Source organism: Bifidobacterium pseudolongum subsp. globosum, from assembly GCF_000741295.1.
GTDB classification, from domain to species: Bacteria; Actinomycetota; Actinomycetes; order Actinomycetales; family Bifidobacteriaceae; genus Bifidobacterium; species Bifidobacterium globosum.
In genome coordinates this window covers 115,344-173,014 of record NZ_JGZG01000001.1, presented here as the reverse complement: position 1 = coordinate 173,014, position 57,671 = coordinate 115,344, and the positions used below count along the sequence as shown (strand labels likewise).

The 57,671-nt window shown below is 62.1% G+C and carries 44 protein-coding genes, 1 tRNA gene, 1 pseudogene and 1 riboswitch (2 of these 47 cut by a window edge); of the genes and pseudogenes, 30 read left to right on the top strand and 16 right to left on the bottom strand.

What is annotated here, in order from left to right; translation table 11 throughout:
• The 8 genes from BPSG_RS00700 to BPSG_RS08215 form a co-directional block, all read left to right on the top strand.
• Window positions 1-38 carry the 3' portion of a Rid family detoxifying hydrolase gene (locus BPSG_RS00700; protein WP_026643831.1) on the top strand. It extends 364 nt beyond the left edge of the window, so only the last 38 of its 402 coding nucleotides appear in the window; the start codon falls outside the window, past its left edge; the stop codon is at window positions 36-38.
• A 76-nt stretch (window positions 39-114) separates the two neighbouring features.
• Window positions 115-1,911 (top strand): arginine--tRNA ligase, encoded by a 1,797-nt coding sequence (gene argS / locus BPSG_RS00695; protein ID WP_026643830.1) that lies wholly within the window; start codon window positions 115-117, stop codon window positions 1,909-1,911.
• A 12-nt stretch (window positions 1,912-1,923) separates the two neighbouring features.
• The gene (locus BPSG_RS00690) at window positions 1,924-3,495 is read left to right on the top strand and encodes a diaminopimelate decarboxylase family protein (protein ID WP_026643829.1); all 1,572 of its coding nucleotides are present in this window, start codon (window positions 1,924-1,926) and stop codon (window positions 3,493-3,495) included.
• Window positions 3,496-3,594: 99 nt separating this feature from the next.
• On the top strand, window positions 3,595-4,905 hold the full coding sequence (locus BPSG_RS00685; protein ID WP_026643828.1) for a homoserine dehydrogenase: 1,311 nt from the start codon (window positions 3,595-3,597) through the stop codon (window positions 4,903-4,905).
• Window positions 4,906-4,993: 88 nt separating this feature from the next.
• Entirely contained in the window at window positions 4,994-5,980 is a 987-nt protein-coding gene (thrB, locus tag BPSG_RS00680; protein ID WP_026643827.1) for a homoserine kinase, read from the top strand.
• Between the two features lie 131 nt (window positions 5,981-6,111).
• Window positions 6,112-7,596 (top strand): tyrosine-protein kinase domain-containing protein, encoded by a 1,485-nt coding sequence (locus BPSG_RS00675; RefSeq protein ID WP_051592064.1) that lies wholly within the window; start codon window positions 6,112-6,114, stop codon window positions 7,594-7,596.
• Window positions 7,597-7,666: 70 nt separating this feature from the next.
• Window positions 7,667-9,493, top strand: coding sequence for a DUF4012 domain-containing protein (locus BPSG_RS00670; protein WP_051592063.1), 1,827 nt, complete (start codon window positions 7,667-7,669; stop codon window positions 9,491-9,493).
• A gap of 420 nt (window positions 9,494-9,913) precedes the next feature.
• Window positions 9,914-14,107 carry an Ig-like domain-containing protein gene (locus BPSG_RS08215; protein WP_051894162.1) on the top strand — a complete coding sequence of 1,398 codons (4,194 nt, stop codon included), beginning with the start codon at window positions 9,914-9,916 and terminating at the stop codon, window positions 14,105-14,107.
• A gap of 95 nt (window positions 14,108-14,202) precedes the next feature.
• Here the strand turns inward: BPSG_RS08215 and BPSG_RS08210 are convergent, their stop codons facing one another.
• Window positions 14,203-15,210 carry a glycosyltransferase family 2 protein gene (locus BPSG_RS08210; protein ID WP_162165653.1) on the bottom strand — a complete coding sequence of 336 codons (1,008 nt, stop codon included), beginning with the start codon at window positions 15,208-15,210 and terminating at the stop codon, window positions 14,203-14,205.
• A gap of 135 nt (window positions 15,211-15,345) precedes the next feature.
• Between BPSG_RS08210 and BPSG_RS00650 the strand changes: the two genes are divergently transcribed.
• Window positions 15,346-16,416 (top strand): polysaccharide pyruvyl transferase family protein, encoded by a 1,071-nt coding sequence (locus BPSG_RS00650; RefSeq protein WP_080699309.1) that lies wholly within the window; start codon window positions 15,346-15,348, stop codon window positions 16,414-16,416.
• A 46-nt stretch (window positions 16,417-16,462) separates the two neighbouring features.
• Here BPSG_RS00650 and BPSG_RS00645 read toward each other — a convergent pair whose 3' ends face one another.
• Complete coding sequence (locus tag BPSG_RS00645) at window positions 16,463-17,968, bottom strand: lipopolysaccharide biosynthesis protein (RefSeq protein WP_026644253.1); 1,506 nt, start codon at window positions 17,966-17,968, stop codon at window positions 16,463-16,465.
• A gap of 149 nt (window positions 17,969-18,117) precedes the next feature.
• Here BPSG_RS00645 and BPSG_RS00640 point away from each other — a divergent pair, with 149 nt between their 5' ends.
• Window positions 18,118-19,494, top strand: a complete 1,377-nt coding sequence (locus BPSG_RS00640; protein ID WP_026644252.1) for a Coenzyme F420 hydrogenase/dehydrogenase, beta subunit C-terminal domain — start codon at window positions 18,118-18,120, stop codon at window positions 19,492-19,494.
• 73 nt (window positions 19,495-19,567) lie between these two features.
• Here BPSG_RS00640 and BPSG_RS00635 read toward each other — a convergent pair whose 3' ends face one another.
• Window positions 19,568-20,581: a glycosyltransferase family 2 protein gene (locus BPSG_RS00635; RefSeq protein WP_080699307.1), complete on the bottom strand. Its 1,014-nt coding sequence runs from the start codon at window positions 20,579-20,581 to the stop codon at window positions 19,568-19,570.
• A gap of 476 nt (window positions 20,582-21,057) precedes the next feature.
• Between BPSG_RS00635 and BPSG_RS00630 the strand changes: the two genes are divergently transcribed.
• From BPSG_RS00630 to tnpB, 3 genes are all read left to right on the top strand, one after another.
• Window positions 21,058-22,188: an EpsG family protein gene (locus tag BPSG_RS00630; RefSeq protein WP_026644250.1), complete on the top strand. Its 1,131-nt coding sequence runs from the start codon at window positions 21,058-21,060 to the stop codon at window positions 22,186-22,188.
• A 105-nt stretch (window positions 22,189-22,293) separates the two neighbouring features.
• Window positions 22,294-22,881 carry an IS607 family transposase gene (locus tag BPSG_RS00625; RefSeq protein ID WP_026644249.1) on the top strand — a complete coding sequence of 196 codons (588 nt, stop codon included), beginning with the start codon at window positions 22,294-22,296 and terminating at the stop codon, window positions 22,879-22,881.
• Window positions 22,874-24,106: an IS607 family element RNA-guided endonuclease TnpB gene (gene tnpB, locus BPSG_RS00620; RefSeq protein WP_238548915.1), complete on the top strand. Its 1,233-nt coding sequence runs from the start codon at window positions 22,874-22,876 to the stop codon at window positions 24,104-24,106. The genes BPSG_RS00625 and tnpB overlap by 8 nt, the downstream gene beginning before the upstream one ends.
• Window positions 24,107-24,152: 46 nt before the next feature.
• On the opposite strand, the gene BPSG_RS00615 is transcribed toward tnpB, so the two are convergent.
• Together BPSG_RS00615 and BPSG_RS00610 are read right to left on the bottom strand one after the other, a co-directional pair.
• On the bottom strand, window positions 24,153-24,473 hold the full coding sequence (locus BPSG_RS00615) for an MbeD/MobD family mobilization/exclusion protein (protein ID WP_034884603.1): 321 nt from the start codon (window positions 24,471-24,473) through the stop codon (window positions 24,153-24,155).
• Between the two features lie 88 nt (window positions 24,474-24,561).
• Window positions 24,562-24,635 (bottom strand) — tRNA-Val (locus BPSG_RS00610).
• A gap of 186 nt (window positions 24,636-24,821) precedes the next feature.
• Between BPSG_RS00610 and BPSG_RS08765 the strand changes: the two genes are divergently transcribed.
• The 6 genes from BPSG_RS08765 (at window position 24,822) to BPSG_RS00580 (ending at window position 32,208) form a co-directional block, all read left to right on the top strand.
• A complete protein-coding gene (locus tag BPSG_RS08765; RefSeq protein ID WP_051592149.1) occupies window positions 24,822-26,468 on the top strand; it encodes a DivIVA domain-containing protein in 1,647 nt (548 codons plus the stop codon).
• The gene (gene dxr / locus BPSG_RS00600; protein ID WP_026644238.1) at window positions 26,468-27,649 is read left to right on the top strand and encodes a 1-deoxy-D-xylulose-5-phosphate reductoisomerase; all 1,182 of its coding nucleotides are present in this window, start codon (window positions 26,468-26,470) and stop codon (window positions 27,647-27,649) included. Before BPSG_RS08765 ends, dxr begins: the two co-directional genes overlap by 1 nt.
• Before the next feature lie 103 nt (window positions 27,650-27,752).
• Entirely contained in the window at window positions 27,753-28,934 is a 1,182-nt protein-coding gene (gene ispG / locus BPSG_RS00595; protein WP_022858062.1) for a flavodoxin-dependent (E)-4-hydroxy-3-methylbut-2-enyl-diphosphate synthase, read from the top strand.
• 101 nt (window positions 28,935-29,035) lie between these two features.
• The gene (locus BPSG_RS00590; protein WP_026644237.1) at window positions 29,036-30,658 is read left to right on the top strand and encodes an alpha/beta hydrolase family protein; all 1,623 of its coding nucleotides are present in this window, start codon (window positions 29,036-29,038) and stop codon (window positions 30,656-30,658) included.
• 30 nt (window positions 30,659-30,688) lie between these two features.
• Window positions 30,689-31,408, top strand: a complete 720-nt coding sequence (gene recO, locus BPSG_RS00585; protein WP_026644236.1) for a DNA repair protein RecO — start codon at window positions 30,689-30,691, stop codon at window positions 31,406-31,408.
• 5 nt (window positions 31,409-31,413) lie between these two features.
• Window positions 31,414-32,208 carry an isoprenyl transferase gene (locus BPSG_RS00580; RefSeq protein ID WP_026644235.1) on the top strand — a complete coding sequence of 265 codons (795 nt, stop codon included), beginning with the start codon at window positions 31,414-31,416 and terminating at the stop codon, window positions 32,206-32,208.
• A gap of 18 nt (window positions 32,209-32,226) precedes the next feature.
• Here the strand turns inward: BPSG_RS00580 and BPSG_RS00575 are convergent, their stop codons facing one another.
• The 11 genes and pseudogenes from BPSG_RS00575 to thiM form a co-directional block, all read right to left on the bottom strand.
• The gene (locus tag BPSG_RS00575; RefSeq protein WP_026644234.1) at window positions 32,227-33,450 is read right to left on the bottom strand and encodes a nucleoside hydrolase; all 1,224 of its coding nucleotides are present in this window, start codon (window positions 33,448-33,450) and stop codon (window positions 32,227-32,229) included.
• A 41-nt stretch (window positions 33,451-33,491) separates the two neighbouring features.
• Window positions 33,492-34,556 carry an ABC transporter substrate-binding protein gene (locus BPSG_RS00570; protein WP_026644233.1) on the bottom strand — a complete coding sequence of 355 codons (1,065 nt, stop codon included), beginning with the start codon at window positions 34,554-34,556 and terminating at the stop codon, window positions 33,492-33,494.
• Between the two features lie 96 nt (window positions 34,557-34,652).
• Window positions 34,653-35,468: an ABC transporter permease gene (locus BPSG_RS00565; protein ID WP_026644232.1), complete on the bottom strand. Its 816-nt coding sequence runs from the start codon at window positions 35,466-35,468 to the stop codon at window positions 34,653-34,655.
• A gap of 230 nt (window positions 35,469-35,698) precedes the next feature.
• Window positions 35,699-37,297, bottom strand: coding sequence for a glycoside hydrolase family 32 protein (locus tag BPSG_RS00560; protein WP_051592148.1), 1,599 nt, complete (start codon window positions 37,295-37,297; stop codon window positions 35,699-35,701).
• A 96-nt stretch (window positions 37,298-37,393) separates the two neighbouring features.
• The gene (locus BPSG_RS00555; RefSeq protein ID WP_051894161.1) at window positions 37,394-38,641 is read right to left on the bottom strand and encodes an IS30 family transposase; all 1,248 of its coding nucleotides are present in this window, start codon (window positions 38,639-38,641) and stop codon (window positions 37,394-37,396) included.
• 59 nt (window positions 38,642-38,700) lie between these two features.
• Entirely contained in the window at window positions 38,701-40,029 is a 1,329-nt protein-coding gene (locus tag BPSG_RS00550) for an MFS transporter (protein ID WP_026644066.1), read from the bottom strand.
• A 212-nt stretch (window positions 40,030-40,241) separates the two neighbouring features.
• Window positions 40,242-41,297: a LacI family DNA-binding transcriptional regulator gene (locus tag BPSG_RS00545; RefSeq protein ID WP_026644065.1), complete on the bottom strand. Its 1,056-nt coding sequence runs from the start codon at window positions 41,295-41,297 to the stop codon at window positions 40,242-40,244.
• A gap of 70 nt (window positions 41,298-41,367) precedes the next feature.
• Window positions 41,368-41,730 (bottom strand): thiamine-binding protein, encoded by a 363-nt coding sequence (locus BPSG_RS00540; RefSeq protein ID WP_033502249.1) that lies wholly within the window; start codon window positions 41,728-41,730, stop codon window positions 41,368-41,370.
• A 57-nt stretch (window positions 41,731-41,787) separates the two neighbouring features.
• Window positions 41,788-42,627, bottom strand: coding sequence for a bifunctional hydroxymethylpyrimidine kinase/phosphomethylpyrimidine kinase (thiD, locus tag BPSG_RS08910; protein WP_306821063.1), 840 nt, complete (start codon window positions 42,625-42,627; stop codon window positions 41,788-41,790).
• Window positions 42,628-42,744: 117 nt separating this feature from the next.
• A pseudogene (locus BPSG_RS08905) lies at window positions 42,745-43,314 on the bottom strand (thiamine phosphate synthase); the annotation flags it as partial.
• Between the two features lie 29 nt (window positions 43,315-43,343).
• Window positions 43,344-44,234 (bottom strand): hydroxyethylthiazole kinase, encoded by an 891-nt coding sequence (thiM, locus tag BPSG_RS00530; RefSeq protein ID WP_033502251.1) that lies wholly within the window; start codon window positions 44,232-44,234, stop codon window positions 43,344-43,346.
• Window positions 44,226-44,333, bottom strand: a riboswitch (TPP riboswitch). (Overlaps the previous gene by 9 nt.)
• A gap of 140 nt (window positions 44,334-44,473) precedes the next feature.
• Between thiM and BPSG_RS00525 the strand changes: the two genes are divergently transcribed.
• The 11 genes from BPSG_RS00525 to hisD form a co-directional block, all read left to right on the top strand.
• Window positions 44,474-45,949: a glycine--tRNA ligase gene (locus tag BPSG_RS00525; RefSeq protein WP_026644061.1), complete on the top strand. Its 1,476-nt coding sequence runs from the start codon at window positions 44,474-44,476 to the stop codon at window positions 45,947-45,949.
• A 166-nt stretch (window positions 45,950-46,115) separates the two neighbouring features.
• The gene (gene dusB / locus BPSG_RS00520; protein WP_080699278.1) at window positions 46,116-47,345 is read left to right on the top strand and encodes a tRNA dihydrouridine synthase DusB; all 1,230 of its coding nucleotides are present in this window, start codon (window positions 46,116-46,118) and stop codon (window positions 47,343-47,345) included.
• A 154-nt stretch (window positions 47,346-47,499) separates the two neighbouring features.
• The gene (ftsZ, locus tag BPSG_RS00515; RefSeq protein WP_026644059.1) at window positions 47,500-48,744 is read left to right on the top strand and encodes a cell division protein FtsZ; all 1,245 of its coding nucleotides are present in this window, start codon (window positions 47,500-47,502) and stop codon (window positions 48,742-48,744) included.
• A gap of 34 nt (window positions 48,745-48,778) precedes the next feature.
• The gene (locus tag BPSG_RS00510; RefSeq protein ID WP_022858047.1) at window positions 48,779-49,249 is read left to right on the top strand and encodes a cell division protein SepF; all 471 of its coding nucleotides are present in this window, start codon (window positions 48,779-48,781) and stop codon (window positions 49,247-49,249) included.
• Window positions 49,250-49,302: 53 nt separating this feature from the next.
• A complete protein-coding gene (locus tag BPSG_RS00505; protein WP_022858046.1) occupies window positions 49,303-49,593 on the top strand; it encodes a YggT family protein in 291 nt (96 codons plus the stop codon).
• 115 nt (window positions 49,594-49,708) lie between these two features.
• Entirely contained in the window at window positions 49,709-51,253 is a 1,545-nt protein-coding gene (locus BPSG_RS00500) for a DivIVA domain-containing protein (protein WP_026644058.1), read from the top strand.
• Between the two features lie 20 nt (window positions 51,254-51,273).
• Complete coding sequence (locus BPSG_RS00495) at window positions 51,274-51,798, top strand: signal peptidase II (protein WP_051592103.1); 525 nt, start codon at window positions 51,274-51,276, stop codon at window positions 51,796-51,798.
• 2 nt (window positions 51,799-51,800) lie between these two features.
• Window positions 51,801-52,745: an RluA family pseudouridine synthase gene (locus BPSG_RS00490; protein ID WP_026644057.1), complete on the top strand. Its 945-nt coding sequence runs from the start codon at window positions 51,801-51,803 to the stop codon at window positions 52,743-52,745.
• 149 nt (window positions 52,746-52,894) lie between these two features.
• Window positions 52,895-53,053 carry a hypothetical protein gene (locus BPSG_RS08585; RefSeq protein WP_155266382.1) on the top strand — a complete coding sequence of 53 codons (159 nt, stop codon included), beginning with the start codon at window positions 52,895-52,897 and terminating at the stop codon, window positions 53,051-53,053.
• Between the two features lie 212 nt (window positions 53,054-53,265).
• Window positions 53,266-56,826 carry a DNA polymerase III subunit alpha gene (dnaE, locus tag BPSG_RS00485; protein WP_026644056.1) on the top strand — a complete coding sequence of 1,187 codons (3,561 nt, stop codon included), beginning with the start codon at window positions 53,266-53,268 and terminating at the stop codon, window positions 56,824-56,826.
• Between the two features lie 102 nt (window positions 56,827-56,928).
• Window positions 56,929-57,671, top strand: the 5' portion of a protein-coding gene (hisD, locus tag BPSG_RS00480; RefSeq protein WP_022858041.1) for a histidinol dehydrogenase. Its footprint extends 640 nt past the window's final position; the window shows 743 of its 1,383 coding nt (coding positions 1-743); its start codon is at window positions 56,929-56,931; its stop codon lies off the right edge, out of view.

The following is a 57,671-nucleotide window of genomic DNA, read 5'->3' as shown; positions in this document are numbered from 1 at the left end:
AAATCGACGTGATCGCCGTGAGCCCCGAATCGGAGTGATCGCGCGCCACCGGCGGCCGTCCGCGACTGCGGACGGCCGCCGGTTTCTGTCTGCTCTCCCGCTAGACTTGTCTGCATGAGTCCAGAAGCATTAAGTGACCTGATATACGGCGTTGCCCAAGAGCTTGTTGCGAGTGGCAAAGCCGGCAATCTGACCGCCGACCAAATCCCCGAACCAGCCAAGTTCGCTGTGATGCGCCCCAAGGACCGCGCGCACGGCGACTGGGCGTCAAACGCCGCCATGCAGCTCGCCAAGAAGGCCGGCATGAAGCCGCGTGAGCTCGCCGAGGCGTTCCAGACGCTGATGAACGACGCCGATGGCATCGCGTGCGTGGAAGTCGCAGGCCCCGGCTTCATCAACATCACCCTTGACTCCGCGTCCGCCGCCGCTGTGGTGGATCAGGTGCTCGCCGACGGCGCGGCCTTCGGCAAGAACGAGCACCTGAGCGGCAAAACGCTCAATCTTGAATTCGTCTCCGCCAACCCAACCGGCCCGATCCACATCGGCGGCACGCGCTGGGCGGCCGTGGGCGACTCGATGGCCCGCGTGCTCGAAGCGAACGGCGCCGAAGTCGTGCGCGAATACTACTTCAACGACCACGGCGAGCAGATCAACCGCTTCGCCAAGTCGCTCGTCGCGGCCGCCCACGGCGAGCCGACGCCGGTCGACGGCTACAAGGGCGCCTACATCGACGAGATCGCGCGCCGAGTAATCGCCGAAGCGGACGCCGATGGCATCGACATCCTCGATCTGCCGCGCGTCGACGGCGGCACCGACGAGAAGGGCGAGCCGCTCGGCGAAGGCGACTCCACGCAGCGCGAAGAGTTCCGCAAGCGCGCCGTGCCGATGATGTTCGACGAAATCCGCCATTCGATGCAGGAATTCCGCGTCAAGTTCGACGTCTGGTTCCACGAGAACAGCCTGTACGAAGACGGCGAGGTCGAGAAGGCGATCGACGACCTGCGCGCACGCGGCGACATCTACGAACAGGACGGCGCCACATGGTTCGCATCGACGAAACACGGCGACGACAAAGACCGCGTCATCATCAAATCCGACGGCAACTACGCGTACTTCGCCGCCGACATCGCCTACTACCGCAACAAGCGCCACCGCAAGGACCACCCAGCGGACGTGGCGATCTACATGCTCGGCGCCGACCACCACGGCTACATCGGCCGCATGATGGCCATGTGCGCCGCGTTCGGCGACAAGCCCGGCGAGAACATGCAGATCCTCATCGGACAGCTCGTCAACGTCATGAAAAACGGCAAGGCCGTGCGCATGAGCAAGCGCGCCGGCAACGTCGTCACCATCGACGACCTCATCGACGCGATCGGCGTCGACGCCTCACGCTACTCGCTCGCGCGCACCGACTACAACTCGCCCGTCGACATCGACCTCGACCTGCTCGCCTCGCACTCCAACGACAACCCGGTCTATTACGTGCAGTACGCGCACGCGCGCTCCTGCAACGTGGACCGCAACGCCGCCGCCGCGAACATCACGCGCGAAGACGCCGACCTGTCGCTCCTCGACACCGAGGCCGACGGTGAGGTGCTCGCGCTGCTCGCGCAATGGCCCGCCGCGCTCGCGCAGGCCGGCGACATGCGCGCCCCGCACCGTGTCGCGCACTATCTGGAAGACCTGGCCGCCGCCTACCACAAGTGGTACAACGTGGAGCGCGTCGTGCCCGTGGCACTCACCGAACCCGAAGAGCGCACCGACGAGGCGACGCGCGAGGCCACGCGCATTGCCAAATGCCCGGAGCCCGCTCGCTCCGCCGCGCGTTTGCGCCTCAACGACGCCGTGCAGACCGTCATCGCCGCAGGGCTCGACCTGCTCGGCGTGACCGCGCCAGACAAGATGTGAGAGAGGAACACCATGGGCATCACCCCGATCTGGCCCGAGGCCACCGCGCGCGACGCACAGGGCGCCATCGCATTCCACGGCATCACCGCCGAGCAACTGCTCAACGACTTCGGCTCGCCGCTCTACGTGCTCGACCTCGACGAAGTGCGTGCGCGCGCCCGGCGGTTCGCCGCGGCCGCCGCGCACGCGTTCAGCACGACGACGACGCACGTGAGCTACGCCGGCAAGGCGTTCCTCTCCAAGGAGATGGCGCGCATCGTCACCGAAGCGGGGCTCTACGTGGACACGTGCACGATGGGGGAGATGCGCATCGCGCTCGCCGCCGGCGTGCCGGGGCGGCGCCTGGTGCTGCACGGCAACAACAAGTCGGACGCGGAGATCGAGCTCGCGATCACCGAAGGTTTCGCGAAGATCGTGATCGACGAGCCGGACGAGCCGGCGCGCATCGCCACGATCGCGCGCCGTCTGGGCAAGCGCGCGCGGGTCATGCTGCGCGTCACGACCGGCATCCACGCCGGTGGACACGAGTTCATCTCGACCGCGCATGAAGACCAGAAATTCGGCATCGCGCTGCTGCCGGCGGGCGCAGACACGACGATCGTGGACGGCATCAGCTCGCTCGAAGACGTCTCGCCGGCCGCCGCGAACGCGATCGTCGCCGAGACGCGCGCGCAGGAGGACGGCAAGGAGCTGCGCCACGACATCCGCTACCCGTACGACCTCAACGCCGCAAGCGTGACCGAAGGCGACAAGATGCTCGCCGCCGCGATGGAACTCGTGGCGAACGGGCCGGCCGTGGCGGTGCTGCGCGAGATCGCGAAACACGACAGCGATCTCGAGCTCGTGGGCATCCACTCGCACATCGGCTCGAACATCCACGACGCCGACGCGTTCATCCACGCCGCGCGCCGCATGATGCTGCTGCGCAAGACCTTCTACGCCACCAACGGCTACACGCTGCCCGAAGTGGACTTGGGCGGCGGTTACTCGGTGGCCTACACCGACGGCGAGGATTCGATGGACATCGAGCAGGAACTCGACCGCTTGGCCACGGCTGTGGCACAGACGAACCGCCTGCTCGGCATGCCCATGCCCGTCATCTCGTTCGAACCGGGCCGTTGGATCGTGGCGCCGGCCGGTGTGACACTCTACCGCGTCGGCACCGTCAAGACGGTCGAACTCAGCGGCGACTCCACAGACGCCACCAGTGCGCCGATCACCGAACGCACGTATGTCTCCGTCGACGGCGGCATGAGCGACAACATCCGCCCTGCGCTGTACGGCGCGGATTACACGGCGGTCGTGGCGAACCGCGACCCGCACGGCGACACACGACTCTCGCGCGTCGTCGGCATGCACTGTGAGTCGGGAGACATCGTGGTGAAGAACGCGCAACTGCCGAGCGACATCCGCCGCGGCGACGTGCTCGCCGTGCCAGTGACCGGCGCGTATGGCCGCACGATGGCCAGCAATTACAACCAAGCGCTCATCCCGGCGGTCGTCGGCGTCGATTCGACTGGCGCGCACCTGATGATGCGCCGGCAGACCGTGGAGGATCTGCTCGACCTCGATGTGAGTGAGTGACCTCACCAAGCAAACCAGTTATGGACGGGCGGCGCGCATCCTCGCGCGTTGCCCGTACAATGAGCAGCAGCATCAACCGCCGCATGAAAGGAACGGACAGTGGCAGAGAACAACGCACCGATTCGAGTGGGCCTGCTGGGGGCAGGGACCGTCGGCTCGCAGACCGCACGTCTGCTCGTGGAGCAGAAAGACGAGCTCGCGCAGCGCATCGGGCGCCCCGTCGAACTGTCCGGCGTGGCGTGCCTCGACCCGGAAGAAGTCGATTTTCCGTGGATCGAGAAGTCGCTGCTGACTTCCGACACGATGTCCGTCGTCAAGAACGCGGACATCGTCGTCGAGCTGATCGGCGGCACGGGCGTGGCCCGTACCTTTGTGCTTGAGGCGATGAAGAACGGCGCGTCCGTTGTGACCGCCAACAAGGCGCTGCTCGCCAAGTACGGCCCGGAACTGTACAAGACGGCCGAAGACAACAACGTCGACATCTACTTCGAAGCGGCCGTGGGCGGCGCGATCCCAATCGTGCGCCCCTTGCGCGAATCGCTTGTGGGCGACCAGGTCAAGGACATGCTCGGCATCGTCAACGGCACCACGAATTACATCCTCGACGAGATGACCACGAAGGGCCTCGATTTCGACGTGGCGCTCAAGGACGCGCAAGCCAAGGGCTACGCCGAGGCCGACCCGACCGGCGACATCGAAGGCTACGACGCCGCCAACAAGGCCGCGATCATGGCCACGCTCGGCTTCCACACGAACGTCGGTATCGACGACGTGACCGTCGAGGGCATCACGCGCATCACCGCGGACGACATCGCCGCGGCCACCGCCGAAGGGCGCGTCATCAAGCTGCTCGCTGTCGTCGACAAGACCGACGATGGCGTCTCCGCACGCGTCTACCCGGCCCTCATCAAGCAGGAGCACCCGCTCGCCTCGGTGCGCGGCTCGTTCAACGCCGTGTTCCTGCGCGCCGAATACGCCGACGACTTGATGTTCTACGGGCGCGGCGCCGGCGGTGCGCCGACCGCCTCCGCCGTCGTCGGCGACATCGTGACCGTCGCGCGCCACATCGCCGCCGGCTGTACCGGCCCGGCGATCCGCATGTACAACGACTATCCGATCGCCCCGCTGAGCGCGTCGAAGGCCGCGTTCGCCGTGCGCTTCCTGATCCACGACAACCCCGGCGTGCTCGCCAAGATCTCCGCCGTCTTCGCGAAGAACGGCGTCTCGATCAACGGCGTGAACCAGGACCTCAAGCCCACGCTCAAGGACCCGGGCTACGACGGCGAGATCCAGCAGCTGCGCCTCGTGACGCACATGACCGACGAGACGACGCTGCGCAACACCGTGGACGAGGTCTGCGAACTCGACTGCGTGACCGGCGAGCCGTCAATCCTGCGCGTGCTCGACTGACCGCGCCGCCGATTGACAAGCGATTGACAAGCGATTGACAGGCGATTGACCCAATCACACACTGACTAGTAAGGCAGGATTATTCCCGATGGATCCGGTTACCCGCAAGGTGCACGTGCGTGTGCCCGCGACCAGCGCCAACCTCGGCTCTGGATTCGACACCGTGGGACTCGCGTTGGATTACCACGACGAGCTGGAGTTCACGCTGAGCTCCGACCCGCTCAACATGGCCGCGCAAGTGATCATCGACGGCGAGGGCGCGGACACATTGCCGCGCGACGAGTCGCATTTGGTCGTCTCCACGTTCCGCCGTGCATGCTCGCGCTTCGGCCTGAGCAAAACCGGATTCATCCTCGAGGCGCACAACCGCATTCCGCAGGCGCGCGGCATGGGATCTTCCGCCGAGGCGATCGTGGCTGGCATTGCCGCGGCCTACGCCTTCAGTCACGAGGGTGAGCTCGACCGCGACGAGATCTTCGAGTACGCGGCACAGCTCGAAGGGCATCCAGACAATGTGGCGCCTGCCGTCTACGGCGGCATGACGGTCTCGTGGACGCAGCCGGGTGATGGCGTGGCACAGCCGAACGGCACCACGCCCGCCGCGCTCTTCCGGTCGGTGAACTACTTGGTGGGCCCTGATGTCACGGCCTCGGTGTTCATCCCCGATTTCGAACTCTCCACAAGCAAGGCGCGCGAGGCGCTGCCCACGGTTGTGCCGTTCGCCGACGCTGTGTTCAATGTCTCGCGCGCCGCGCTGCTGATCGGTGCGATGAACCCGGCTGTGTTGACGAGCCCGCGCGACCCGAACGAGCTGCTTATGGAAGCCACCGAAGACAAGCTGCACCAGGCGTACCGCGGCCCGCTCATGGAGCCTTCGGCGCGTCTGATCACGCTGCTGCGTGCGAACGGATTCGCCGCGATGGTCTCCGGCGCCGGCCCGTGCGTGCTCGTGCTGCACAACGGCGACGCCGATAGCGCGATCGACGCCGTGGCCCACGAACAGCTCGAATCCGGCCACTGGAAGGTGCTGCACCTCGCCACCGACACGCAGGGCGTGCAGGTGGCAAGGCTGTAACGAATTGAGTCGAGTGTAAAAGCTACTATTAAAAAGGCTGAATTCAAGAGACAGGACCGGCAACCGCGTGCCGTGCTGTGAAGGGCGCCCGGTACGGCAGGGTCTCACCTCTCAGATGGGAATACACTTCGATGGCTGAAAAAATAGTGGAGCAGCAAGCCGCTGGCCAGGTTGGCGCTAGTGCAAAGCCGGAAGGCGAAGGCATGACGCTATCCGGACTCTTTGGCATCATGCGCAAGCACATCATTACGATTATCATCACTTTTTTTGTTGTGCTTGGTGCGGCAATTGGTCTGACTGCGATGTCGCCAGTGGAATATACGACAACAACCCAATTGTTTGCGACATATAACGATTCGTCAGATGGCACGGCGAACTCATCCGAACAGAACAGCGGCAGCTCATATATCATGAGTCAGATCAAGTCGTATCCGGCGCTCACCACAACACAATCGGTGCTTCAGCCGGTCATTGACGATCTTGGCCTCCACACCACGGTGGGCCAGCTCAAGGGGCAGATCAGCGTCACCAACCCCACGAACACCGCATTCGTCAACATCTCGGTGACCAATGGTGACCCGGCTCAAGCCGCGGACATCGCCAACGCCGTGGCGAAATCACTGAGCTCGGTCGTTGAGAATACGCTCTATGCCTCTGGCTCACATTCGTCTGTCAAGTTGTCGATTGTCCAGCCGGCAATTTCGCCGAGCACGCCGAGCGCACCAAAGTGGAAGCTCAATATCCTTATCGGCATTGTGGGCGGTCTGATTCTTGGTGTATTCGCTGCACTACTTAAAGACGTATTGTCCAAGCAAATTCAAGACGAAGATGAGATCAGTGAATACATTGATGCACCGATTATTGGACGTATTCCTGAAGTTGATCTTCTCGATGATACAAAACCTGCGGTTGTCAACGAACCGGGAAGTCCGATTGCTGAGGATTTCCGCCGTGTTCGCACGAATCTGTCGTTCCTCGCACCTGTTGAAGACACCAATTGTCGTCTCATCGTTGTCACATCGACTGGTGCAAGCGAAGGCAAGACCACAACGTCGGTCAATATTGCAGCTGCACTTGCTGAAAACGGTGCCAAAGTGTTGCTCATTGACGCTGATTTACGCCATCCTTCTGTTGCCAACAAGCTTGATATCGATGGCTCCGCTGGCTTGACCCACGTGCTTTCCGGTCAAGCGTCTGTCAAAGACGTTGTGCAGCGCTATTGGAAGCCCAATTTGCATGTCATGCCAGCAGGACCCAAGCCGCCGAATGCATCGACTCTGCTTAACTCACCAATCATGGTCGAGCTGCTCAACAATGCCATAGAACGGTATGACTACGTGCTCATCGATACTGCGCCTATGGTTGTGGCGAATGACGCTGTTATTTTTGTACGACGTGGCGGTTCCCTTGTCATGGTCTGCCGCCGCGACCAGACACTCAAGCGTGATTTACGTGAAATCTCCGATGAACTCGCCACGCTTGATTTGCCAGCGAGCGGTGTCATCTTCAACTGTGCACGCGATTCGAAGAAGTCGCTTGAGCGCAGCAACTATTACTACTATTACTCGGATCGTAACAAGGATCATCGTAAGAAGCGTCGTTTCTCGCTTAAGTAGTCTATTCATTGTTCCGCGGATTCCCTATGACTCAGGAGAATCCGCGGTTTTATAATGTCTAAGGAGTAGCATGTCGCAAGCGCACGCGCAGCAGCATCACCATCGTCACCATCACAAACGCCGGCGTGTCTGGCCTTGGGTTGTGGGCATTCTCACGCTTGTTGTCCTCATCGTCGCTGCTGTAGGTGTAATGGGATTCCAACTCTACAAGCAGGCGAAGCAGGTGCAGGCACATGAGAACAATGCGATTGGGATGCTTTCAAAGCTCTCTTCGGGGGATGCTGAAACCCTTGCTCATGCGGGAGATACGCTTCCGCAGATTGCACATGAAACCCAGCAGGCTGTGGATATTGCCCATGGGGGACTGTGGAATACGGCAACGAAAATGCCCTTCGTTGGCAGCGACATTTCGACGGTTCAGGGAATGACAACCGCCATCAACGGCATTGTGCAGGATTCTATCCCGCAATTTGTGAATGTTCTGAAGACGTTGAGTGATGCGCAAATCTCCAACGGGGATGATGGCGTGAACCTGCAGCCGATTATCGACGCTGTGGAGCCTTTGAAAAAAGCAAATGCGTCATTCCGACAGCAGGTACGCGACTATGACGCGCTTCCCACACCAGAGATCGGCATGATTCACTCCGCATATAGCAAAGGCGAGACACAGCTCAATGAACTCGCCTCCCGTGTGAATGCACTGTCGAATACGTTCCAGATTCTGCCGACGCTTTTGGGTGATGGACAGCAACGCACTTATGCCGTCATGGCAATGACGCCTTCCGAGATGCGTTCCTCAGGCGGTCTCATCGGCTCTGTTGGTGAATTGGTGACTTCCAATGGCACCGTGCATATTGGCGATTTTCGGTCGAATGGTGAATATCTGCCGTATGGCACTGGTGATCATTCCGCAGACATGAAGCGGGTGTTCACCGACGAGGGGCCATTGCACATGTCGTTCGATATTCGTGATTTGGCTGTCTTCCCGAATACCGCCGATTCAGCGGTCGCCATGCAATCCGTCTGGAACCGCACGCCTTGGGGGCAAAATACACCGCTTGACGGCGTGATCATGGTCGATCCGGTCTTTTTGCAGCAGCTCATTGCGGTCAACGGCAATGTGACGTTGCCAGATGGCACTGTGCTGACCGGTGAAAACACTGCGGAATTCCTGATGAATACCGTGTACCAGAAATACCCGGAGAACGAGACCGACGCATTGTTCGGCGTTGTGGCCAGCCAAGCGATGAAATCGATGTTCTCGCACATGGATATGGGCAAGTTGTATAAAACGGGCGAGATGCTGGGGACCATGGCGAAAGGCCGACATTTCACGATGTATGCGTTTGACGAGCACATCGAACAGGGCATCCAGTCTGCAGGATTCACCGGGCAGACGCCGAACAGCGAGACCGATCCATCCGTTGGTATCTACTTGACTGAGCAGAACCCTTCCAAGATGGGTTGGTACATCAAGCGCAAGGCGAAGATCCAGCGTGTGAACTGCGATGATGGTGATCTGTACCACGTCGAGTTCATGGTGCACAACACGATGACCGAGGAAGAAGCGAAGTCACTGCCTTGGTACATCACCGGCAACAACAGCAACAACACTGGCAAGGCCATGGAGAAGATCCTGTTCTACGCTCCTCAAGGCGGTTCGATCAGCAATCTCATGCAGCTCGGAGGCAAAGTCGATGCGGCCAAGGAGACGACGATTGACGGTGTGAAGGCTTATGAAACGTATGTGCAGGTCAATCCCGGGCAGATTGCAACCTTCACCTTTGACGTGCGTGTCTCGCCGAAGGCGACGGCACCGTTGACGATCGACCAGACCCCAATGGGATGGGTCGATGATGGTATCACCTATCTCGATCCAAAATGTGATACCAAATGACCATCTAGGGTTCCGCCGCAGATGGCGAGAGGCGCAGGGCCGCATCGTGATGGATGCAGCCCTGCGCCTCTTCGTATAGGGGCCGGTTGGAATGCGACAACACATATGGGAATGATGAATCGCTTAAGCCGTTGAACAATGGTCTATGACGTGCCCGTTGTCTGTATAACTCTGTGTCCATGTAATGACATCGTTTGCGGTATATGAACCTTCTGTTTGGTTTTAGTGGAGGGTATGTCTATAATGAGCAATATGCGAATGGTTGCACAATGATTGTGTCAACTGAAGTGTTTGGTCGCTTACGGAACATGCATATTGTTCATGGCGGGCGAGCATGTGCATTGCCGGCCGGCTATGTGGACGGTTGGCGATAAGGAAAGAACAGTCCCTTATTTCTAGAGAAGAAAAGGAGACAGTGGCATGACACCTCTGTCTGAGACCGAGAAGAATCTCGGGAAGAGCAAGCGTTCGGGAGGGCGCGGGTTCATGGCCAAGGCGGTCGCGAGCATTTCCGCGCTTGCAACGCTCGCCGGCGGCATGGCGCTCGGCGCGGTTACGGCCCCTGCGGCATTTGCCGCGAATGGGCCGACGACGAGCTATGACCGTACACTCGGCAATGCGCAGTTCGAAGCGGCCCGTGAATCCAATGGCCTGTCGAAGGAAATGGATTACGGTGCGATCTTGCATGCGTGGATGTGGTCGGCGAATACGATCAAGGCGCATATGGATGAAATCGCAGACGCCGGCTACACTTCAATCCAGACGGTTCCGATCAGCACGATCAAGGGGCCGGAGCACGGTATGCAGTTCTCTGAGAACTGGTACTACGTCTATCAGCCCTCCGGCACAGGCATCGGCAACAAGGTCATCGGCACCGAACAGGAAATCAAGGAGATGACCGCGGAGGCGCACAAGCATGGCATCCGTGTCATCGCCGACGCCGTCATCAACCACTTCACCGCCGATTGGAACGCCATTCAAGGTGACTGGAAGAATTCGAGCTTCTTCCACACGCGGCAGGAGGGCGGTTGCGGTAACAACGGCACTGCCATCAACTACAGCAACCGCTGGCAGGTCACACACTGCCATCTGCTGAGCCTGTGGGATCTCAACACCGAGAACCAGGAAGTCGCCAACCGCATGAAGGACTACCTGACTCGCGCGGTAGCCGATGGCATCGATGGTTTCCGTTATGACGCCGCGAAGCACATCGAGCTCCCGAACGAGTTCGACAGGTATTCGCCGTATTATGACACGATTCTGCCGAATGGCGCGCAGTACCAGTACGGCGAGGTGCTCCAGGGCGACCAAGGGCTCAATGCCCCGGCCTACCCGGCGTTGTTCGACAAGTACTCGACGAATGGCGGCGGTAACACTGCATCGCATTACGGCAATGAGATCCGTGCCGCGATGCAGGACAAGAACATCAGCTCCGGGCGTCTCGGCAGTCTGCAAGGCACCGGCGTGCGTGATAACCAGCTCGTGACCTGGGTCGAATCGCACGATACCTATGCGAATACGAATGAGTATTCATCGCAGCTGTCCGCATGGCAGATTCGCATGGGCTGGGGTATCGTCGGTTCCCGCAAGGGCGGAGCCCCGCTGTTCTTCAACCGTCCGCGGGGGTCCGGCGGGTCGAATCCACGCTTCGCTGAGGTTTCATCACTCGGTGACGCTGGTGACGACGAGTGGAAGCATCCCGAAGTCGTGAACGTCAACAAGTTCCGTAACGCGATGGAAGGCAACGCCGAATATCTGCGCAACTGCCAGGGCAACAACAACTGCCTGATGATCGAGCGTTACAAGACCGACGGCAACCCGAACAACGATGGCATGACCGTCGTCAACATGGACGGCGACAAGAGCCTCGTCGGCATGGACACGACGCTCGACAACGGCGAATACGTCGATCAGGTCTATGGCGGCAAGCTCGTCGTCAACAACAAGAAGATCACCTCCGGTGAGGTCAAGAGCGGCAAGGTGCACGTGTTCTACAACGCGTCGAGCTCGCCGCGCCCCTCGCTCGCTGTGACCGGTGCGAAGTCCTTCAAGACCGACACCACGCAGGTGACACTGACCGCACGCAACGTCAACAACGCGCGTTACAGCACCTCCGAAGGCGATTCCGGTTCGTTCACCGATGGCCAGAAGATCACCATCGGCGCGAAGAGCGCCGTCAACACGCAGATCACCGTGACTCTTACGGGTACTGATGCCGACGGCAAGCAGATCACCGCTTCCGAGACCTTCACCAAGAAGGACCCGAACGCCACTGTCAGCTACACGGCCTATGCGAAGAAGCCGGCGGCATGGAACAAGATCTATGCATACGTGTACGTCGACAACAACGCTCCTGCTGGCTCCGTCATTCAGAACGCAGCTTGGCCGGGCGAACTGATGACCGCCGAATCCGGCGCATGCGACGGCACCGCCGATCAGGTCTATGAAATTCCGGAAGACATCATCGATCAGGCCGGTGACGACCCGATTCGTGTCATCTTCAACAACGGTGGCGCCGGCGAAATCGCCGGCAACAAGTTCCCCGGCGATTCCGCGACCGAAGATCCGGACGACCACGTGGATGCTGCCGGTCTGCTGATCGACGGCTCCTACGTCTGGGACGGCAACATCACGAGTGGCAAGTGGGAAGAAGCGTCCTGCGTTGCGGTGACCGTTGACTCCGTGAAGATCAGCCCGAGCGGTACGGTCAACCTTGACCTCGCCAACGGCGCAACGACCAAGCTGACCGCCACTGTTGCCCCGGCCTCGGCGGCGAACAAGCCGGTCAAGTGGACCTCTTCGAACGAGAAGGTCGCTGTTGTCAAGAACGGTGTTGTGCAGGGCCTTGCGAAGGGCACCGCGACAATCACCGCCTCCGTTGGCGGCAAGACCGACACGGTGACTGTGAACGTGACCGGCGAAGCGCCGGTCGTCCACGATACGACCGTCTACTACCCGGCGAACAAGTTCGGTGCGAACTCGACCTATCTGCATTACCGTGTCGGCACTGGCACGTGGACGACTGTTCCGGGTGTGAAGATGGAAGCGGCTTGCGATGGCTATGTCAAGTACACGATCGAAGGCACCGAAGGCGGCCAGGTTGAGTTTGTGTTCAATAACGGCTCGGGCCAGTGGGACAACAACGGCAACAAGAACTACACTGCGAGCGGCGCGAATGTCGTTGTCGAGAACGGCACGATTGGTTCGGTCGCTCCGTGTGTGACGGTTATTCCGGTGTCGTCGGTTGCGATTTCGGGTGGCAACTTCGAGCTTAAGGAAGGTGTTTCGAAGCAGCTGTCGGCGACCGTCTCGCCGTCGAACGCCACGGACCGTAGTGTGAGCTGGAAGTCGTCGAATACGTCGGTCGCGACGGTGGACGCTTCGGGCAAGGTGACGGCGGTCAAGGCCGGCACGGCGACGATCACGGCGGCCGCGGGCGGCAAGTCTGCGACTGTCACTGTGACGGTGAAGGGTGAGGATCCGGTTGTTCCGGTGCAGTCGGTGTCGATTTCTGGTACTGGCGTGTCGGGTGGCAAGGCGACGATCAATGTCGGCGCTGGCCTGAACCTGAACGCAACTGTCTCCCCGTCGAACGCCACCGATCAGGATGTGACGTGGATTTCCTCCGATGATTCCATTGCGACTGTGTCCTCGACAGGTAGTGTGCGCGGCGTCAAGGCCGGCATGGCAATCATCATGGCAACAGTTGGTGGTAAGTCCAGCTCAGTCATTGTGACCGTCAAGGAAGCTGGACCGGTTTTGCAGTCGGTTGCGATTGTCGGCACTGGTGTGGCGAACAACAAGCTCACGCTTGCGCAGAACAAGACGGTGCAGTTGTCTGTGAAGGCTACTCCGGCGAATGCGTCGCTTGGTGTGGTGTATTGGTCGTCGTCGGATTCGTCGGTGGCCACGGTGGACGGCAATGGCAAGCTCACGGCCAAGGGCGAGGGCATGGCTGTCATCACAGCCACGGTTGCTGACAAGCATTCTTCCATTGTCCTGACTGTTACGAAGGGTGGTGGGTCGTCTGATCGGTTCTCTGATGTGCCGGCTGGTGTGCCGTTCCATGATGAGATCGAGTGGTTGGCTGCCAATGGCATCTCGACCGGGTATGTGGATGGCCGTTTCGGGTACAACGACAAGTTGACGCGTGCGGACATGGCGATCTTCCTGTATCGTACGGCGAAGCTGCATGGTGTGGGTTCGGCGTCCTCGTATGCGCCGTCGGCTGCGGAGTACGCGAAGTTCTCGGATGTCAAGCAGGGCACGCATGGGGCCAAGGAGATCCTGTGGCTGGCCAAGCATGGCATCACGCAGGGGTCGAACGGCAAGTTCAATGGCGGGTCGCATCTGACGCGTCAGGACATGGCGATCTTCCTGTACCGGTATGCGAAGCTGGCTGGTGTGAAGGGTGCGGCGTCGTTCGCGCCTTCGGCTGCGGATTATGCGCGGTTCAAGGATGTGAACAAGGGCACGTTCGCGGCCAAGGAGATCCTGTGGTTGGCGAAGTCGGGTATTTCGTTGGGTAATCCGGACGGCACGTTCGGGTTCGGCGCGAAGATGGAGCGCAAGGCGATGGCCGCGTTCCTGTACCGCCTCGACAAACTCATCTGATTGAAGGTGTAGTCCAACGAATATGAAAAAGCCGTGGATGCAGCATGATGTGAATTATCATGCCGCATCCACGGCTTCTTGCTACTCCGGAATAACTACAACATGCGACCGCTACGGCGCTGTGAAGCGATGTCCAGAATCGGCATGCAGTGAAGGAAGATGGCGGAGACCTTGACAAGATTGGTGCGAGTGACATTGCGCACACCAAGCTCTTTGATGCGCTGTTTGATCAGCTTCTTCGTGAACGAGACGAATCGACGATACTCGTCTGGACGGAATCGCTTGCGTGATTCATACGCCCAGATGATTGCACCGCTGAGATACCTGATTGACCAGTTCAACTCGGAAACCCGAAGCTGCGGGAAATAATGTTGCCTGGCGAACACATCGATGATCTGGATGAAATGTACCGTACCCTCGCACATCGCCTGGCTCTTGACACCAAGGATTGAGTTCGGGCGCACGCGGTAATTATAGAGAGGCTCCGGCAGGAAGTACACGGCATTCGCTTGGTTGTACAGCAGATATGCAGTGCCCATGTCTTCCATCAGATACCCTTTGGGAAAGCGGATGCCGGCATCATATACCCGACGGCGCACCAAGTAGGACCATGCGAAATTTTGGACTTTGTCGTCCCACAGCAGTTTTAATGCCTGTTCCGAATTCCTGCGCCCTTTGCTGGGGAATTTGCCTGCGTCGTCGGAAAGCCGCACAAGGGAACCGTCATCGCTGGCGCTGTTGTATTCGAACACCACCATGTCCGAATCAGTCTCTTGCGCCACGGTGAGCGCGCGTTCCACGAGATTGGGTTGAATCCAGTCATCGGAGTCCACGCAATAGATATATTCTCCACGCGCACGGTCAATGCCGTAATTGCGTGCATCCGAAAGACCGCCATTAGGCTTGTGCAGGGCGGTGATCCGCGAATCACGAGCGGCCCACTCATCGCAGATGCGACCGCAGTCATCCGGGGCCCCGTCGTCTACCAGCAGAATCTCAAGATGACCGTAGGTCTGGTTGACAATTGACTCCACACAGGTGTCGAGATATCGCTCCACATTATAAATCGGAACAACGATGGTTACCAGGGGATTGGTCTGCATATCTGCCATTCTCCCATACCCTTCCTCTTCGCTTTGCCCACATTCCCAGTACCGTACTGTACGTGATGGGGAAGATACTGTGTTATTTTATGTATTCACGTAGAAAAAGCTCAAGCGACTGATATTCTCAATAGCATGGGTTTTAAAGAGAACATGAAAGAGGCGTTTGGCGCTGCCCGCATTGGTCGATTGAATAATCTTCAGGCATATCTGAAGGGGCCTGAACAGCACCGGAAGGAATTCGAAGCAATCGGTGGCCAGAGGCTCTGTGTGCTGGTTGGCATGGCGAATTACGGCAACATTGGCGACTTGGCGATTTCAGAAGCTCAGTTGCAGTTCATGCGTCGTAACTTCGAGGGTTCGATTCTGGAAATACCCACCATGCATTTCTGGGAGTATGAAAAGCTGCTCAAAGAGCATCTCAAGCCACAAGATGTCTTGTGCCTGCAGGGTGGCGGCAACATGAGCGATTTGTATTACTGGTTTGAATATGAACGCTGTTCCGTAATGGAGGTGTTCCCGAAGGTGCGCACGCTCGTACTGCCGCAGACCTTGGCGTATACGGCACAGGATTCGTCGTTGCTGAGGTATAGCCAACGAGCCTATGCTCGGTGCAGCGACCTGCGCCTCTTCGCCAGGGAGCGTGTTTCCGAAGAACTCATGAAAAAGACGTATCCACATACGGATGTGCGTCTGGTTCCCGACATCGTCCTCAGTTTTGACGCGGCGGATTACGCGGATTTCAACCTTCCCCGGCGCACACTGACCACCATGCTGCGCAAGGATGAGGAGCGCAAACTGACCGATGCCGATTGGTCGATTATCCATGAGGCGGCACGTGCGATGTCGTTGCCGTTGAAGGAAACGGATACGATCATCGAGACGATGGACATCACCCCGCAGCAACGCAAAGTCATTTTGCGTGACATGCTGAACATCTTCGCGTCTTCCCGAGTGGTGATTACGGATCGACTCCATGGCATGATCTTCGCGGCGATAACCGGTACGCCGTGTGTGGTGCTTTCGAACAGCAACCACAAGATCCAAGGCGTGTACGAGTGGATCAAGGACCTGCCTTACATTGAATTCATCTCCGATGTGCACGAGACGCAGGGAGCCTTGAACCGTGTGATCGCCGCGGACACCACCTACCCGTTGGAGCGTATCCGCAAGGAATTCGCCCCGCTGAAGGACTGCCTGCGCTGATATGGCATATGTGCGGGGCGGAGCGTGGAAAAGGTGGGGCTGGGACTCAATGTTTTTTTGCGAACCGATTGAGGACCAGTCCCTTTTCCTGCTTGTTGAGAATACACACCCAGAAGACGCCGCCGAATACTGCGCTGTAGACCACAATCCATGCGATGAACACACTCACTGAGTGGATGGGAATGAAGTGTGCGCCGATGAGGCAAATAGCCAAAACACCCACACCGCCGGCGATAATAGGCAGCTGATGCCTCCAGAAGTACATCATGTTCAGCCCGATGCGTGTGTGGTAGTACCAATTCATGAACAGGCCTGTGCCGAGAAGAATACTGGCGATGTAACCGATGGCCGTCGCCCAGTACCCCATGCGGGGAATCAGCGCGACGGAGATGGCGATATCGAGCGCTGCAGTGAGGATATAGATGACGCTGCGGGCACGATGCCGGTTTTTGGCCCGCTGGATTTCAATGCCCACATTCTGAGTGAGGGGGATCATGACGGGCAAGGTCATTGCGGTGGCGAGCCAGTAAGCGGCCATGTTTTGCCTGCCGGCCCATATCTGCACAAAATATTGGCCCACCAGTATGAACCCGCCGTAGACATACCAGAAGAGCAGCATTTGGTAGCGTCCCAGTTGTGTCATCAGCGTGGTGAGCTTATGGTTGTCGTCCGAAGTGGTCACAATGCGGTTGATCTTTGGAATGAACACCCCCGAGATGGTGGTGGAAAGCGAGAAGAACAGGTTCCGGATTTGTGTGGCGATTGAATACGTCGCCACCACGCTTGCACCGGCCATAGCGCCCAATAGGAAGTTGGGGACCTGGTTGTTGACCAAGTCGAAAATCTGATTCAGCAGGATCCAGAAGCTGAAGACGGCAATCGCTTTGAATAGGTTCTTGTCGAGGTCGTTGAATCTGAATCGCATATGGAGACGGTTACGGGCGTAATGGGCGTTCAATACAAGCAAAGCCACATTGACGAAGAGTATTGTCAGCGAGACGCCGATGGCGCCGAATCCCATTAGCAGAAGCACCACGGCAAGGGCGGGCTGCGCCAACGTGGTGGCTAGCTGACGTGTTTGCTGGAAGACGAAGCGTTCTTTGGCGGTGATGAACGATGTGTATGGCGTGGACAGGAACGTGACGGCGATATTGATGACCATGATGACCATGAGCGAACGTGCCAGATTGACTTCGGCGGGATTGAGCCCCTTGGAGAAGAGCTGCCTGACGAATGCCACCAAGGACACTCCGGCGATGATGCTGATGAGGCTTGCTGCAGCATAGATCATCATGAACATGCCATTGAGCTTGTCGATTTTCTCCTCTTCGTTCTGAGTGCGGTGAATCATGTAGAAACGCACATACGATCCAGAGAATCCTGCACTGAGCAGCGTGAGCACGAACACCCCCGAGTTGGTCATCTGGAATACGCCGTAGTCGTCTTGCCCCAGAAAATGGAGAAGCAGCGGTGTGTACATGAAATTGACGATGTTCTTGGTCAGGATATTGGCGTAACCGAGAAGCGCACCGGCTTTACGTTGACTGGCCACCCTTCATCTCCTCTATGCTTGCCTTTATAGTAGCCTTTATTGAACCATAGCAATATGCGATGCCAAAAATCATTTGGAGTAAAACCACGTACAGGGTTTTCTATGATTGGGAATAAACAAATATCTGTGGACCCGGGGAGGGTAATGGCATGAAAGACATTTCGCGTGTGATGGAGGGTGGATATTGCATTGGATGCGGTGCCTGCCCCTTTGTGGATCCATCTATTTCGATGGTCATGGACGATGATGGAAAGTACCAAGCCAAGCCCGGCGCGTCGGAGCCTTCGGACAAAGCCAACGCGTGTTGTCCATTCGCCAATGCCCAATTGAACGAGGATGTGCTTGGCAAGCGCCTGTTTGGATCAATCGATGGAATCCAACACAATTCCGCCACCGGCTACTATCTGGAGAACTATGCAGGCTATGTGACTGCGGATGGGTATCGTGACCGCGGCAGCTCTGGCGGAATGGTCAGCTGGCTTGCCACAAAACTGTTGGAAATCGGCAAGGTGGATGCGGTCCTGCATGTGAAGCCTGCCGAAGATGAATCCGTCATGTATGAATACCGCGTTTCCACGTCAGTCGAAGAGCTCAAAGAGGGTGCAAAATCCAAGTATTACCCGATTGAGCTGTCTGAAGTCCTGCAATATGTAGCCGAACATGATGGGCGCTATGCGGTCATTGGCATTCCGTGTTTCATCAAGGCGATGCGATTGGTCGAGCAGGAAGACGAGGTCATCGCCGCCCGCGTTCGCTACCACCTGGGATTGGTGTGCGGCCACCTCAAATCCACGTTCTTCGCCCTTTCGGAAGCATGGGAGAGCGGCATTCCGTTGCAAGACATCCGCATGGTCGATTTCCGGTACAAATTGCCCGGGCGCAAAGCGACTGACTACGGTATTCAGGCCACTGGTGTGGTGGATGGCAAGACAGTGACCGTGACCAAGCCGACGCGCGAACTCTCCACCACCAACTGGGGATATGGCTATTTCAAATACAATGCCTGCGAATACTGCGACGATGTGTTGGCGGAAACCGCCGATATCACATGCGGTGACGCTTGGCTTCCCCAATACGCCAAGGATGGGCAGGGAACCAATGTGGTGGTGGTGCGCTCGCTGGAGATGAAAGAGCTGTTGGAACATTTTGCCGATGAGATTCACTTGGAAGCCATTTCGGCAGACGTAGTGGCTCAATCCCAAGGATCCGGCTTACGCCACCGGCGCGAAGGAACCTCATACCGCCTGTATTTGAAAGATCAGGCCGGCGAGTGGCGCCCAACCAAGCGAGTGAAGCCCAGCAACCGCATACCGCACTGGCGCAAGGCGGTGTACAAGGAACGCTTGGAGTTGGTGCGGCAGAGCTTCATCGGATTCCACTTGGCCGAACGCAGTCCCCAAGGCATGCAGGCGTTCAATGAACATATGGCGCCATACCTCAAGCGGTATAAGCGTGCCGATAATCCATGGTATAGGCGCGTGGGCAAGAAGGCAAAGCAGCTTGTGCGCCGCGTATTAGGTAAATAGCCAGTAATGCCAAGGCTCCACGTCCGGCATCTCCTTGCTCAAGGAGATGCCGGACGGCTTTTGTTTTTACTGGTTACTTGTGGCGTAGGTGGTTAATCATCCTGTAGATGCGGTAGTGGCCGCCAATGAGAAGTTTGAACCCCATCTCGTGTGCCAGCGAGTCGCTCATGAGATAACGGTTCTTGCGCCACTGGGGGAAGGCGCGGTTCATCCAATTCCGGATCTGTCGCAGCTCCGCTTGGGGGAGAGGGCCTTGTTCCCGCAATATGTGACGTGGCTCCCAATACAACACATGCTCAATGGCCTGCCATTCCACTTCAGGCTGGTATTCCTCTTCTTCGGGTCCCAATGCCGCGATGAGATGGTCGAAGCCTTGTATGATACGCAGGCGGTCTGTGGCGGAGGTGGTTTGCATGACGCTATGGGGATTGCACACATAGTGGTATGGGTAGGCGTTGATGCCATAGATGGAAGAGGCCCGGATCAGGAGAGGAATGACGCTTACCAGATCTTCGCCCACTGGAATCTCCCCATACAATGAATCAGCGCGGAAGAGGTCTCGGGCGAAGATCCATGGCCATAGCTGAGCCGCTTTGCGCACCGCCTCATGCTTGTCTAACATCTCACTCTTCTGCATGGCCATGCCGTGACGGAACAGCTCGTTGCCTGTACCGTCGATATAGATGTAGTTGTATCCGTAGATATCCGCATGCACAGTGTGCATGCCGTGCAGCACCTTATCGAATTCATGGGGGTCGAGATAGTCATCACTGTCCAGAAACGCGATGTACTGGCCTTTGGCGTTGTTCACGCCTGTCTGCCTGGCCGCATTCTGCCCTCCGTTGCGGCTGTGCCGGAACAGCGAGGCAGAGGTCTTCAGGCGTTCCAGAAGCGCATGCATTTCGCTGTGTTCGAGGGATTGTGAGGCGTCGTCGACGAGGATGACTTCCATGTCGCTGTACTGCTGGTCGATGAAGGGCTGGAGTGCGCGGGTGAGTAAAGAGACCGGCGTGTTGTATACGGGAACAATCAAGCTGAGCATGGGGTTTTCCACATACCGCTGCGATGCATAGACCAATCGTGCCATATCTAAAACCCTCCGATACCTCTTTCATCTGTATGACTTACTTGCCGAATCCGCTACATGCGGAAGAAACTTCGGCCGCTCCATTTTTTGATGATAGCAAAAGCGATAATGGCTATGATTACTGGGAAGGAAGCGACGGAGTGCTTTGTTGGTGAACAGTTATGTCCGCACAGTTCTGGTGGACGAAATACCCGTCATTGGGCAAGAGTAAGGAGGTTCGGTAAAGAAAAAGACCCGTCGGCGTCTCTGGATATATTTATTGCAGGTCAATTCTGTTATAACAGACCACATCTAGAGTTATAGTTTATATCGTTATGCGTGCGTAATATGCGTGTGGATGGATGTTGTAGGGGAAAGGCGGTAACCGCATGACAGGCAGCCGTGCATGCCCGTTTGCCTCAGCGTTGCGGACCGCCCCGTATCTGCACATGGAAGGGGGCACGATGCTGCCTGTGCTCGAGGAGGAATGGAAGTAAGTGCTCCTTTACTTGATAACCTTTGCGGTAGCGATTGGGTTTGCCTTCTGCTCCGATCTATGCCAGCGTCAAATCGCAGTCGCCAAGCGCGAACTGGCGGGGCGTGATTTGTGGAATGCCGTTACTGCCGCAAAAATCGGCAAGAACGTCTTCCTCCTCTGTTCCGCCGCCGTGCTGATCCTGCTCTCAGGATTGCGGTACGACACCGGCGTCGATTATTACTATTCGTATGTGCCGTCACTGGAGACAGTGCGTGCCGGTTCGGCTTCCCATTATGACCCGTTGTTCAACTTCATCATTGCGTGCTTTGCGCGATTGCAAGACAACCAGTGGTTCTTCGCCGCCATGGCGCTCTATACGGTCGGGATGATCTATTTTGGCATTTGCCGGCGTAGCGAGTATATTGCGATTCCGGTCGCATTGTATCTCGTGTCTTTCAATTACCTTCGTTCCTTCTGCTTCGTGGCCCAGTATGTGGCACTGGCAACGTTCTTCGTGGGGTTTACCGCGCTTCTCAAGAAGAAGTGGATCCCCGCCGCGATTCTCATCGTGTTGGCGGTATTGCTGCATCAGAGTGCAATCATCGTTGTACCGTTTGTGCTGATGTATTTCATGAGAACCAGATGGATGATGGTCGTATCAATCCTATTGCCCGTCTTCGCGTTGCTTGGACAAGGCGCCGTCAGGGTCATTTTTGTCATGTTCGGCTCAGGCACACGTTTCGATTACTATTTCGGCAGTGAATATGACATGGGGTATGTGGACAATACGTTGATCCTCATCAATTTCGCTGTCTTCGCGATGTTCCTGTTCGTGTATTACATGACTCAAGCCTACCGGGAACATGACCGGAACCTGTCGTTCTACATGCTGGCGCAGTCCTTTGCGCTCTCGTTCTCGCTGTTGCAATCCGTCATTCCGCTGGGATACCGGTTTGTCTGGTTCTTCATGTTCCTGCAATGCCTGTCCATTCCACTGTTCCTCAAACGGATGTTCTCCGGCGCAGAATATTATGTGATGAATCTTGTGATCATTGTGCTCTTCTTGGCGTGGATGATCATGTACCCATTGCAGGGTACGTCGAATGTATTGCCGTATCACCCCATTTTTGATCCAATGAGTTCATATTGAGTGTCATCCAGAACATAGTGGGCATTATCTAGAATGTGTTGAGGGTTGTTATCTGTTGGTGTATGAGTTTGTTTTGCGTGGTTTGAATACGTTATACTTAGTTTCATGTTGGTGAAGGAATGGGCGGCCCGTGAGGGGTTGCATCCGCAGACGGTATGGAAGTGGTGCCGTGAAGGCACGATGCCCGTATCCGTGGAGCATACGCCGACGGGCATGTGGCTCATCCACGACCCGAAATACGAAACCAGGTCGTGCACGACGCCCGGCGGTTCGCGCACGGTGTGCTATGCGCGCGTGTCCTCGGCCGGCCAGAAAACCGATCTGCGACGGCAGGCCGACCGGCTCAAGGCGTTCGCGCTCAGCATGGGCGTGGAAGCTCCCGAGGTCGTCACGGAGACCGGTTCGGGCATGGACGAGCATCGGCGCAGGCTCAACCGTCTGCTCGCCGACCCGACCGTGGGCACGATTGTCGTGGAACACCGCGACAGGCTCGCGCGCATGAACTTCGAACTTGTGGAAAACGCGTTGAAGGCGCAAGGACGGCGCGTTATTGTCGTGGACGACGCGGAACTCGACGATGGTCTCGTGCGTGACATGACCGAGGTGCTCACCTCGTTCTGCGCGCGGCTCTATGGCAGGCGTGCCGCCAAGCACAGGGCGCAGGCCGCGTTGGAGGCGATGCGCGGTGTATGAGGCGGTGAAGGTGGCGCTCGACCCCACGCCACGGCAGGAGCGCTTGCTGGAGGGCCATGCGGGTGCGGCGCGCTTCGCGTACAACACCATGCTCGCGCGCATCCAATCCCAGCTCGCCCGCAACGAGAAGGCGGACTGGACGATGTACGCGCAGCGCCGCTGGTGGAACGAATGGAAGAATGAGATCGCCCCGTGGTGGGCCGAATACAGCAAGGAGGCGTACAACAGCGCGTTCGAATCATTGGCGGCCGCGCTGAAAAACCATTTCGACTCGAAAACCGGCAGGCGCAAGGGAAAGCGCATGGGTTGGCCGAGGTTCAAAAGCAAACGGCGCAGCATGTTGAAGTTCGCGTACACGACCGGCTCGTTCGGCCTGATCGACAACGACCCCAAAGCGTTGAAACTGCCGCGCATCGGCCGCGTGCACTGCATGGAGAACATCGCCAGGCGCGTCGGGGACGCGAAAGTCGCGCGCATGAGCGTGAGCAGGCATGCGGGACGCTGGTATGCGTCCCTGACCGTCGAACGCGGCGACCCACCCAATCCATGCGCGCCAAAGGGCGGCGCGGTGGGCGTGGATCTGGGCGTCAAGACCCTCGCCGCATTGTCAGATGGCACGGTGTTCGGCAACCCGCGCCATCTCAAGCGCGGCCTGCGCGCACTCGGACACGCGCAGCACGCATTGGGCCGTCGTCAAGAGGGCTCCCGCCGTTGGTCAAAGGCCAAAGCCCGTGTGCAACGCGCGCAGGCGCGCATCGCCGCCCAACGCCATGACGGGCTGCACAAGCTCACCGACTGGCTGACCCGCACCTATGCGGACATCAGCATCGAGGACCTGAACGTGTCCGGCATGGTCAGGAACCACAGGCTCGCCCAAGCTATAAGCGACTGCGGTTTCCGTGAACTGCGCCGTCAACTGGAGTACAAGACCGCCCGCACAGGCGCAAAACTACATGTTGTCAACCGTTGGTATCCATCAAGCAAGACATGTTCGAACTGCGGGACAGTGGAAGCCAAACTGTCCCTCGACGAACGCACCTATGTCTGCGATGCCTGCGGGCTGGGGATCGACCGCGACCTGAACGCGGCCATCAACATCAACGTCGCCGGGAGTGCCCCGGAGACGCTAAACGCGCGCGGAGGGGACGCAAGACACGGCCGGCATGCACCGGCCGCGCAGACCCCAGTGAAACGCGAACCAAGCAACGCCCGCCAAGGCGTGTGAGGCTTGGAGCTGCACTGAGCAATCAGCGCATGCAAACTAGAACAAACTAGCTTGCAACGGTGAGGAACACGGGCACAAGCACACCTACAGCGATCACGAACAGCACAAGCGCCGTGATTTTGTCGGCAAGCGTCCACTCCCGGACATGCCGGTCACGTTCGGCGTTGCGCTCGATGGTGGTGTTGAGTTCGTTGATGCGCCGGTCGAGTTCGATGCCGCGCCACTGCGATTCCTGCTCGAGCCGCGTCACCTGTTGTTCGAGCACGCTGATGCGCTCGTGGAGTTCTTCATCATGGCGGGAGTTGCCGGGAATCATCTGCTGCAGGGACTTCCAGGCATTCGGCCAAACATCAAGCGGGTTGTTCATGTGGCGATTATACGGTCGTGCAAACCGTGCGCGATGGCGCTGAGAGGGGAATCGCGAGCCTCACGGGGGCGCCCGCGTGGCGGGGAAGTGGGCGATGAGGGATTCGAACCCCCGACATCCACCGTGTAAAGGTGGCGCTCTAACCAACTGAGCTAATCGCCCGCGCACTCATACTGTACAGGCACGGGTGAAGAAACCGGCGTGCACCGCGCGCAATCGTTGCAACACCGCGACTGCCGGCGTGTTGTCTGCGCCGGCGGTTGCGTGGATGGGCGCAGCGCGTGCCGCAGCCGTCGCAAACATCGCGTAATCTAATGGGGAATAGTGTGTATCCGAGGAGGACAGTCGATGGTGCAGCATCAGGAAGAGGCCGACGGCACGACGACGATCGCGCGCGTGGGCAAGCGCAAAAAGGGGTATGACGTCCATCAGGTCGACGCTTTCCTGGAGCAGGCGCACGCGTTGTATGAGGCCGATGGCATTCAGTTGCACCGCAGCGACATTCAGGACGCCTCGTTCGACATCGTCAAGGGTGGCTATGCCATCCCACAGGTGGACGCCGCACTCGAACGCCTTGAACAGGCCGTGACCGACAAGCAGACCCAATACGACATCGCCCAGCTCGGGCGTGTGGCGTGGAAGGCGCAGACTGAAGCCCAGTTCCAGGAACTCGACCGGCACGCGCAGCGCGCCGAGGGCCAACGGTTCGCGCCGGCGCAGCCGAAGACGCCGTCGTACGACCGCAAGCAGGTCGACCGGCTCATCGACCGCGTGCTCGCAAAGGCCGAAGCCGAACTCGAGCGCATCAGCGCAGGCTCGTCCGGCAGGCAAGGCCCGGAAGCCGACCCAACGCTTACGTCGCAGTATGTGGAAGATGTGAGCTTCACACAGCGCAAAGGCAAGCACGGGTACGACGAGCGCCAGGTGGACTACTACCTCAATGCATGCGTGAACCTGCTCGCCAGCCTCGAATCGTACGAGCGCATCGCCGATTACGCTGCGCCTGCCGCGCACGCAGCGACGCCGAGTGCGCCGATCCCACTCATCGCGGCGGATCAGGCCAATCCGCAGACACAGCACTACGACGTGACCGTGGAATCGGACCTGCCGGCGCGACCGGCGGGCGGCGAGACGACGGTCGTCGCCGAGGTGCAGCCTGCGCAGTCGTTTGATGAGCTGAGCCGTGCGGAACAGGAGATCTTCGCGCAGGCTCAGGAAGCGGGTGCTGCGATGCCGCCGTCGTTCGCCGCGCAGGGCGTGGCAGCGGCCGTCACCGCGGCGCCCGCCGTGGCACAGATCGACGAAGGCAGCGCGACTGAGGTCTTCACGCCGATCACCGACACCACCGCGGACGGCGATACCGCGCCGGCCGCCGACGTGGTCAAGCACGCGCCGACGCTTTCGGACATCAAGCCGATCACACCGGCCCCGCGCACGATTCCCGAGCATGAGAAGACGGCCAGCGCGATGGATGATTCGATGAGCACGATCCCGCACATCACCGAAATCAGTGATGAGACGACGATCGCCGCCCCGAGCGAACCGTTGCGCGACCTGAACTCGCCGTCGCTCGCCGCGCTGGCGTCGCTCGCCGAGACCACGCAGACAGCTCCGGAACGCGAGAACCCCGCCATCACGTCCGGCGTGCAGCCGCTTGCGGTGCCGAAGCTCTCGAGCATCCTGCCCGACCTGCCGCCGTTGCAGCCGCTCACCGCCCCGGCCACCGCGGCGACGCCCGAGATGCCGCCGGCAGCCCAACCCACACCAAGCGCAGCCCCGACGACAGCCGCAACGCCGTCGGCGGCGCCGGTGCACGCACCGGACGAACCGGCCACTACGGATGCCGCGCCCGCGAACGTCGCCCAACCGGGCGACTACACGCGGTTCGCGCCGAGCGACAGCATCGACATCGAGATCCCCGATCTGTCGTTCCCCACGATTTCCACGGATGAGCCGCTCATCATCGACGGCAAGCCAAACGAGAAGCAGGCGTGATGCAGCACCAGACAGTAGTCATCCTCGGTTCCACCGGTTCGATTGGTACGCAGGGACTCGACGTCATTGGCAGGCACCCTGAGCGGTTCACTGTGGCAGGCCTTGCCGCGGGCGGGTCGAACGTGGACCTGCTGGCGCAGCAGGCCGTGCGGTTCCATGTGCCCGAAGTGGTCGTGGCGAATCCAGACGCGTTGGAGCCCTTGCGTGAGGCACTCGCGGCGCACGGCGCAACCGGCACCCAGGCGCGCGCCGGCCGCGACGAAGTGAACGCGATCGCAGGGCTCGGCGCTTCGGTCGTGCTTAACGGCATCACCGGGTCGATTGGCTTGGAACCGTCGATAGCGGCGCTGCAGGCCGGTTCGCAGCTGGCGCTCGCCAACAAGGAATCGGTTGTGGCGGGCGGACACCTGTTGTTCAGTGCCCAGACACGCGACCAGCAGATCAACCCGGTGGATTCCGAGCATTCGGCAATCTGGCAATCGCTGCGTGCAGGCACGCATAGCGAGGTCTCGAGACTCATCGTCACCGCGTCCGGCGGTCCGTTCCGCGGCTGGACACGCGAACAGATGCAGGACATCACCCCTGAGCAGGCGCTCAACCACCCCACATGGCATATGGGCCCGGTCGTCACGATCAATTCATCGACTCTGATGAACAAGGGCCTCGAGGTCATTGAGGCGAGCCGCCTGTTCAACATCGAACCGGACCGCATCGAAGTCACTGTGCACCCGCAGTCGATCGTGCATTCGATGGTGGAGTTCTGCGACGGCGCCACGATCAGCCAGGCCTCGCCGCCCGATATGCGCCTGCCGATCGCGCTGGGGCTTTCCGCGCCCGAACGGTTGAACGACGTGGCCCAAGGCTGCGATTGGACACAGGCCGCCGAGTGGACCTTCGAGCCGCTCGATGACGAGGCGTTCCCCGCCGTCGAACTGGCACGGCATTGTTTACGCTCGTCGGAAAAACACACGGCGGTGCTCAACGCCGCCAACGAGCAGGCGGTCCACGCCTTCCTCGATCATCGCTTGCCATATCTGGCGATAGTGGATACTGTGTCTGAAGTGCTCAATGAGATGGACGGCGAGTTGCGCGGCGACCCACAGTTCGCCTCGGTCGCAGACATGGTGGAACTCGAGCAGGAAGCCCGCGCGCGTGCGGACGCCCTCATTGCGCAACGCTAAACGGTCACAGACCGGGTAAGGGCAGCGGCCGCCGTATGGGCCGCGCGGCTTGGACGAAGGCCGTAGGCGGATTTCCAGTCGATTGAAGTGAGGAACAGCACCAGTGGATAAGCCATTTCGTAAAACAGGTGAATCGTCAATCAGTGAAAGCCCCCTGCACCCACGGCGCCAGTCGCGGCGCATCATGGTCGGCCCTGTGCCGGTGGGCGGTGGGGCGCCGATCTCGGTGCAGTCGATGACCAACACGAAGACCGCGAATGTGGGCGCCACACTGCAGCAGATCGCCGAACTCACGGCCGCCGGCTGCGACATCGTGCGCGTGGCCGTGCCCAGTCAGGAAGACGCCGACGCATTGCCGCGCATCGTCGCCAAATCGCCGATCCCGGTGATCGCCGACATCCACTTCCAAAGCCGGTATGTGTTCCAGGCCATTGACGCGGGCTGCGCCGCGGTGCGCGTCAATCCAGGCAACATCCGCAAATTCGACGAAGTGGGCCCATCGATCTGCCAGGCCGCGACCGACGCGGGCATCTCGCTGCGCATCGGTGTGAACGCCGGCTCGCTCGACAAGGAGCTTTATGCGAAGTACGGCGGCCCCACCCCTGAGGCGCTTGTGGCTTCCGCGATGAAGGAAGCGCGCATGTTCGAAGACGTGGGCTTCCACGACTTCAAGATCTCGGTGAAGCACCACGACCCCATCACGATGGTGGAGACCTACCGCCTGCTCGCCAAGCAGGGCGATTGGCCGCTGCATCTGGGTGTGACAGAAGCCGGCCCCGCATGGCAGGGCACCATCAAGTCCTGCCTGGCATTCGGTGCGCTGCTGGCCGAAGGCATCGGCGACACGATCCGAGTCTCACTGTCCGCGCCACCGGTCGAAGAGGTCAAGGTGGGGTGCAAGATCCTCGAATACCTGGGGCTTCGTGCGCGCCATTTCGACATCATCTCGTGCCCGAGCTGCGGCCGTGCGCAGGTCGATGTCATCGCGCTCGCCAACGAGGTGACGAATGGGTTGTCCGGCATCACGGCGCCGATTCGCGTGGCCGTGATGGGATGCATCGTCAATGGGCCGGGCGAAGCGCGCGAGGCCGACCTGGGTGTGGCCTCCGGCAACGGCAAAGGGCAGATCTTCATCAAGGGCAAGGTCATCGAGACCGTGCCGGAGGACCGCATCGTCGATACGCTGCTCAAGCACGCGAACGCCATCGCCGAGCAGATGGAGGCCGACGGGCTCGTGACCGACCAGTCATCCGGTCCCGTTGTGGTACCAGTCGTGGGTGAATAATTGCCTGCCGCAACGGCAGACACCGATAGGATGGTTACGTGAGTCAGCAACGAACATCGGATGTACAGCAAGCAAGGGCCTTCAGCCGCGGCAGGCGGCTGATGGTCAGCCTGCCCATTTTCATCATCCTGCTGGGCATCCTCATGGTCGCCTCGAACAACACGCGCATCCCCACGCAGAACGATCCGCGCGCACAGACCTTCGCCACGCTCACCGCCGACACGCAGGTCACGTTCGACTCGCCGGAACCGTTGCCGGGCGTCGGCACGTACAAAGTCACGAGCCGGCACATCGAAATCGACGCGAAACGGCCGTCCACCGGCGAAGTGCAGCGCATTCGCATGAACATCCGCGAACCGCAGGGCGTCGGAACCAACTTGCCCGGCATGGTGTTCATGCACGGCGCCGGTCATGGCGGAACATGCGACGACTCGTTCGGCGACATCGCCACGAGCATGAGCTCCGCCGGCTTTGTGACGGCGGTCATCGACAAGCCGGTGTGGTCCACGAACGACCTGACGCGCGACTACCCGGGCTCGGCGGCCGTCTATGACCAGGCCATCAATGTCATCCGCGACCTCGATCAGGTCGATGCGCACAAGGTCGGCATCTACGCGACGTCGGAAAGCACATGGATCTCGTCGTACCTCGTGGCGATGGACCATGACATCGCGTTCCAGATCCTGCTGTCGCCGATGGTGTTTTCGCCGCGGCACGCCGTCGCGTTCCTCGCCATACAGAACTTCGCCCTCGCCGGCGCCAACGACGGCTACCAAGCCATCGTGCGGCGCATCCTCTCGTTGGACATGGGCCTGTTCGGCCTGACCAACATCGACCTGCACACTGCCACCCCGCAGGCATACTCGATTCCCACGCTCGTGGCGTACGGGTCAAAGGACGTGATGACGGCGCAGGTGCAGGGGTTCAAGGACATCCTCGACCAAGCGCACCGCGCCGGCAACTGGAATGTGAGCCTGCGCAGCTACCCGGTGGCCAACCACGTGCTCCGCCTTGGTGACGAAGCGCAGAACGGCACACCGTTCGCCGACGATTACGAGCGCGACGCCGTCAGCTGGGCGGTCGGCACATCGCGCGGACTGACCCAGACGAGCGAACCGATCGCCGGCGCACCGCTCTACCAGTCCATTGCGGTGCCGCTCGGACTGCACTCGCGGCGCGCCATGACGATCTACGGCATACTCGTACTCGGTCTGATGGCCATCATGATGCTCGTGGCCACCGTCGTCGGCGTCATCGCGCTCATCGCGCATATTCGCAACCGCATCACACACCGCGGGCCGGCGCTGGGATTCCAATACCGCTTCGGCGGCTCACTGCTCATGCTCACGATCATCACCATGGCCTGCATGCTGCTGTTCGTCGGTGGTCTGGGCGAAGTCGTGCTCGCCGTCGTGCACCTGTCGTGGGGCAGCGCGCCGCAGGAGGACGCCGGCATGATGTACTGGAGCTGGCCGGTCGTGCAGATCGTGTGCATCGGCGTGGTATGGGCATGGTCACGCGTGTTCGCCGGCATGATCGAGGTCGCGTCGATGCGCGGACTGCTCACATGGCCAGTGAAGCGAGGCACCATCAGACACATCGTCAGCGGTGAGGAGCCCGTCGTGGCCACCACGCGGCTCGGACGCGTGCTGTTCTGGACCACGACCGTGGCCATGCTGCTCGTGCTGCTGAGCTTCTCGTTCTGGGGCCTGTTCCTGTTCTGATCCACTGCGCACGGCGCGGAGAGGGGAATCATGGCGCTCTATAGCGACGAAGGCATTGTGTTGCGCACGGCGAAGCTCGGCGAGGCCGACCGCATCATCACACTGTTCACCCGCGGGCACGGCAAAGTGCGCGCGGTAGCCAAAGGCGTGCGCCGCACTAAATCGCGGTTCGGCGCGCGTCTCGAACCGTTCATGCGCGTCTCGCTGCTCCTCGCGGAAGGCCGTTCGCTCGACAACGTGTCGCAGGCCGAATCCATCGCCGCGTACGCCGGGGCGATCAGCGGCGACTACGAGGCCTACCGTGCGGCGAGCGTGATCTGTGAGACGCTCAACGACCTCGTCACGACCGAACACGAGCCGCAGCCCGCGCAATACCAGCTCGTCGTTGGCGCATTACACGCGCTCGCCGCACGCGCGCACCATGCGCAGACGATCTGCGAATCGTATGTGTTGCGCGCGCTCGCGCTCGCCGGTTGGACGCCGCGCCTGCACGCGTGTGTGGTGTGCGGGCGCACCGACGGGCTCATGTTCTTCTCGTCTGCGGCCGGCGGGACGATGTGCATGGCAGACCATACGCCGGAAGCGAAGCCGGCGAACGCGGCCGTTTTGCGGCAGCTGCGCGCGCTGCTCGACGGTGATTGGCGCACGCTCGACGCGCAGCCGCTCGAACCGGGCGCCGAACGGCTCGTCGAGGACTGGGCGCAGTACTACCTCGAGCGGCCGATTCGTTCGCTGCGCTTGCTAGATTAAGCGGTATGGCATTCGAACACGTGGACTATACGTCATTGGACATTCCTGCGGCCCCGTTCTCCGATCCGGCGATTGTGCCGGACTTTCCCAAGAACAAAGTGCCCAGGCATGTGGGCGTGATCATGGACGGCAACGGGCGCTGGGCGCAGCAGCGCGGACTGATCCGTACCGAAGGGCACCAAGCTGCGGAACCCGTGGTCTTCGACACCATCGCCGGCGCGATCGAGGCAGGCGTGCGGTATCTGAGTCTGTACACCTTCTCGACCGAGAATTGGAAGCGTTCGCCGCAGGAAGTGCGGTTCCTCATGGGGTTCTCGCGCGACATCATCCACCGGCGTGTGGCGCAGATGGATGAATGGGGTGTGCGCGTGCGCTGGTCGGGTCGCCGGCCGAAGCTGTGGAAGTCGGTCATCGACGAGCTTGAAGTGGCCATGGAACGCACGAAGCACAACAAGGTCATCGACGTCGTGTTCTGCATCAACTACGGCGGGCGCGCGGAAATCGCCGACGCGTGCGCCGCCATCGCGCGCGAGGTGCGCGACGGCCGCATCAAAGGCGACCGTGTGACGGAGAAGATGGTCGCCGAGCATCTGTACAATCCCGACATCCCCGACTGCGACCTGGTGATCCGCACGTCGGGCGAGCAGCGCACGAGCAACTTCCTGCCGTGGGAGGCCGCATACGCGGAGCTCGATTTCGTGCCGGAGCTGTTCCCCGATTGCGGGCGCACGGTGCTGTGGGATTCCATTGAGCGCTATATCCATCGCGACCGCCGTTTCGGAGGCGTCAAGAAGCAGTAAGCGGAGGAGCACGCGCGTTCAGCCGATGGATGCGAGGAATCCCCGGATCGTGTCGGTGAACCCGCGGACGAATCCGTCGCCGTCCACACCGAGCGCCACATGCACCGGCGGGGCGTTGTCGACGACGCCGCGCGGGTTGCCGATCGTGCGCCCACGGACGCCGCTGCCGTCCCCGGTGCGTGTCTCGACGATCATCGGCAGGTCGAGGGTCGACACGAGGCCCGGGTCGATCGCGACGGCCGCGGCAAGCGGGTCGTGCAGGGGCATGCCCGCGGCGAAGATCAGGTCGCTCTCGCGGTTCGCACGGATCGAGAACCCCGCGATGCCCGCGAGCAACGAGGCGATGCGGCGGGAGCCTGCTGTGGCCGCGGCGGTCCACTGCGCCACGTCGGCGTCGCCGAACAGGCAACGGTGCGTCACGTCGAGCCCGACCATCGTCGTGTCGGCGTGGGCGCGGAGCACACGGTCGGCGGCCGGGGGGTCCTGCAACACATTGGTCTCGCAGACGAGGTCGTAGCAATTGCCTTCCTGCGTGAGCGTGCCTCCCATGAACACGATGCGCGCCCGTGAGACGGCGTCGGGATCGGCCCGCAGCGCGGTGTCGACATCGGTGAGCGGTCCTGTCGCGACGATTGTCAGGTCATGGCCGTACTCGCGCGCGGCGTCGACGATCATGCGCGCGCCCTCGGTCACCGGTGGGCAATCCCCGTCGGGATGCTTGGGAAGCTCAGGAGCTGCGATGCCGGTGTGCGCGAAGAAGCCGGGCATCGCCGGCAATGCGCAATGGGGGTCGCCGACCGGATAGCCGCCGACGGAGACCGTGTGCCCCTGCCGCGCGAGTGCCTCGATGCGCGCCGCGGTCAATTCGACGATGCCACTGCCGGTGGAGGCCTCCACGCTGCCGGGCGCTGTGGCCGGCGCAGGGGATTGGGCTGGACCTTCGGCTCCCGCCGCCTGCAGATTGCCCAATCCGTCGTTGCCGTGGAAGCGCGCACAACCGGCGTCGGCCACGAAATACTTCGCCCATGACGGATGCCGGGCGCCCGCGGCCACCGGTATGTCGGGGCGCCCGAGCATGTCGAGCAGCATGCGCGTGTTGCGTTCGGCCTGCTGTTGCAGGACATTGCCGTAGGTGGCGCTGACGCCGTCGATGCGTGCGCCTGCGGCGACGAGGTATGCGAGCGCGAGCGCGTCGTCGATGCCGGTGTCCATGCTGAGCACGAGATGCGGTGCGGTGGTCATGGTCTGGTCACTCCCCACGTTTGGTTGCGGTTGCTTGCGTCTCAGTGCGCGCCGCTGGCGAGGAATTCGTCGGTGGCGAGGTCGTGCGATTGCGGCGCGGTGTGCACGGTCTTGCCGGTCGCGTCGGTGTAGGCGTCCGATTCGGCGAGGAAATCGAAGTACTGCTGCGTGTCGTCGTAGTCGATCGCGCCCAGTGTGGCGGTGCCGTTCTCGATGCTTTTGCGGTCGCCCCAGTATTGCCCATCGATGATCGTCTTCATCGACTCCTTGACGAAGGCCTCGTCGAGGTTCGCCTCCGGGGCGTCGTGGACGAGGATCCCGGCGGCCTCGTCGCCGTCCTCGTATGCGTCGATGTAGCCGCGTTGCGTGGCTTGGACGAAGCGTTTCACCAGGTCCGGATCGCTGCTGATGAGCCGGTCGCTGGTGATGATGCCGATGGAATCGGCGTTGCCGGGCACTCCGTAATCGGGTTCGCTGAAGCAGCGCAGTTCGGGCCCGTTCATCTTCGCCTGCACGCCTTCCCATGTGGAGTAGAAGCCGCCGAAGTCGGCGCGCCCTGACGAGAGCGTCGCGAAAGTGGATGTGCCGACAGTGACTTTGTCGAAGTCGCCTGTGCCGCCATCGGTTTCGATCATGCGGCGCACGACGGCATCCGACTCGTTGGAGCCGAAGGTGGCGAAGACCTTGCCGTCGAAGTCCTTGGGGCGTGTGATCGCGTCGTTCGAAGCGAGCGCGCACCAGATCGCGCTTGTCTTCTGCTGCACTTGCATGACCTGCTTGAGCTGCGCGCCTTTGGTCGCATAGGTGCTCACGTTCGTCAGGTTGGACAGCGCGAAGTCGGCGACGCCGTTGTTGACGGCCTGTTCGGCTCCCGACTGGGTGACGGCGACGATGTCCACGTCGAGTCCGGCTTCGCGGTAGTAGCCCTTGTGTTTGGCCACATAGACGCCGATGTGGTTCGTGTCCGGCGCCCACGACAGCATGAACGTGACCTTGTCTAGGCCGCTGGCGTCCGGTTTCGGCGCGCCGCATGCAGTGACGGCGAGCACGGCGCATAGCGCGGCGAGCGCGGCGCCTATGCGGGTGGTGAATCGGTGGTTCGTCATGGGATCTCCTTCTTCTTGGTGATGAATGGGGGCAATGGGCCTGCGGGCGCCGCGCATGGGCCCCGTTGGCCGGCCCATGCGCGGCGGCGGGGCCGCTCACTGCGCGTCCGGGTCCTCGTCGTCCGCCGGTGAGCCGATGGTGAGCCGTTCGACGGCGCGCACGGCGAGCAACAGCAGGCCTGTCATGACGATGATGACGAAGGTCGCCGTGAAGATGAGCGGTGTCTGGAACGAGTTGTAGGCGGCCTGCAGCCAGATGCCGAGCCCGGTGCGCGCGCCGAGGTATTCGGCGGTCGCGGCGGTCGCGAACACATAGGCCGCCGAAACGCGCACGCCGCCGAAGATCTGTCGTGCCGCGACGCGCAGGTCCACATGGAACAGCGTCCATGCGCGCGACGCGCCGCAGGTCATCGCGACGTCATCGTAGAAACGCGGCACCGACTGCAGTCCGCGCATTGTCTGCACGACGATGGGGAAGAGGGCGAACACGGCGACGATGACGATCTTGCCGGCTGGTTCGAAGCCGAACCAGATGAGGAACAACGGGGCGATTGAGATGAGCGGCAGCGTCTGTGCCGCGGTGAGCAGCGGGAACAGCGCCGCATACGCCGTGCGAGAGCAGTGGATGCCTACACCGAGCAGCACGCCGGCGAGACATGCGATGAGGAACCCGGCCACGCCTTCGGTGAAGGTCATGAGCGCCGCGGGCCACAATGTGGAGGATGAACGGACCGTCGCCGCGACAATCTGGCTCGGTGACGCGATCATCGTGACCGGGGGATGCGTGGCGTCCACCCAGATCTGCCAGACGGCGACAATCGTCACGACCGCGGCGATTGTAGGCCAATACCGCCGGATGGCGTGACGGAGGCGTTGTGTCCCACGGCCCTGCGTTCGCCCATGGAAAGTCATCGGCACCTTACTTCCTGCATGCCAACCCGGCATGCTCGAAGGCCGTCGGCATCAGGCAGCAAGGTGAGGAGTCTGCCGCCGCACGGCCAGAAAAGCTGATTCGCCGCGTCCAGTGGATGCGACAACGCCCGATGATAGCCCGTACGGTGGGCAATGGCAAGGAAACGCGGCCGCCGGCCGTCCCCGGGAATGCGCCTGGGGACGTACGGCGGCCGCGTTGCAGGGGAACGTCAGGAGTCGAGTCCGATGTTCATCAGTGTGTGGACCTTCAGCGAGTCGATCTTCATCGCCCCGGATTCAGCGACGAGCTTGATGGCGCGAGGTCCCTCCGCCGCGAAGGAGTAAGAGCTGAGCACCTGGTGGCCGTCGTTGACGTAGACCTCCACGCAACCGCGGTCGATGAACACGCGCAGGTCGAGCTTGCCGCTGGCAAGCTCTTCGTCGCTCAGCGGGGCGGTCCGGTATCCCCTGTCGCCATTGGCGACGTTCTGCCGGTCCACGACCACGCGGCCGAGCTGGTCGTCGTAGATGACGGAGGTGTAGTGGCCGTCCTCGGTCGCGTGCACATGCAGTCCGGCGCGTTCCGCACCGGTGGCCTCCAAATCGATCGTCATCTCGATCTCCACGGCCTCCACGTCGTCGGCGAGCGTCGTCTCCTGATTCGCCTCGACGAGCATTTCTCCGTAGTTCGTCGTCGTGACGCGCAGCCCCTCGAACTCCTTGCACGGCGCCGTATGCAGGTCGCCGTCCTCGCCGAGCGTGATCTCGCGCATGAGCGTCATGTTGCCGCACCAGCCGTCCTGCTCCATCGGGATCGGCGGTGTGAACGGGCTCATCCAGCCGAGCAGGAGCTGACGGCCGTCGACGGTGAAGGACTGCGGCGCGTAGAAGTTGTGTCCGCAGTCCCACAGGCGGAACTCAGTCTCGGGTTCGAACATGCGTCCGGGGGCCCAATTGCCGATCATGTAGCCGGCGTTGTTGAGGTTGCGGTTCATGAACCCCTTTGGCTTGGCGCCCATCGCGGAGAAGCCGATGACCCATTTCTCATTGCCGTCGGCGTCGGTGATGGGGAAGAAGTCGGGGCATTCGAGCATGAACACGTCCGGGTCGGGGTGTTCGAAGAGCACGCGGTCGAAGCTCCAGTGGACCATGTCGTCCGACGTGTACAGCCACATCTGGCCGCGCTTCTCCTTTGAGGAGACACCGAAGGTCATGTACCATGTGTCGCCGGTCTTCCACACCTTCGGGTCGCGGAAATGATGGTCGACCTCATCGGTCGGGCAGTCGATGATCATGCCGCGCTTCGTGAACGTCGTCATGCCGTCGTCGTTCGGCTCGGCGAGCATCTGGACCTGCCAGTCGCCGCCGGTGTTGTCTTTGCCGTTGGCCCAACGGTGGCCGGTGTAGTAGATCTTCGGCTTGCCGTCGTCGCCGATGACGGCGCTTCCGGAGAACACGCCGTGGCGCTCCTGTTCGAGGCTCGGGGCGAAGGCGATCGGCTCGCGTCGCCAATGCAGCATGTCGGTGGACGAGACATGGCCCCAGTGCATCGGGCCCCATTTCGTGCCGTACGGATGCAGCTGGTAGAAGACGTGCCAACGCCCGTCGTAGCGGCACAGGCCGTTGGGGTCATTGATCCATCCGCCGTTCGACGCGATGTGGAAGGTAGGGTACCAGCGGTCGTTGCGCACTTCGCGCAGCGCCTGCACGCCGGCTTCGGCGCGCGCGAGGGCCTCTGCGTGGTCGGCGATCGGGGTGAGCACCGGATTGGGCAGTTCGCCGGTCCCGGAGTTGGTTTCGGTGGGTGTGTTGAGGATGGTCGGTGCCATGATGGTCCTTTTCGAAGTGGTGCGGATTGGGGGGGGGGGAAAAAGGGTGGGGTGGATTCTAATGGTCGTTGCAACACGTCCTTGTGATTGTATGCTTTATTGAGCGTATTCCATGGCATTGAGAAGTTCGATGATCCGTTCGCTTGGCTTGGCCCAGTCCAGTGTTTTGCGTGGTCTGTCGTTGAGCTCGTCGGCCACTGCATCGAGGTAGTCCTGACTGTAGGCGGACAGGTCTGTTCCTTTTGGAAAGTACTGGCGCAGCAATCCGTTGGTGTTCTCGTTCGTGCCCCGCTGCCATGGGCTGTGCGGGTCGCAGAAATAGACCTGCATGTCAAGGGACGCGGTGATGTCGCGATGCAGCGCGAGCTCTGCGCCCTGGTCCCATGTCAGGGAGTTGAGCAGCGGCGCGGGAAGCTGGCCCATCTTGGTGATGATGGCCCGTTGCACGTGCTCGGCATCGTGACCGTCGGGCAGTGCGAGCAGGACGGTGTAGCGGGTGGTGCGCTCGACCAGCGTGCCGATCGCGCTCTTGTTGGACGTCCCGCAGATCAGGTCGCCCTCCCAGTGTCCCGGTACGGCACGGTCCTCGATCTGTGCGGGCCGTTCGCTGATCATGACCATCGGCTCGCGGAAGCGCGGCCTGCGCGACTGGCCGTCGCTGCGGGAGCGCCTGACTGCGCGCCCCTTCCTGAGGGCGTTGCCGACCTGCCTGCGCAGTTCGCCGCGCGGCTGGACGTAGACGGCCTGATAGATGGTCTCGTGGCATGCTCGCATATGGTCATTATCGGGGTACTCGCGTACGAGGCGGTTGCTGATCTGCTCGGGGCTCCAGTGCCGCCTGAGCCCTGCGGCCACATATGCGTACAGGTCGGTTCCGGGCCTGATCTTGCGCCGCTTGGGACGGGGCCTGCGCGATGCCGCCAGCTGATCGGCGCGGTGCGGTCGGTACCCGCCGTCTGCCGGATGGGCATTGCGGCGCAGCTCGCGGCTGACCGTCGACGCGCTGCGCCCGAGGCGCCGGGCAATGCCGCGCACGCTTGTGCCGGACCGGCTCAGGTCGGCGATCTCGATGCGCTCGTCGATGCTCAGATAGCGCGATGACACAGTGGTTGTGCTGTCTTTCACCCGTCCACCATACCAATCGACCAGAGGCCTTTCGTTGCGTCCGTTCGAACGGGTTCGCCCGTTGCGCCACACCTTTCCCGTGCGCTTGGAGACGCCGACCGCGTGCGCTGCCTGGGTGAAGTTCAGTCCTTCCTCAAGCAGCTGCACATACCGGGCGCGCCGGGCCTCCTGCATGTCTCGAAGCTTCCCGTACTGCACGCCCTCGAACTCGTATGCCATCGCTGCAACCTCCGACTCTCGATGGTGTTGCAACGACCACTAGAATTCGCCGTGGGGCGTCACATGTCCTCGTCATCGGCGGCGAGGCGCGCCTCGTCCTGGGCGAGTGAGGGCAGCGGCTGTTCGGAATCGCGGATGAACGGGTCGCCGTCCACCTGCTCGTCGTCCCGCTTGATGACGAAGAAGCCGTAGATGACCGCGCACAGCACGATGCCGGAGATCGTGAGGAACGTCGTGCGGTCACCGAGCCGGTCATGGAGCATGCCGAGCGGGGCGGAGAAGACGACCTGGCCGATCTGCGAGGCGATCTGGAAGCCGACCATGTACAGGGTGGCCGAAAGCTTCGGGTTGAAGTGCAGGGTGAAGTAGCGGAAGGCCGGCAGGCAGAACAGCGGCACTTCGATGGCGTGGAACATCTTGACAATCGAGATCATGACCGGGTCGTGGAAGATGCCGCACAGGCCGATGCGCAGGAACATGACGGTGCCGCCGAGCAGGAGTGCGTTGCGCACGCCGATCTTGCGCATGATGATTGGCACGACGCCCATCATGGCCGATTCGCAGAACACCTGCACCGAGTTGAGGATGCCGTAGACGGTGTTGCCGGTCGCTTCGGTGGGGAAGAGCGAGGCGTAGTAGGTGGGGAACATCTGCTGGTCGAACACGGTGTAGAACGTGTTGGTGAGCAGCATGAACACGATGAGCACCCACAGGGCCGGCATGCGCAGCACCTTGACCATCTCTTTGAGTGAGGGGTTGGTGGGCTCCGCGTCCGGTGCCGATTCCTCCTTGAGCGCCGCGCGCTGGTCGGCCGGGTACCACGTGAGGTACACGATGAGCATGCCGACGCCGAACGCCGAGCCGAGCCAGAAGTTGATCATCGGGTTGATGTTGAATACGATGCCGGCGACGAGCGCCACGATCGCGTAGCCGAAGGAGCCCCAGGCGCGCGACTGGCCGTATTCGAAGTTGAACTTGCGGCTGTACCGTTCGGTGACGGCCTCGATGAGCGAACAGCCGGCCATGAACCCAGCGGACAGCACGATGGAGCCGATCATTGCGGCGGCCATCATGTTGGTGCGCATGAGCGGCGCGTAGATGAACTGCACGAAGGGCCCGACGAGCGCCGCGATCGTGGAGATTGCGAGCACGAGATGCCGTTTGAGGCCCAGATTGTCTTGGATCAGGCCGTAGCAGAACATGAGCACAAGGGTGGCGAGTGAGTTGATGGAGTAGATGGTGCCCACTTCGGCGCCGTTGAGGCCCATGGAGTTGAGCCAGCGCTGGAAGAAGGACCACCAGATGCCCCATGAGCAGAAGAAGAGGAAGATGCCGAATGAGCTTTGCAGATAAGAAGGGTTCTTCCACAGTTTTGCGGTGCGGGTCATGTGAAACCTCGTTGTTCGGTGCCGTCGTCGGCGTGGCTGGGGGTATCGGTGCTTCGTGTGGCTGCAGCGCCGTGAAGTCGATAATGCCAGTATAGAGTGTCAAACGATTGACGTCAAACGATTGACGAAAGATGCGCATGAAGCCGGCAGCGATGAAACGCATAATGTCAATCGTTTGACGGGAATTCGGTGATGTGACTGAAGGGGTCGGGTCAATCCGTCGGCGTGTCGCGCACCGAGTCGCGCTCGATCAATGTGCAGTGGATCATGGCGGGCGTGGGGGCATCGAGCGGCGGCATCGGGGCGGTTGTGGCTGGCCACCGCACGTCTTCGGCGGGGGAGTCCGCGAGCATCGAGATGAGCTTCGTGGCCGCCCAATACCCCATCTCATAATGCGGCAGCTCAACCGTCGTGAGCTGTGGCGAGAACGTCTCGCTGACGACCGGGTGGTTGTCCACGCCCACGACCGAGACGTCCTCGCCAATCGTGAGTCCGAGCCGCGCGGCGCATTCATAGACATACCATGCGCGCGAATCGTTGAAGCAGAACACGCCGTCGGGCCGCTGCTCGTCGAACAGCCGCCCCACCGTGCGCAGCGCCTCGTCGTTGTACAGCACGTCGCACACCAGTTCGCTGCGGTACGGGATGCCGGCGTGTTCAAGCGCCTGTCGATAGCCTTCGAGGCGCAACCCCTGTGCCACAAGCGGTGCGGTGCACCCGATGTACGCGATGCGCGTGAGCCCCGCGTCGATCAGGCGTTGCGTGGCATCGCGTCCGATGCGCACCTCGTCGGGCACGATCGCGGGGAAGCGGTTGTGCGCGTCGGTCGCGTCGGCGAGCACAAGCGGGTAGGAGGCGAGGCTTTCGGGAATGTCGGACACGCGGTTCGACATCGTGGAGAACAGGAACCCATCCACGCCATAGCGGTGCAGGGTGGCCACCTCCTGCTCCAGATTGACCTTGCCGTCGGCGTTCACCGTGGTCAGCAGATACCCGGCTTCGCTCGCAGCTTCCTGCGCGCCCAGGATGATGCCGCCCGCATACGGGGTGGTGGCGACCTCCATGCTGACGAATCCGAGCATGCGCGTGCGGCTCGTGCGCAGGGACCGCGCGAGTGGGTTCGGCCGGTAGTCCAACGCGCGCGCGGTGTCGCGCACCCGCTGCGCGATCTCTGTCTTGACGCGCCCGCTGTCGCGCCCGTTGAGCACGAGCGAGACGGTGGATACCGAAACGCCGGCCCGCTGTGCCACTTCCTTCATCGTCGTCATGGCTTCTACGATAGAACGGCAGGTGGAATGCCACCTGCCGTTCTCTGTACTGGGTAAGGAAGACCCCGCCCTAAGCCTTGTCGATCAGTTCGTCCACAAGGCGCGGTTTCTCCTCGAGCTGCCCGCTGAATCCGGGGCGGATGTCGAGTTTGAGGCTGACGCCGGTGCGGTAGCCCTGGCCGGCGAGCGCCATCGCGGCGTCGCGCACGACGCGCAACACGCTGTCGAGGTCGCCTTCGATGTTGGTGAACATGGCGTTCGTCTCATTGGGCAGTCCGGATTCGCGGATCACGCTCACGACCTGCGCCACGTAGTCACTCAGTTCGGCGCCCACGCCGCTGGGCGCGATTGCCACTGCGGCCACAGTGTTGATGACCGGCTTGCCGGTCTCGGGGTCCAACGGCACTTCCTGCCGTTCGGCATAACGGTCCATGATGCTCCTGTTCGTTCCTTCGGCGGCACACGCCGATATGAATGGTGATGTGCGTGCTCAGTGCTGCGCCCAGCCGTGGTCCATCGGCCCCGATCCGGCGCCAAGGTCGAGCATCGCGCGCAATGCGCCGCTCACATACGCCTTGGCATGCGTGATCGCGTTGCCCAGCGGTTCGCCAAGCGCGAGATGCGCGGCAATCGCCGACGACAGCGTGCAGCCGGTGCCGTGGGTGTTCGGGTTGCCGATGCGCTCGCCGGCGAACCACTGCGTGGCGCCGTCGGGCAGTGCGAGCACATCGTTGGCGTCCTGCGTGCCATGGCCGCCCTTGACGAGCGCTGCGCAGCCGAACCGTTCGGCGAGCGCCCGCGCCGCGCGCTCCATGTCTGCTGCAGACGAGATCTCTGCTCCGGTGAGCGCCTGCGCTTCGGGGATGTTCGGCGTGATGAGCGCGGCGAGCGGGAAGAGCTCGCGCGTCATTGTGCGCACAGCGCTGCTGTCGGCGAGCGAAGAGCCCGACGTGGCGACCATGACCGGGTCGACCACGACATTCTCGGCATGGTGGTCACGCAGCGCGGCCGCCACCGTTTCGATCTGGTCGTCGCCGACGATCACGCCGATCTTCACGGCAGCGGGGCGGATGTCGGTGAACACGGAATCGATCTGCTCGCGCACGACGGCGGGGTCAACCGGTGCGATGAGCTGCACGCCGGTCGTGTTCTGCGCGGTGATGCCGGCCACGACGCACATGCCGTACACGTCGTTCGCGAGCATCGCCTTCAGGTCGGCGGCGATGCCTGCGCCGCCCGACGAATCGGTCGTCGCGATTGTCAGCGCGGCGGGCAGCGTGTGCGGGTCGGCCGTGTGCTGCGCATAGCCGTGCCGCGTGTCGCCGCGCACGGCGAGCCACGCGTTGACGAGGTCCTGGGTGGCTTGCTCGGGGTCGTGTGCGGCGGCGATCGCCGACACCACGAACCAGCCGTCGGCGTAGGTGCCGGCGAGCATCGGCACATCCTGCACATGCACGCCGCCGCCGACGACGAGCGGATAGAGGCTCGCCTCGCACAGCGCGTTGATGCTCTGCGCGCTCTGGGTGCCTGTGGTGCCGTCGGCATGGGTGACGACGCAGTCGGGCTTGGTGGCCGTCTCATGCAGCGGGCCGGCGCCCAGATAGTCGATCGTGCCGCCGGGCAATGCGTTGGCTGCCTCGACCTCGTCGAGCGTCTTCGCGGACAGCCCGATGATCGCGTCGTTGCCCAGCAGGCGCCGCGCCTCAAGCGGGCTGAGGTCCTGTTGGCCGATGTGCACGCCGTCGACCTTGATGCCGCGGTGGCGCGCCTCGAGGGCGGCGTCCACGCGGTCGTCGATCACGAAAGCGACGGAATCCTCGAGATGGTGCTCGCGGATCTCGTGCGCGATGCCTTCGGCCATCAAGACGATCTGCGCGACGTCGGCGTGCTTGGCGCGCAACTGGATGAAACTCGCGCCGCCGTCGAGTGCCTTGGCCACCACGTCGAGCAGCGTGCGGCCCGCGCAGTCGTCGGGGCCGACGACGAAGTAGAAGCGCAGGTCGAACGAACCGCGCATTGAGGGGTAGGGGAATGTTGCGGCCATGCTCACGCCTCCCAGATGGTCGACGACGCCACGTCGTCGGCATCGGTGTTCCACAACGCGTCGAGGAAGGCGGTCTGGAACGAGCCGGGGCCGTCCGAAGCGGCGGCCGCGCGTTCGCCGGCGCGCTTGAACAACAGCGAGGCGGCGAGCGCGGCCACAAGCGGGTCGGCCACACACAGGTACGTGGCCACCACGCCGCCCAGGGCGCAGCCGGCGCCGGTGATCTTGGTCATCATCGGGTCGCCGCCGGGCAGGCGGTACGTGCGCTTGCCGTCGGTGACCAGATCGGTTTCGCCCGAGACCGCCACGGCGCCCAGGCCCTCGGCGTCCTTGGAACGCAGGTACAGGGCCAGACGTTCGGCGGCACGGGCGGCGGTGTCCACGTCGTCGGTGGATTCCACGCCGGCCGGCCCATGCGCGCCGTCGTCGGCGGGGCCGGCGTGCTCTGGGTTCCACATCGATTCGAGCGTGAGGATCTCGGAGGCGTTCGCGCGCACGACCGCCGGAGGCACGTCACGCATGCCGTCGAGGATCCGTGTGCGCGTGGCGCCGAGTCCGGCGGCCACCGGGTCGAGCACCCAACGGTGGCGCTTCTCGTGCAGCGCCTTGGTGATCTCGCCGAGCGCGTCCTTGTAGAACGGCAGCAACGTGCCCACGTTGATGTAGGTGGCCCCGCTGATCGCCGCGATATCGATCACGTCGTCGGGCAGGAAGCTCATCGCGGCGGTGCCGCCTGCGGCGAGCTGCGCGTTGGCCACAAGGTTGATGGTGACGAAGTTCGTGAATGACTGTGCCATCGGCGTGTCTGCGCGCACCGATTCGACGGCGGCACGGATGGCTTCTCGGAGCGGGCTCGAGGCCGGCACAGTGGTGGTGGATGGTGATTGGTTCATAACAATGCTCCCTACGATGGCGTTACCCAAACAGGTTCAAAGGGTCAGGCGGCATGCCTCTCTCAACTTCCCCAAGCGGAAGTTCCCCTGCACGTACCGAACCTATAGGGCGCTTGGGACACGCGGCGTGGGCGCGTGGCGTTTCACGATGTTCCACGCGTGACATCGGGTGTCACCGTGTGCCGGTAGGCTTGGGGGCTTGTACAAGACCCCAAACCGTTCAAACCAGAAGGTGCATTGTGGCTAATTCCAAACTTGATGAAGTCGTCTCCCTCGCCAAGCGTCGAGGCTTCGTATTCCCGGCCGGCGAGATCTACGGCGGCACGCGTTCCGCCTGGGACTACGGTCCGCTCGGTGTGGCGCTCAAAGACAACATCAAGCGAGAATGGTGGCGTGCGATGGTCGTCACGCGCCCGGACGTGGTGGGCGTCGACACGTCGATCATCCTGCCGTCCGCCGTGTGGGTGGCCTCGGGCCACGTCTCGGTGTTCAACGACCCGCTCATCGAATGCCTCACGTGCCACAAGCGCCACCGCGCCGACAAGCTCGAGGAATCCTACGCCGAAAAGCACAACGACCAGATGCCGCCGAACGGCCTGAAGGACATCGTGTGCCCCGACTGCGGCACGCGAGGCAACTGGACCGAACCGCGTGACTTCAACATGATGCTGCGCACGCACCTGGGCCCGGTCGAGGACGACAACTCGCTGCATTACCTGCGCCCGGAGACCGCGCAGGGCATCTTCGTCGACTTCAAGAACGTCATGACGAGCTCGCGCTCCAAGCCGCCGTTCGGCATCGCGAACACCGGCAAGAGCTTCCGCAACGAAATCACGCCCGGCAACTTCATCTTCCGTACACGCGAGTTCGAACAGATGGAGATGGAGTTCTTCGTCGAACCCGGCACCGACGAGGCATGGCAGCAGTACTGGATCGACGCGCGCACCCAGTGGTACCTCGACCTCGGTGTGAAGCCCGAGAACCTGCGCCACTACGAGCATCCCAAAGAGAAGCTCGCGCACTATTCGAAGCGCACCGTCGACATCGAATACCGCTTCGGCTTCCAAGGCTCCGACTGGGGCGAGCTCGAAGGCATCGCGAACCGCACCGACTTCGATCTGGGCGCGCATTCCGAGCATTCCGGCGAGGACCTGAGCTACTTCAACCAGGCGACGGGCGAAAAGTACATCCCGTACGTCATCGAGCCGGCGGCCGGCCTGTCGCGCTCGCTCATGGCGTTCCTTGTGGACGCCTACGACGTGGACGAGGCGCCAAACACAAAGGGCGGCGTCGACAAGCGCACGGTGCTGCGCCTCGACCCGAGGCTCGCCCCGATGAAGGCCGCCGTGCTGCCGTTGAGCAAGAAGCCCGAATTGCAGTCGATCGCGCAGGACCTGGCCAGTGACCTACGCCTTAACGACTGGATGATCGACTACGACGAGTCCGGCGCGATTGGCCGCCGTTACCGCCGCCAGGACGAAATCGGCACGCCGCTGTGCATCACCGTCGATTTCGACACGCTCGACGACCAGGCGGTCACGATCCGCGAACGCGACACGATGCAGCAGGAGCGCGTGGCGCTCGCGAACGTGGCCGAATATGTGGCCAAGCGCATCAACGACAAGCGCACGCGTGTGCCGATGAAGCCCGTCGAGATGGGCGGCGAGGCATGGCCTGACAGCGTGCACATCGCCACCGCTGGCGGCCTGTACTGACCGCGCCGGCGCCCGCACGCCACGGCCGCAATTGCCCACAGACGCCCCCGCGCGCCGTGGGCAATTGCGATGTCGGCGGCGAGTGGGCGGCGCGCACCGCACGTTTTTTCAGGAATCTCTCAGGCCGCGTCTGTACGCTGGCTCGCGACCGCTCGAATGGGGATGCATGCACGAAACAGTAGTGAATACCGCCAATGAGACGACGCAACTCGATCCGAGGACGGACAGTGCGCCGGCCCGGCTCGACCATGCGCTCGCACCGGTGCGGCTCGGTCCGCTGACCGTCGGCACGCCGGTCATGCTCTCGCCGATGGCCGGCGTGACGAACTGGCCGTTCCGCGTATTGTGCGAGGAATACGGGCCCGATGGGCTGTATGTGGCGGAGATGATCACGGCGCGCGCATTGGTGGCGCGCAATCCGAAGGCGCTGCGGCTGTGCCGATTCGCGCCGAGCGAGCATCCGCGCTCGCTGCAGCTGTACGGCGTCAATCCGGCGATTGTGGAACAGGCGGCCCGCATCGTGGTCGACGAATCGATGGCCGACCATGTGGACCTCAACTTCGGCTGCCCTGTGCCGAAGGTCACGCGCAGGGGAGGCGGGTCCGCGCTGCCATGGAAGACGGACCTGCTCGAAGAGATCATCCACCGCGTGGTGCGCGTGTGCGAACCCGCTGGCATACCGGTGACGGCCAAATTCCGTGTCGGCATCGACCATGACCACGAGACGTTCCTCGAATCCGGCCGCATCGCGCAGGGCGAGGGTTGTGCCGCGGTGACGCTGCACGCGCGCACGACGGCCGAATACTACGGCGGGCACTCCGATTGGACGCGCATCGGCGAGCTCGTGGAGCATCTGGACATCCCGGTGTTCGGCAATGGCGACATCTGGGGCGCCGACGACGCCGTGGCGATGGTGAACGAGACCGGCTGCGCCGGCGTGGCGATCGGCCGCGGCTGCCAAGGCCGCCCGTGGATCTTCGCCGACATCCGCAACGCCTTCGAAGGCAGCGACGCGCGCGTGCGCCCCACACTCGGTGAGGTCGGCGCCGTCGTGATGCGCCATGCGCGTCTGCTCGTCGAGTTCTTCGACGGCGATGAGCGGATGGCGGTGCACGACCTGCGCAAACACATCGCGTGGTATCTCAAGGGGTTCCCGGTCGGCGGATCCGTGCGCGCCGCGTTCATGGGGTGCGAGAGCCTCGCCGAAGTGCAGGCGATCATCGATGGATTGGACCAGCGGGCTCAACTGCCGGAGCGCATCGTGGATAAGCCCAGAGGCCGTGTTCGCTTTGCGAAAAAAGTCCATCTTCCCTACGGCTGGCTGGAAAGCCGGCGAACCACGCACGCCGAGCGTGAGCAACTGTTTGGAGACGATCCGATGGATGCGGAGTATTGATGCAACGCTGACCGGAACGTCGAAGAAAACCCCACACCAGCACACAACCGCATCTGCTGTATTGCGCAATGGATTGAAAACGGTGAAACACGTAACATTTATCGACCCGTCTGCGATAGAGTAGAGCAAGATACGTAAATGACAGGAGAATACCGTGAGCGAGATTGCCCAGACTGACAATTTCAACGACAAAACCAACATTAAGGTCGTCGGTGTCGGTGGCGCGGGCGGCAACGCAATCAACCGCATGATCGCAGAGGGGCTGCAGAATGTGGAATTCGTCGCCATCAATACGGATGCGAAGGATCTGCTGCGTTCGGACGCCGACGTCAAGATTTCGCTGAACGACGCTTCGAGCCGTGGCCTCGGCGCCGGAGCCGACCCGGAGAAGGGCGCCAAGGCGGCTCAGGACCACCAGTCCGACATTGAAGAGGCCGTCAAGGGCGCCGACATGGTGTTCGTGACCGCCGGCGAAGGCGGCGGCACCGGCACCGGTGCAAGCCCGCTCGTCGCGCGCGCGGCCCGCCAGCAGGGCGCGCTCACGATCGCAGTCGTCACCCGCCCGTTCTCGTTCGAAGGCCCGCAGCGCGCCGCTTCCGCCGCGATGGGCATCGAGAACCTGCGCAAAGAGGTCGACGCGCTCATCATCATCCCGAACGACCGCCTGCTTGAGCTCGCCGACCGTTCGATCGGCATCGTCGAGGCGTTCAAGACCGCCGACACCGCGCTGCTGGCCGGCGTGCAGGGCATCACCGACCTGATCACGATGAATTCGTACATCCACGTGGACTTCTCCGACGTCACGTCGATCCTGCGTGACTCGGGCACCGCGATGTTCGGCATCGGCTCGGCGCGGGGCGAGGACCGCGCCACGCAGGCCGCCGAGATCGCGATCAGCTCGCCGCTGCTCGAAGAGAGCATCGACGGCGCCAACGGCGTGCTCATCAACATCGCCGCAGGCACCGACCTCAAGCTGCAGGAGGCAACGCAGGCCACCGAGCTCATCCGCCGTTCGGCGCATCCGGAAGCGCAGATCATCTGGGGCCTGGCACTCGACGACGCCTATGGCGACGAGATCCGCGTGACCGTGATCGCCGCCGGCTTCGACTCGAAGGGCGAAAAGCCGAAGACGGCCGCCGCCCCAGCCAACCCCTTGTCGCACCAGCGCCCCGAAGATCCGGCGATCAAGCCGGTGAGCCACACCGGCAGCCTGCCGGCCATGATGACCTCGCCGGCCCCGAACGCCACGCCGATCTTCCAGACGGCGCCCGCGGAACAGCCCTCCCAGCCGGTTGCGCCACAGACGCCCGAAACGCCGGTGTTCGACCCGACCACAGGGCCGGACTATTACGGCTCCAACGACCCGGGCGACCTCGATATTCCGGAATTTCTGCGCTAAAGCACACTGAGACGAAGCGGAAAGGAACACCACAATGCCCGGGTTTATGAAGCGTACGATGTCCTACCTCGGTATGTCAGACGTCGTGCCCGAGGACGAAGACGAGTTCGTTGAGGAAGAAGAGAGCGAATCGTCATTCGATTCGGACCGTTCCGTGACCCCCATCCCGTCTACAGCGCCTGCAGCCGCCCCCACGAGCCGCAAGACCGCGGCCCCGTTCCAAGGGCGCGTGAGCCGCATCACCACCATCCATCCGAACTCGTACGAAGACGCCCAGATGGTGGGGCGCGCGTTGCGCGACGGCGTGCCGGTCGTGCTGAACCTGACGGGCGTGTCCGAGGCGGTGGCCTACCGCATCGTCGATTTCTCGTCCGGCGTGGTGTTCGGTGTGGCCGGTTCGATCGAACGCGTCACGCCGCGTGTATTCCTGCTGAGCCCCGCCCGCGTGGACATCGTGGCCGAGGAACCGGAGCAGAGCGCTGCGCGCGATTTGTTCTCGGAGTGAACAATGCAGCTGTACCCCCAAGCATGCTCCCAGCCTTACGGTAGGCTGGGAGCATGCTTGCTTCATTGGTCTCTGTATTGTTTCACATCATTGATTGGCTGATCGAAGCGTACATCACCGTATTGTTTGTCCGGATGATTCTCGATTGGGTGATGGTGCTCGCACCCCGCTGGCACCCGAGTGGCATTGTCGCTTCGCTGGTACGCATTGTGTATCGGCTCACCGAACCACCGTTGCGTTGGCTCCGCAGATACATCAAACCCATTCCGATGGGGCCGATTTATTTTGACACCAGTTTTTTGGTGCTATATTTCGTGCTGATTATACTACGGGTGCTGATTTAACGGGAATATCGGCAAAGAATATGGTGCGGAAACGCTGTTATCGCAGGTTCCGTGATAGCATCTGACATTAAGACTAACTTAGCCGGGCACAAGCCCAAAGCGAGGTGGAAGATATATGGCTCTTTTGACGCCTAAGGATATTCGGGAGCACACCTTTCAAACGGTGCGTTTCAAGGAAGGGTATGACGTTGACGAGGTAGACGACTTCCTCGATCAGGTCACTGAAACCGTTGAGGCTTTGGGCAGGCAGGCCGTTTCCGGCGGCCAGTCCACGCAGGCCCTCGGGCCAGATGTCTCGGCCCTCAATACCAAGATCTCCGAGCTGACCGCACAGGTGCAGTCACTTTCGCAGGAGAATCAGGCGCTCAAGGCCGCCGCTGCACAGGGGCAGGGCGAGCAGGCACAGGCGCAGATCGCCCAGGCGAACCAGGCCGCCCAAGCCGCGCAGGGCAAGCTCGCGGAGACCGAGGAGAACAACCGCGCCCTCGCCACGCAGAACGAACAGCTCAAGTCGCAGGTCGAGCGCCTGTCCGCGCAGATCGACCAGCTCACCGCCCAGGCCGCGCAAGACGCGAACCAGCCGGATCTGGCCGCCGAACTCAACTCGGTGCGTCAGGAGCGCGACCAGTTCCGCGCCGACACCGAGAACCTGCGCCGCGAGCTGAGCTCCGCACATGAGCAGACCGTGCGTGCGCAGCAGCTTGACGCACAGGTCAAGGAACTCGGCAAGCAGCTCGAAGAGTCCAAGCAGCGCGAAGAGCAGCTGCGCAACCAAGTGGCCAAGGTCGAGCCCGACACCGAGACCGGCAGCCTGCAGAAGATCAAGAGCGCCGCCGCCGCCGCCAACAGCGAGCCGGAGCGCGCCACCGCGATGCTCACGCTCGCGATGCAGCTGCACGACCAGTACGTCGATAAGGGCAAGGCCACCGCGAAGGAAATCACCGAGCAGAGCCAGCGCAAGTACGCCGAGACGATCGAGAAGGCGAACGAGTACTCGAGCCGCACGCGCACCGAGGCCGACGAATACAAGCAGCGCACGCACGAAGACGCCGACGCCTACAGCAAGCACACGCGTGAAGACGCCGACAACTACAGCAAGAGCGTGCACGACCAGGCCGACGCGTACAGCGAGAAGACGCGCCAGGAAGCCGACGCCTACAGCGACAAGACCCGCGAGGACGCCGACACCTACATGCAGAACAAGCACGCCGAAGCCGACCAGTATGTGGCCGACAAGACGACCGAAGCCAACAACTACGCCGAAACGAAGACGAACGAGGCCAACACTTACGCGGATTCCAAGGCGCATGAGGCCGACCAGTACGCCGAGCAGAAGCGGCAGGAAGGCGACTCCTACGCCCAGCAGAAGAAGGACGAAGCCGACCAGTATGTGTCCGACCGCCATCAGGAGATGGAGAAGTTCGAAGCCGACGTCAAGGGCCGTGCCGACGACTACAGCCAGACGACCCGCTCCGCGGCCGACGACTACGCCAACCAGGTGCGCGCCAACCTCGAGAACCAGTCCAAGGTCATCGAGGGCAACATCCAGGGCCTCAAGCAGTTCGAGACCGAATACCGTGCGCGTCTGACCGAGTTCCTGACCCAGCTGCAGGCGCAGGTCTCCGACACGAACAACTACAATTCCCTCGAAAACAACTGAGACGGATTGTGACTGAACACATTCAGCGGCAAAGACGGCCACGCACACGCGCGGCCGTCTTTGCGTGTATCACCGCAGTGGCACTGGTGGCCGACCAGCTCACCAAGGTCCTCGCCCAAACGTACCTGGCCGGCCACCGTTCGGTCAGGGTGATTCCCAACATGCTCTCCCTGACGCTTGTGCACAATCCCGGCGCATCGCTGGGCATGGGGTCGAACATGACATGGCTCATCGCCCTGCTGGCGATCGTGGCGTGCATCGTGCTCGTGCTGCTCGCGTCGAAAACCGATTCGATGCTGTGGACGGTGTGGTTCGCCTTGGCGTTCGCCGGCGCGTTTGGCAATCTGATCGACCGCTTTGCCTATGCGGACGGGTTCCTCAACGGCAAAGTCGTGGACTTCCTCGATTACGGCTGGTCCGTAGGTAATGTGGCCGACATCTTCCTGATGGTCGCCGGCGTGGGCATTGTGGTGACGATCCTGTGCAATGTGCCCTTCCGGTCCACCGACACCACCGAGGATGGCGCCACCGGCGAAAGCGAGTAGGCATGGGCACGATCATTCCCGCACCTGATGCACTCATCGGCCGTCGGTTCGACGTGGCCGTGGCCAAGATGATGGGGATCTCACGTGCCAAGGCGGCCGACCTCATCGAGACGGGCCAGGCCACGATCGTGGGACGCACGCCAAGCAAATCGGACACGTTGCAGCTGGGCGACCTTGTGGAGATCACCCTCGAGGAACGCGAGGAGCGTCCCGAACCGGTGGCCACCGACATGGCGATCGCCTATGAGGACGACGACGTGGTGATCGTCGACAAACCGGTCGGCGTGGCAGCCCACGCCTCCGTGGGGTGGACAGGGCCCACCGTGCTGGGGTCGCTGCTCGACCGCGGCGTGCATATCACGAGCCTCGGCGCGCCGGGCCGCCAAGGCATCGTCTCACGACTCGATGTGGGTACATCGGGCCTCATGCTCGTGTGCAAGTCAGATCTGGCCTACACCGAGATGCGCCGCCAGTTCGCCGAACATGAGGTGGTGAAGACCTACCACGCTCTGGCGCAGGGCAACCTCAAAGAGAACAAGGCCACCATCGACGCGCCGATCGGCCGCGCCAAGGTCTCCGACTTCCGGTTCTGCGTGACGCCAGCGGGCAAAGACGCGGTGACGCATTGGGATGTCATGGAACGCTTCGGTGAGGCGACACTCGCTTCGGTCAATCTCGAGACCGGCCGTACGCACCAGATCCGTGTGCATTTCTCGTCGATCGGGCACCCGCTTGTGGGCGACGCGATGTACGGGGCGAATCCCCGGCTCAGTGAGGAACTGGGGCTGGATCGCCAATGGCTGCACGCGATGCAGCTCGAGTTCCGGCACCCGCGCACGCATGTCACCACGGTCGTCACCTCGCACTATCCGGCGGACCTGCAGCATGCGCTTGACATGATGCGCGCGCATCACGCAGATCACTCCACGCCGTCCACGCCACAATAGTGCAGATGGTGAATCCGACAGTGGCACCCGCGGCGAGCATCCCAATCGGCAAGAGGCCGAACATCACCAGGATCATCGCGGGGCTCGTGTGCCCCGCGAACAGCGACTGAACGCCGAGCGCGAACAGCACGACCGTCACAATCACGGTGATGAGGCATGCCACGGCGCCGATCGCGCAGCCACGCGCGCGTGTCTGCAAGGCGGCCGGGGCACGGCCATGGCTTGACGCGGTGGCGCGCACAGTGGCGAAGCGGGGCATCGCCTGCATGGGCTGGGGGTACGGCGTCGGCGGTGTCTGTGGCTGGTGAGCGGTCCGGGGCGCCGGCCGGTTGGTCTGTGTTGCGTGTTCCATACGCCCACGCTAGCGGAGCGCCTTGCACGACGCAAACCGTGCGCGGGCTTGTGCATGGACGGCCCGAACGGCGTGTCGCCACGCCACGCGCCGCACCATGCGCATGGCGCGCAGCCGGTGCCGCGGACCCTTGCGCACCGTCATGCGAAACGGGTAGATTTGAACCTTATGGCTCAATCCGCAAACTTTGTTCAGCTGCATAACCACACGCATTATTCGCTGCTTGACGGCGCTTCGAAGATCCCGGATTTGGTCAGGTGCGCCAAGGACCTGGGCATGCCTGCGGTCGGCATCGCGGACCATGGCAACATGCATGGCGCGTATGAGCTGTGGAGCGAGGCGGTCAAGCAAGGCGTCAAGCCGGTTCTGGGCATCGAGGCGTATGTGACGCCGGAGACGGCGCGCGGCGACAAGTCGCGTGTGCACTGGGGCACCGAGGCGCAGAGAAGCGACGACGTGTCGGGTGGTGGCCTCTATACCCATCTGACATTGTGGGCGGAGAGTGACGAGGGCCTGGTCAACCTGACGAAGGCGTCGTCGGTGGCCAATCTCGAGGGCCGTGTGATGCGCTATCCGCGCATGGACAAGGACGTGCTCGCCACGTACAGCAAGGGCGTGATCTGCGGGTCGGGCTGCCCGTCGGGCATCGTGCAGACGCGCCTGCGCCTGGGGCAGTTCGACGAGGCGCTGCGCGCCGCCGGCGAACTGCAGGACATCTACGGCAAGGAGAACTTCTACATCGAACTGATGGACCATGGGCTCGAGATCGAGCGCCGTGTGACGAACGACCTGCTCGACATCGCCAAACGGCTCGGCGCGCCCCTGCTCGCCACGAACGACTCGCACTACGTGCACAAGGAGGACGCCGGCGCGCAGGATGCGATGTTGTGCATTAATTCGGGGTCCAAGCTTGATGAGCCGGGGCGGTTCAAGTTCGATGGCGAGGGGTATTACATGCGGTCGGCCGAGGAGATGCGGGAGTTGTTCCGGGACCTGCCCGAGGCGTGCGACAACACGTTGGAGGTGGCGGAGCGGTGCAATGTGATGTTCGACGACCATGAGGACGGCGCGTTCATGCCGCAGTTCCCGTGCCCCGAGGGCTGGGACGAGACCTCGCTGTTCTTGCGGAAGGTCGAGGAGGGCCTGGAGAGGCGCTATGACGGCAACGTGCCCGACCATGTGCTCAAGCAGGCGGATTACGAGTGCGGTGTGATCTGCCAGATGCAGTTCCCGGGTTACTTCCTGGTGGTGGCGGATTACATCCAGTGGGCCAAGGACCATGGGATCATGGTCGGCCCCGGGCGTGGTTCGGCGGCGGGTTCGATGGTCGCGTACGCGATGGGCATCACCGAGCTCGACCCGTTGGAGCATGGCCTGATCTTCGAACGGTTCCTCAACCCCGAGCGTGTGAGCCTGCCGGACATCGATGTGGATTTCGACCCGGAGGGCCGGTTGGAGGTCATCGACTACTGCCGTGAGAAGTACGGGCATGACAAGGTCGCGCAGTGCGTGATCTACGGCACGATCAAGACGAAGCAGGCGCTCAAGGACTCGGCGCGCATCATGGGCTACGAGTTCGCGATGGGCGAGAAGGTCACCAAGGCATTGCCACCGGCCGCCACCGGCGGCAAGGACGTGCCGCTGCACGACATCTTCGACCCGAAGGCCAAGCGCTACGCCGAGGCGCGTGAGTTCCGCGAGCTGTACGAGTCGGACCCGGACGTCAAGCGCATCACCGATGAGGCGATGGGCATCGAGGGCCTGATCCGCCAGACGGGTGTGCATGCGTGCGCCACGATCATGGGCTCGGAGCCGATCACGGACACGTCGCCCCTGTTGGAGCGCACGGACGGGACGATCACGACGACGTTCGAGTACCATACGTGCGAGACGCTGGGCCTGGTGAAGATGGACTTCCTGGGGCTGTCCAACTTGACGGTGATCGGCGACACGTTGAAGAACATCGCCGCCAACGGCAAGGATCCGATCGACTACACGAAGATCCCGCTCGACGACAGGGGGACGTACGAGCTGCTGTCGCGCGGCGACACGCTGGGCGTGTTCCAGTTGGATTCGGACGGCATGCGCGCCCTGCTCAAGAGCCTCAAGCCGGACAACTTCAACGACATCTCCGCGCTGATCGCCCTGTACCGGCCGGGCCCGATGGATATGGACTCGCACAACAACTACGCCAAACGCAAGAACGGCCTGCAACAGATCACGCCGATCCACCCCGAGGTGGCCGAACCGCTCAAGGAGGTGCTCGACGAGACGTACGGCCTGATCGTGTACCAGGAGCAGGTGCAGTCGGCCGCGCGCATCCTGGCGGGCTATTCGCTGGGCAAGGCGGACGTGCTGCGCCGCGCGATGGGCAAGAAGAAGCCCGAGGTGCTGGCCCGCGAGCAGATCCCGTTCTTCGCGGGCATGAAGGAGCACGGCTACTCCGAGGAGGCCGCGCAGGCGGTGTGGGACATCCTGGTGCCGTTCTCGGGCTACGCGTTCAACAAGGCGCATTCGGCCGCGTACGGGCTGATCTCGTACTGGACCGCGTATTTGAAGGCGCATTACCCGGTCGAGTTCATGGCCGCCCTGCTGCAGGGCGCGGCGAGCAACAAGGACAAGACCGCGCTCTACCTGGGCGAAGCGCGGCGCATGGGCATCAAGGTCCTCTCGCCGGACGTCAACGAATCCGTCTACGCGTACTCCGCCGTCGGCGACGTCGTGCGCTTCGGCCTCGGCGCCATCAGAAACGTCGGCGAGCAGGCGGTGAACGACATCATCGAGGAACGCAACGGCAAGCGCGGCAAATACGTCAACTTCCTCGATTTCGTGCGCCGTGTGCCGCTCAACGCGCTCAACAGGCGGCTCGTGGAATCGCTGATCAAGGCCGGTGCCTTCGACTCGATCGACCCGAACCGGCGCGCCCTGTTCACCGTGCACGAAGCGGCGATCGAATCGGTCGTAGACCTCAAGCGCAAGCAGGCGGCCGGCCAGTTCGACCTGTTCGCCGACGTGGACGGCGACGGCGAGGACGAGGACGCGATGGGCGACGCCTCGATCAGCGTGCCCGACGTGGAGGAGTGGGACAAGAAGACCAAACTCAACTTCGAACGCGAGATGCTGGGGCTGTATGTGTCCGACCACCCGCTTTCGGGCATGCAGTCCGTGCTCGCGAATCTGCGCGAGATGTCCATCGCGCAGTTCATCGACCGCGCCGACCGTCTGCCCGAACGCACACAGGTCGTGCTCGCCGGGCTGATCACCAATGTGGACCGCCGCATGTCGAAGAAGGGCAATCCGTGGGCGATCGTGACGATCGAGGACATGGAAAGCTCGATCCAGTGCATGATGTTCGGCAAGGTGTACGAAGCGGCGGCGGCCGACCTGGCCGTGGACACCGTGGTGCAGATGCGCGGCACGCCCGAAGTGCGCGACGAGACGGTGAGCATGCGTGCCACCGAGATGCAGGTGCCGTCGCTCGAAGCGGAGGACGAGCGTCCGGTGATCGTGACGCTGCCGTTGCACGCGCTGCAACGCGACCGCCTCGAGCAGCTCGGTTCGATTCTGTCGAACCATCCGGGCTATTGCGAGGTCAAGCTCGCCGTCTTCGACGACAACGGCAACGCGCGTGTCATGACGATGGGCGACCGGTTCCGCGTCACACGCGACACGAGCCTGTTCGCGGACATCAAGGTCGTGTTCGGGCCGAACGCATTGCTCGGTGCATGACGGCAAGAGCTCGGGTAGCCACATCGTGAGATGCGGCGACGCGTGAATCATGCTCGTGACAGGCCATTGTTACGATAGTGCGGTATGAGTGCTGAAAACTACATGCGCATCATTGACCTGCGCGGAAAAACCCTGACCCGTGCCGAAATGCTCGCCGCGATGCCGCGCGCTGAGATGGGCACCGACGAAGCCACCGAACTGGTGCAGCCGATCCTCGACAACGTGAAGCGCAATGGTGCCAAGGCGTTGCGCGAGTACGCCGAGCGGTTCGACCACGTGGTGCCGAAGAAGCTGCGCGTGCCGGCCGACGTGATGGACGCCGCGGTGGCGCAGCTCGACCCCGAGGTGCGCGCCGCGATTGAGGAGTCGATCCGCCGCGCCCGCGCCGTCGCGCAGAATCAGGTGCCCGAGGACTTCCACACCGATCTGGCCGAAGGCGCGCGCGTGTCCGAACGCTGGATCCCGGTGCAGCGCGTGGGCCTGTATGTGCCCGGCGGCAAGGCCGTCTACCCGAGCTCGGTCATCATGAACGCCGTGCCGGCGCAGGCGGCGGGCGTCGAATCGCTCGCGATCGCCACGCCGCCGAACCGCAACGACCCGGACGGTTGGCCGAACAAGACGATCCTCGCCACATGCGCGATGCTCGGCGTCGATGAGGTCTATGCCGTCGGCGGCGCCCAGGCGATCGCGATGTTCGCGTATGGCGCGACCGACGTGGACGACCCCACGAACCCGGTGTTGTGCGAACCGGTCGACAAGATCACCGGCCCGGGCAACATCTTCGTCGCCACGGCGAAGCGCCTCGTCTCCGGCATCGTCGGCATTGACGCCGTGGCCGGCCCGAC

What these genes read in the sequence shown, in the direction of transcription:
- BPSG_RS00690 (WP_026643829.1), top strand. Translation starts at nt 1,924, where the DNA reads ATGGGCATCACCCCGATCTGGCCCGAGGCCACCGCGCGCGACGCACAG.
- BPSG_RS00625 (WP_026644249.1), top strand. Translation starts at nt 22,294, where the DNA reads ATGTTGGTGAAGGAATGGGCGGCCCGTGAGGGGTTGCATCCGCAGACG.
- dnaE (WP_026644056.1), top strand. Translation starts at nt 53,266, where the DNA reads ATGGCTCAATCCGCAAACTTTGTTCAGCTGCATAACCACACGCATTAT.
- BPSG_RS00650 (WP_080699309.1), top strand. Translation starts at nt 15,346, where the DNA reads ATGGGTTTTAAAGAGAACATGAAAGAGGCGTTTGGCGCTGCCCGCATT.
- BPSG_RS00500 (WP_026644058.1), top strand. Translation starts at nt 49,709, where the DNA reads ATGGCTCTTTTGACGCCTAAGGATATTCGGGAGCACACCTTTCAAACG.
- thiM (WP_033502251.1), bottom strand. Translation starts at nt 44,234, where the DNA reads ATGAACCAATCACCATCCACCACCACTGTGCCGGCCTCGAGCCCGCTC.
- dusB (WP_080699278.1), top strand. Translation starts at nt 46,116, where the DNA reads ATGCACGAAACAGTAGTGAATACCGCCAATGAGACGACGCAACTCGAT.
- recO (WP_026644236.1), top strand. Translation starts at nt 30,689, where the DNA reads ATGGCGCTCTATAGCGACGAAGGCATTGTGTTGCGCACGGCGAAGCTC.
- BPSG_RS00555 (WP_051894161.1), bottom strand. Translation starts at nt 38,641, where the DNA reads ATGGCATACGAGTTCGAGGGCGTGCAGTACGGGAAGCTTCGAGACATG.
- BPSG_RS00675 (WP_051592064.1), top strand. Translation starts at nt 6,112, where the DNA reads ATGGCTGAAAAAATAGTGGAGCAGCAAGCCGCTGGCCAGGTTGGCGCT.
- BPSG_RS00510 (WP_022858047.1), top strand. Translation starts at nt 48,779, where the DNA reads ATGCCCGGGTTTATGAAGCGTACGATGTCCTACCTCGGTATGTCAGAC.
- BPSG_RS00615 (WP_034884603.1), bottom strand. Translation starts at nt 24,473, where the DNA reads ATGAACAACCCGCTTGATGTTTGGCCGAATGCCTGGAAGTCCCTGCAG.
- BPSG_RS00580 (WP_026644235.1), top strand. Translation starts at nt 31,414, where the DNA reads ATGGCATTCGAACACGTGGACTATACGTCATTGGACATTCCTGCGGCC.
- BPSG_RS08585 (WP_155266382.1), top strand. Translation starts at nt 52,895, where the DNA reads ATGAGGCATGCCACGGCGCCGATCGCGCAGCCACGCGCGCGTGTCTGC.
- BPSG_RS00565 (WP_026644232.1), bottom strand. Translation starts at nt 35,468, where the DNA reads ATGACTTTCCATGGGCGAACGCAGGGCCGTGGGACACAACGCCTCCGT.
- BPSG_RS08765 (WP_051592149.1), top strand. Translation starts at nt 24,822, where the DNA reads ATGGTGCAGCATCAGGAAGAGGCCGACGGCACGACGACGATCGCGCGC.
- BPSG_RS00670 (WP_051592063.1), top strand. Translation starts at nt 7,667, where the DNA reads ATGTCGCAAGCGCACGCGCAGCAGCATCACCATCGTCACCATCACAAA.
- BPSG_RS00545 (WP_026644065.1), bottom strand. Translation starts at nt 41,297, where the DNA reads ATGACGACGATGAAGGAAGTGGCACAGCGGGCCGGCGTTTCGGTATCC.
- BPSG_RS00505 (WP_022858046.1), top strand. Translation starts at nt 49,303, where the DNA reads ATGCTTGCTTCATTGGTCTCTGTATTGTTTCACATCATTGATTGGCTG.
- argS (WP_026643830.1), top strand. Translation starts at nt 115, where the DNA reads ATGAGTCCAGAAGCATTAAGTGACCTGATATACGGCGTTGCCCAAGAG.
- BPSG_RS00575 (WP_026644234.1), bottom strand. Translation starts at nt 33,450, where the DNA reads ATGACCACCGCACCGCATCTCGTGCTCAGCATGGACACCGGCATCGAC.
- BPSG_RS00540 (WP_033502249.1), bottom strand. Translation starts at nt 41,730, where the DNA reads ATGGACCGTTATGCCGAACGGCAGGAAGTGCCGTTGGACCCCGAGACC.
- BPSG_RS00550 (WP_026644066.1), bottom strand. Translation starts at nt 40,029, where the DNA reads ATGACCCGCACCGCAAAACTGTGGAAGAACCCTTCTTATCTGCAAAGC.
- BPSG_RS00640 (WP_026644252.1), top strand. Translation starts at nt 18,118, where the DNA reads ATGAAAGACATTTCGCGTGTGATGGAGGGTGGATATTGCATTGGATGC.
- BPSG_RS00570 (WP_026644233.1), bottom strand. Translation starts at nt 34,556, where the DNA reads ATGACGAACCACCGATTCACCACCCGCATAGGCGCCGCGCTCGCCGCG.
- BPSG_RS00590 (WP_026644237.1), top strand. Translation starts at nt 29,036, where the DNA reads ATGGTCAGCCTGCCCATTTTCATCATCCTGCTGGGCATCCTCATGGTC.
- BPSG_RS00635 (WP_080699307.1), bottom strand. Translation starts at nt 20,581, where the DNA reads ATGGCACGATTGGTCTATGCATCGCAGCGGTATGTGGAAAACCCCATG.
- BPSG_RS00490 (WP_026644057.1), top strand. Translation starts at nt 51,801, where the DNA reads ATGGGCACGATCATTCCCGCACCTGATGCACTCATCGGCCGTCGGTTC.
- BPSG_RS08210 (WP_162165653.1), bottom strand. Translation starts at nt 15,210, where the DNA reads ATGCAGACCAATCCCCTGGTAACCATCGTTGTTCCGATTTATAATGTG.
- BPSG_RS00560 (WP_051592148.1), bottom strand. Translation starts at nt 37,297, where the DNA reads ATGGCACCGACCATCCTCAACACACCCACCGAAACCAACTCCGGGACC.
- BPSG_RS08215 (WP_051894162.1), top strand. Translation starts at nt 9,914, where the DNA reads ATGACACCTCTGTCTGAGACCGAGAAGAATCTCGGGAAGAGCAAGCGT.
- thrB (WP_026643827.1), top strand. Translation starts at nt 4,994, where the DNA reads ATGGATCCGGTTACCCGCAAGGTGCACGTGCGTGTGCCCGCGACCAGC.
- dxr (WP_026644238.1), top strand. Translation starts at nt 26,468, where the DNA reads ATGCAGCACCAGACAGTAGTCATCCTCGGTTCCACCGGTTCGATTGGT.